59 protein-coding genes and 2 pseudogenes (1 of these 61 cut by a window edge) are annotated in these 54,301 nt (G+C 62.5%); 23 read left to right on the top strand and 38 right to left on the bottom strand.

All coding sequences use genetic code 11. From position 1 onward, the window contains the following. Nucleotides 1-915 carry the 5' portion of an MATE family efflux transporter gene (locus FCL40_RS15555; protein ID WP_136854216.1) on the bottom strand. It extends 414 nt beyond the left edge of the window, so the window shows 915 of its 1,329 coding nt (coding positions 1-915); it begins with the start codon at nt 913-915; its stop codon lies off the left edge, out of view. Between the two features lie 18 nt (nt 916-933). Here FCL40_RS15555 and FCL40_RS15550 point away from each other — a divergent pair, with 18 nt between their 5' ends. Beyond that, nucleotides 934-1,983, top strand: a complete 1,050-nt coding sequence (locus FCL40_RS15550; RefSeq protein WP_136854215.1) for a polysaccharide deacetylase family protein — start codon at nt 934-936, stop codon at nt 1,981-1,983. Here FCL40_RS15550 and FCL40_RS18795 read toward each other — a convergent pair. From FCL40_RS18795 to FCL40_RS15515, 7 genes and pseudogenes are all read right to left on the bottom strand, one after another. Next, nucleotides 1,973-2,491 (bottom strand): alpha/beta fold hydrolase, encoded by a 519-nt coding sequence (locus FCL40_RS18795; protein WP_267873515.1) that lies wholly within the window; start codon nt 2,489-2,491, stop codon nt 1,973-1,975. The two genes, FCL40_RS15550 and FCL40_RS18795, sit on opposite strands and share 11 nt — an antisense overlap. A gap of 49 nt (nt 2,492-2,540) precedes the next feature. Next, nucleotides 2,541-2,741 (bottom strand): annotated as a pseudogene (locus FCL40_RS18920) (serine aminopeptidase domain-containing protein); the annotation flags it as partial. Nucleotides 2,742-3,073: 332 nt separating this feature from the next. Beyond that, nucleotides 3,074-3,697 carry an SCO family protein gene (locus tag FCL40_RS15535; protein WP_229360352.1) on the bottom strand — a complete coding sequence of 208 codons (624 nt, stop codon included), beginning with the start codon at nt 3,695-3,697 and terminating at the stop codon, nt 3,074-3,076. Then, nucleotides 3,694-4,599, bottom strand: a complete 906-nt coding sequence (cyoE, locus tag FCL40_RS15530; protein WP_136854212.1) for a heme o synthase — start codon at nt 4,597-4,599, stop codon at nt 3,694-3,696. The genes FCL40_RS15535 and cyoE overlap by 4 nt, the downstream gene beginning before the upstream one ends. Continuing rightward, a complete protein-coding gene (locus tag FCL40_RS15525; protein ID WP_136854211.1) occupies nt 4,593-5,579 on the bottom strand; it encodes a COX15/CtaA family protein in 987 nt (328 codons plus the stop codon). Before FCL40_RS15525 ends, cyoE begins: the two co-directional genes overlap by 7 nt. An 8-nt stretch (nt 5,580-5,587) precedes the next feature. Then, on the bottom strand, nt 5,588-6,121 hold the full coding sequence (locus tag FCL40_RS15520; RefSeq protein ID WP_136854210.1) for a hypothetical protein: 534 nt from the start codon (nt 6,119-6,121) through the stop codon (nt 5,588-5,590). Between the two features lie 66 nt (nt 6,122-6,187). Further along, the gene (locus tag FCL40_RS15515; protein WP_136854209.1) at nt 6,188-6,901 is read right to left on the bottom strand and encodes an SURF1 family protein; all 714 of its coding nucleotides are present in this window, start codon (nt 6,899-6,901) and stop codon (nt 6,188-6,190) included. 34 nt (nt 6,902-6,935) lie between these two features. Here FCL40_RS15515 and FCL40_RS15510 point away from each other — a divergent pair, with 34 nt between their 5' ends. Then, nucleotides 6,936-7,151 (top strand): DUF2909 domain-containing protein, encoded by a 216-nt coding sequence (locus FCL40_RS15510; protein WP_136854208.1) that lies wholly within the window; start codon nt 6,936-6,938, stop codon nt 7,149-7,151. Between the two features lie 2 nt (nt 7,152-7,153). Here the strand turns inward: FCL40_RS15510 and FCL40_RS15505 are convergent, their stop codons facing one another. From FCL40_RS15505 to lexA, 6 genes and pseudogenes are all read right to left on the bottom strand, one after another. Beyond that, nucleotides 7,154-8,026, bottom strand: a complete 873-nt coding sequence (locus tag FCL40_RS15505; protein WP_136854207.1) for a cytochrome c oxidase subunit 3 — start codon at nt 8,024-8,026, stop codon at nt 7,154-7,156. 4 nt (nt 8,027-8,030) lie between these two features. Beyond that, nucleotides 8,031-8,582: a cytochrome c oxidase assembly protein gene (locus tag FCL40_RS15500; protein ID WP_169307155.1), complete on the bottom strand. Its 552-nt coding sequence runs from the start codon at nt 8,580-8,582 to the stop codon at nt 8,031-8,033. Further along, nucleotides 8,579-10,192, bottom strand: coding sequence for a cytochrome c oxidase subunit I (gene ctaD, locus FCL40_RS15495; protein ID WP_136854205.1), 1,614 nt, complete (start codon nt 10,190-10,192; stop codon nt 8,579-8,581). The genes FCL40_RS15500 and ctaD overlap by 4 nt, the downstream gene beginning before the upstream one ends. 31 nt (nt 10,193-10,223) lie before the next feature. Beyond that, nucleotides 10,224-11,291: pseudogene (gene coxB, locus FCL40_RS15490) on the bottom strand (cytochrome c oxidase subunit II); the annotation flags it as partial. A gap of 423 nt (nt 11,292-11,714) precedes the next feature. Next, nucleotides 11,715-12,164 (bottom strand): SulA-like leucine-rich domain-containing protein, encoded by a 450-nt coding sequence (locus FCL40_RS15485; protein WP_136854204.1) that lies wholly within the window; start codon nt 12,162-12,164, stop codon nt 11,715-11,717. Continuing rightward, complete coding sequence (lexA, locus tag FCL40_RS15480) at nt 12,164-12,784, bottom strand: transcriptional repressor LexA (protein WP_136854203.1); 621 nt, start codon at nt 12,782-12,784, stop codon at nt 12,164-12,166. The genes FCL40_RS15485 and lexA overlap by 1 nt, the downstream gene beginning before the upstream one ends. Before the next feature lie 214 nt (nt 12,785-12,998). Here lexA and plsB point away from each other — a divergent pair, with 214 nt between their 5' ends. From plsB to FCL40_RS15455, 5 genes are all read left to right on the top strand, one after another. Then, nucleotides 12,999-15,383 (top strand): glycerol-3-phosphate 1-O-acyltransferase PlsB, encoded by a 2,385-nt coding sequence (plsB, locus tag FCL40_RS15475; protein WP_136854250.1) that lies wholly within the window; start codon nt 12,999-13,001, stop codon nt 15,381-15,383. Between the two features lie 55 nt (nt 15,384-15,438). Continuing rightward, the gene (locus tag FCL40_RS15470) at nt 15,439-16,671 is read left to right on the top strand and encodes an aromatic amino acid transporter (RefSeq protein WP_136854202.1); all 1,233 of its coding nucleotides are present in this window, start codon (nt 15,439-15,441) and stop codon (nt 16,669-16,671) included. 2 nt (nt 16,672-16,673) lie between these two features. Then, nucleotides 16,674-17,393: a tRNA-uridine aminocarboxypropyltransferase gene (locus FCL40_RS15465; RefSeq protein WP_136854201.1), complete on the top strand. Its 720-nt coding sequence runs from the start codon at nt 16,674-16,676 to the stop codon at nt 17,391-17,393. Between the two features lie 81 nt (nt 17,394-17,474). Further along, on the top strand, nt 17,475-17,801 hold the full coding sequence (locus FCL40_RS15460; protein WP_136854200.1) for a hypothetical protein: 327 nt from the start codon (nt 17,475-17,477) through the stop codon (nt 17,799-17,801). A gap of 51 nt (nt 17,802-17,852) precedes the next feature. Further along, nucleotides 17,853-18,278 carry a DUF2057 family protein gene (locus tag FCL40_RS15455; protein WP_169307154.1) on the top strand — a complete coding sequence of 142 codons (426 nt, stop codon included), beginning with the start codon at nt 17,853-17,855 and terminating at the stop codon, nt 18,276-18,278. 227 nt (nt 18,279-18,505) lie between these two features. Here FCL40_RS15455 and FCL40_RS15450 read toward each other — a convergent pair whose 3' ends face one another. The 7 genes from FCL40_RS15450 to FCL40_RS15420 all read right to left on the bottom strand — a co-directional run bounded on the left by FCL40_RS15450 (nt 18,506) and on the right by FCL40_RS15420 (nt 25,882). Continuing rightward, complete coding sequence (locus FCL40_RS15450; RefSeq protein ID WP_136854198.1) at nt 18,506-18,895, bottom strand: MerR family transcriptional regulator; 390 nt, start codon at nt 18,893-18,895, stop codon at nt 18,506-18,508. Next, nucleotides 18,892-22,032 (bottom strand): efflux RND transporter permease subunit, encoded by a 3,141-nt coding sequence (locus tag FCL40_RS15445; protein ID WP_136854197.1) that lies wholly within the window; start codon nt 22,030-22,032, stop codon nt 18,892-18,894. Before FCL40_RS15445 ends, FCL40_RS15450 begins: the two co-directional genes overlap by 4 nt. Nucleotides 22,033-22,040: 8 nt before the next feature. Next, nucleotides 22,041-23,579: an efflux RND transporter periplasmic adaptor subunit gene (locus FCL40_RS15440; protein ID WP_136854196.1), complete on the bottom strand. Its 1,539-nt coding sequence runs from the start codon at nt 23,577-23,579 to the stop codon at nt 22,041-22,043. A gap of 134 nt (nt 23,580-23,713) precedes the next feature. Beyond that, nucleotides 23,714-24,073, bottom strand: coding sequence for a hypothetical protein (locus FCL40_RS15435; RefSeq protein WP_136854195.1), 360 nt, complete (start codon nt 24,071-24,073; stop codon nt 23,714-23,716). Between the two features lie 117 nt (nt 24,074-24,190). Beyond that, complete coding sequence (locus FCL40_RS15430) at nt 24,191-24,808, bottom strand: heavy metal-binding domain-containing protein (RefSeq protein WP_229360351.1); 618 nt, start codon at nt 24,806-24,808, stop codon at nt 24,191-24,193. 55 nt (nt 24,809-24,863) lie between these two features. Next, nucleotides 24,864-25,217: a hypothetical protein gene (locus FCL40_RS15425; protein WP_136854194.1), complete on the bottom strand. Its 354-nt coding sequence runs from the start codon at nt 25,215-25,217 to the stop codon at nt 24,864-24,866. Nucleotides 25,218-25,318: 101 nt separating this feature from the next. Continuing rightward, a complete protein-coding gene (locus tag FCL40_RS15420) occupies nt 25,319-25,882 on the bottom strand; it encodes a chorismate--pyruvate lyase family protein (protein ID WP_136854193.1) in 564 nt (187 codons plus the stop codon). Nucleotides 25,883-26,003: 121 nt separating this feature from the next. Between FCL40_RS15420 and FCL40_RS15415 the strand changes: the two genes are divergently transcribed. Further along, nucleotides 26,004-26,426, top strand: coding sequence for a flagellar basal body-associated protein FliL (locus FCL40_RS15415; RefSeq protein WP_136854192.1), 423 nt, complete (start codon nt 26,004-26,006; stop codon nt 26,424-26,426). Nucleotides 26,427-26,476: 50 nt separating this feature from the next. Here the strand turns inward: FCL40_RS15415 and glpG are convergent, their stop codons facing one another. The 5 genes from glpG to FCL40_RS15390 form a co-directional block, all read right to left on the bottom strand. Next, nucleotides 26,477-27,307, bottom strand: coding sequence for a rhomboid family intramembrane serine protease GlpG (gene glpG, locus FCL40_RS15410; protein ID WP_136854191.1), 831 nt, complete (start codon nt 27,305-27,307; stop codon nt 26,477-26,479). After that, nucleotides 27,304-27,624 (bottom strand): thiosulfate sulfurtransferase GlpE, encoded by a 321-nt coding sequence (gene glpE, locus FCL40_RS15405; protein WP_169307153.1) that lies wholly within the window; start codon nt 27,622-27,624, stop codon nt 27,304-27,306. Before glpE ends, glpG begins: the two co-directional genes overlap by 4 nt. Before the next feature lie 146 nt (nt 27,625-27,770). After that, nucleotides 27,771-28,796 carry an L-threonine 3-dehydrogenase gene (gene tdh / locus FCL40_RS15400; RefSeq protein WP_136854248.1) on the bottom strand — a complete coding sequence of 342 codons (1,026 nt, stop codon included), beginning with the start codon at nt 28,794-28,796 and terminating at the stop codon, nt 27,771-27,773. 8 nt (nt 28,797-28,804) lie between these two features. Next, nucleotides 28,805-30,001, bottom strand: a complete 1,197-nt coding sequence (locus tag FCL40_RS15395) for a glycine C-acetyltransferase (protein WP_136854189.1) — start codon at nt 29,999-30,001, stop codon at nt 28,805-28,807. A gap of 222 nt (nt 30,002-30,223) precedes the next feature. Next, entirely contained in the window at nt 30,224-30,883 is a 660-nt protein-coding gene (locus FCL40_RS15390; RefSeq protein ID WP_136854188.1) for a TetR/AcrR family transcriptional regulator, read from the bottom strand. 107 nt (nt 30,884-30,990) lie between these two features. Here FCL40_RS15390 and waaA point away from each other — a divergent pair, with 107 nt between their 5' ends. Next, nucleotides 30,991-32,265, top strand: a complete 1,275-nt coding sequence (gene waaA / locus FCL40_RS15385; RefSeq protein WP_136854187.1) for a lipid IV(A) 3-deoxy-D-manno-octulosonic acid transferase — start codon at nt 30,991-30,993, stop codon at nt 32,263-32,265. Here the strand turns inward: waaA and FCL40_RS15380 are convergent. Then, nucleotides 32,262-32,966, bottom strand: a complete 705-nt coding sequence (locus tag FCL40_RS15380; RefSeq protein WP_136854186.1) for a 3-deoxy-D-manno-octulosonic acid kinase — start codon at nt 32,964-32,966, stop codon at nt 32,262-32,264. The two genes, waaA and FCL40_RS15380, sit on opposite strands and share 4 nt — an antisense overlap. A 148-nt stretch (nt 32,967-33,114) precedes the next feature. On the opposite strand from FCL40_RS15380, the gene FCL40_RS15375 reads away from it, so the two are divergent. Genes FCL40_RS15375 through FCL40_RS15365 form a run of 3 tightly spaced genes read left to right on the top strand, consistent with a single transcriptional unit; the run spans nt 33,115 to nt 36,361 of the window. Next, nucleotides 33,115-34,158 carry a glycosyltransferase family 9 protein gene (locus FCL40_RS15375; protein ID WP_136854185.1) on the top strand — a complete coding sequence of 348 codons (1,044 nt, stop codon included), beginning with the start codon at nt 33,115-33,117 and terminating at the stop codon, nt 34,156-34,158. A 33-nt stretch (nt 34,159-34,191) separates the two neighbouring features. After that, nucleotides 34,192-35,190: an NAD-dependent epimerase gene (locus FCL40_RS15370; protein WP_136854184.1), complete on the top strand. Its 999-nt coding sequence runs from the start codon at nt 34,192-34,194 to the stop codon at nt 35,188-35,190. Between the two features lie 58 nt (nt 35,191-35,248). Continuing rightward, nucleotides 35,249-36,361: a glycosyltransferase gene (locus FCL40_RS15365; RefSeq protein WP_136854183.1), complete on the top strand. Its 1,113-nt coding sequence runs from the start codon at nt 35,249-35,251 to the stop codon at nt 36,359-36,361. Nucleotides 36,362-36,478: 117 nt separating this feature from the next. Here the strand turns inward: FCL40_RS15365 and FCL40_RS15360 are convergent, their stop codons facing one another. The 3 genes from FCL40_RS15360 to FCL40_RS15350 all read right to left on the bottom strand — a co-directional run bounded on the left by FCL40_RS15360 (nt 36,479) and on the right by FCL40_RS15350 (nt 38,658). After that, nucleotides 36,479-37,090, bottom strand: a complete 612-nt coding sequence (locus FCL40_RS15360) for a LicD family protein (RefSeq protein WP_136854182.1) — start codon at nt 37,088-37,090, stop codon at nt 36,479-36,481. Nucleotides 37,091-37,207: 117 nt separating this feature from the next. After that, complete coding sequence (locus FCL40_RS15355; RefSeq protein ID WP_136854181.1) at nt 37,208-37,609, bottom strand: pantoate--beta-alanine ligase; 402 nt, start codon at nt 37,607-37,609, stop codon at nt 37,208-37,210. 35 nt (nt 37,610-37,644) lie between these two features. Further along, nucleotides 37,645-38,658, bottom strand: coding sequence for a CDP-glycerol--glycerophosphate glycerophosphotransferase (locus FCL40_RS15350; protein ID WP_136854180.1), 1,014 nt, complete (start codon nt 38,656-38,658; stop codon nt 37,645-37,647). Nucleotides 38,659-38,854: 196 nt separating this feature from the next. Here FCL40_RS15350 and hldE point away from each other — a divergent pair, with 196 nt between their 5' ends. Beyond that, nucleotides 38,855-40,282, top strand: a complete 1,428-nt coding sequence (gene hldE, locus FCL40_RS15345) for a bifunctional D-glycero-beta-D-manno-heptose-7-phosphate kinase/D-glycero-beta-D-manno-heptose 1-phosphate adenylyltransferase HldE (RefSeq protein ID WP_136854179.1) — start codon at nt 38,855-38,857, stop codon at nt 40,280-40,282. A 54-nt stretch (nt 40,283-40,336) separates the two neighbouring features. Here the strand turns inward: hldE and lpcA are convergent, their stop codons facing one another. Then, nucleotides 40,337-40,912, bottom strand: coding sequence for a D-sedoheptulose 7-phosphate isomerase (gene lpcA, locus FCL40_RS15340; protein ID WP_136854178.1), 576 nt, complete (start codon nt 40,910-40,912; stop codon nt 40,337-40,339). Nucleotides 40,913-41,582: 670 nt separating this feature from the next. Between lpcA and coaD the strand changes: the two genes are divergently transcribed. Beyond that, a complete protein-coding gene (gene coaD / locus FCL40_RS15335; RefSeq protein WP_136854177.1) occupies nt 41,583-42,071 on the top strand; it encodes a pantetheine-phosphate adenylyltransferase in 489 nt (162 codons plus the stop codon). Here the strand turns inward: coaD and mutM are convergent, their stop codons facing one another. The 5 genes from mutM to radC form a co-directional block, all read right to left on the bottom strand. Next, nucleotides 42,072-42,884 (bottom strand): bifunctional DNA-formamidopyrimidine glycosylase/DNA-(apurinic or apyrimidinic site) lyase, encoded by an 813-nt coding sequence (mutM, locus tag FCL40_RS15330; RefSeq protein WP_136854176.1) that lies wholly within the window; start codon nt 42,882-42,884, stop codon nt 42,072-42,074. Then, a complete protein-coding gene (locus tag FCL40_RS15325; protein ID WP_136854175.1) occupies nt 42,877-43,329 on the bottom strand; it encodes a hypothetical protein in 453 nt (150 codons plus the stop codon). Before FCL40_RS15325 ends, mutM begins: the two co-directional genes overlap by 8 nt. Before the next feature lie 98 nt (nt 43,330-43,427). Then, complete coding sequence (gene rpmG, locus FCL40_RS15320) at nt 43,428-43,598, bottom strand: 50S ribosomal protein L33 (protein WP_028112610.1); 171 nt, start codon at nt 43,596-43,598, stop codon at nt 43,428-43,430. A gap of 11 nt (nt 43,599-43,609) precedes the next feature. After that, nucleotides 43,610-43,846: a 50S ribosomal protein L28 gene (rpmB, locus tag FCL40_RS15315; RefSeq protein ID WP_136854174.1), complete on the bottom strand. Its 237-nt coding sequence runs from the start codon at nt 43,844-43,846 to the stop codon at nt 43,610-43,612. Nucleotides 43,847-43,960: 114 nt separating this feature from the next. Beyond that, on the bottom strand, nt 43,961-44,635 hold the full coding sequence (gene radC, locus FCL40_RS15310) for a RadC family protein (protein ID WP_136854173.1): 675 nt from the start codon (nt 44,633-44,635) through the stop codon (nt 43,961-43,963). A 101-nt stretch (nt 44,636-44,736) separates the two neighbouring features. Here radC and coaBC point away from each other — a divergent pair, with 101 nt between their 5' ends. From coaBC to slmA, 3 genes are read left to right on the top strand one after another with little or no spacing between them, the layout of a single operon-like run. Further along, nucleotides 44,737-45,942: a bifunctional phosphopantothenoylcysteine decarboxylase/phosphopantothenate--cysteine ligase CoaBC gene (gene coaBC, locus FCL40_RS15305; RefSeq protein ID WP_136854172.1), complete on the top strand. Its 1,206-nt coding sequence runs from the start codon at nt 44,737-44,739 to the stop codon at nt 45,940-45,942. A gap of 9 nt (nt 45,943-45,951) precedes the next feature. Further along, entirely contained in the window at nt 45,952-46,410 is a 459-nt protein-coding gene (gene dut / locus FCL40_RS15300; protein WP_136854171.1) for a dUTP diphosphatase, read from the top strand. A 15-nt stretch (nt 46,411-46,425) separates the two neighbouring features. Then, nucleotides 46,426-47,019 (top strand): nucleoid occlusion factor SlmA, encoded by a 594-nt coding sequence (slmA, locus tag FCL40_RS15295; protein ID WP_136854170.1) that lies wholly within the window; start codon nt 46,426-46,428, stop codon nt 47,017-47,019. 75 nt (nt 47,020-47,094) lie between these two features. On the opposite strand, the gene pyrE is transcribed toward slmA, so the two are convergent. Both pyrE and rph read right to left on the bottom strand, forming a co-directional pair. After that, nucleotides 47,095-47,736, bottom strand: a complete 642-nt coding sequence (gene pyrE / locus FCL40_RS15290) for an orotate phosphoribosyltransferase (RefSeq protein ID WP_136854169.1) — start codon at nt 47,734-47,736, stop codon at nt 47,095-47,097. 70 nt (nt 47,737-47,806) lie between these two features. Further along, nucleotides 47,807-48,526 (bottom strand): ribonuclease PH, encoded by a 720-nt coding sequence (rph, locus tag FCL40_RS15285; RefSeq protein ID WP_136854168.1) that lies wholly within the window; start codon nt 48,524-48,526, stop codon nt 47,807-47,809. 152 nt (nt 48,527-48,678) lie between these two features. Between rph and FCL40_RS15280 the strand changes: the two genes are divergently transcribed. The 6 genes from FCL40_RS15280 (at nt 48,679) to FCL40_RS15255 (ending at nt 54,053) form a co-directional block, all read left to right on the top strand. Further along, a complete protein-coding gene (locus FCL40_RS15280; RefSeq protein ID WP_136854167.1) occupies nt 48,679-50,310 on the top strand; it encodes a mechanosensitive ion channel family protein in 1,632 nt (543 codons plus the stop codon). 91 nt (nt 50,311-50,401) lie between these two features. Continuing rightward, on the top strand, nt 50,402-51,265 hold the full coding sequence (locus FCL40_RS15275) for a YicC/YloC family endoribonuclease (protein WP_136854166.1): 864 nt from the start codon (nt 50,402-50,404) through the stop codon (nt 51,263-51,265). Between the two features lie 184 nt (nt 51,266-51,449). After that, nucleotides 51,450-52,739, top strand: a complete 1,290-nt coding sequence (locus FCL40_RS15270) for a tyrosine-type recombinase/integrase (RefSeq protein ID WP_136854165.1) — start codon at nt 51,450-51,452, stop codon at nt 52,737-52,739. Nucleotides 52,740-52,743: 4 nt separating this feature from the next. Then, a complete protein-coding gene (locus tag FCL40_RS15265; protein WP_136854164.1) occupies nt 52,744-53,517 on the top strand; it encodes a hypothetical protein in 774 nt (257 codons plus the stop codon). 106 nt (nt 53,518-53,623) lie between these two features. Then, nucleotides 53,624-53,848, top strand: coding sequence for a helix-turn-helix transcriptional regulator (locus FCL40_RS15260; RefSeq protein ID WP_136854163.1), 225 nt, complete (start codon nt 53,624-53,626; stop codon nt 53,846-53,848). Continuing rightward, the gene (locus FCL40_RS15255) at nt 53,841-54,053 is read left to right on the top strand and encodes a hypothetical protein (protein WP_136854162.1); all 213 of its coding nucleotides are present in this window, start codon (nt 53,841-53,843) and stop codon (nt 54,051-54,053) included. Before FCL40_RS15260 ends, FCL40_RS15255 begins: the two co-directional genes overlap by 8 nt. Nucleotides 54,054-54,301 lie beyond the last annotated feature (248 nt).

Genomic DNA, 54,301 nt, shown 5'->3' with positions numbered 1-54,301 from the left:
GTCCCTGGCTCCCCAGGCACGCCCCACCTCCACCTCGGCGCTGTAGGCAAAGCCATCCAGGGCGTAGGAGATCACCAGCAGGAAGTTCATCAGCACCGCGTTTCCCGCCACCACAGTGTCGCCCAGTCTGGCCCCCATCAGGGTGACGAAGCTGAAGCAGAGCTGCAGACACAGGGTACGCAGGAAGATATCCCGGTTCAGCCTCACCAGCCGCCCCACCCCCTGCAGGGCGGGGTACCAATCCAGAGCCGGGTTACCCCGCAGTTGCCGCCACACCAGCACCGCCGCCAGGGCCAGGGTGCCGTACTCCGCCGCCAGGCTGGCCCAGGCGGCGCCGGCAACGCCCCAGCCCAATCCTACCACCAGCAGCAGGTCCAGCGCGATGTTCAGTCCGTTGCCCAGCAACAGCTGCCACATCGCCACCCTGGGCTGTCCCCGACCCAACAGGAATCCCAGCAACACCAGGTTCACCAGGGCCGCCGGCGCCCCCCAGATGCGGATGGCGAAATACTCCGCCGCAAACCGCTGCACCTCCTCACTGCCGCCGGCCAGGGGCAGACCCCAGTGGCGAATGGGCCACTGCAACAACAGCAGCCACAAGGCCAGGACGAGCGCCAGCGCCACCCCCTGCTTGAGCACGGCAAACTGGGCCGGGATGTCATCGGCCCCCAGCCCCTGGGCCACCAAGGCGGTGGTGCCCATACGCAAAAAACCCAGCATCCACATCAGAAAGGTTATAATCATCGACCCGACGGCCACACCACCCAGGTAGTAGGCCTCATCAAGATGACCAATTACCGCGGTATCCACCAGCCCCAGCAGGGGGATGGTGATATTAGACAGGATCATCGGCCAGGCCAGGGCAAAGGTACGCCTGTGGGCCTGACGCCGGGAAAGAATGGCGGTAAGGGTCATGGAAACTTGGAACCTGTTATGAATCGATTTGCAACACTGGCGGCCCTACTGACCCTGTTTTGGGTGAAGGGAGCGGCCGCGACGGTGATCCTCCAGTACCACCATGTTAGCGAGGATACCCCCGCCAGCACCAGCGTCACTCCCGCCCAGTTCCGGGAGCAGATGACCTATCTGGCCGACAACGGCTTCACCGTGGTGCCCCTGCAGGCGGTGATCGACGCCATGGGCAAAGGGGAGGCGCTGCCCCCCAAGAGCGTGGCCATCACCTTCGACGACGGCTACCAGAACGTGGCGGACAACGCCCATCCGGTGCTGAAGGCCCATGGCTTTCCCTATACCCTGTTCGTGGCCATCGAGCCCATCGAGCGCAACTACGCCCGGATGATGAACTGGGATACCCTGCGGCGGCTGTCGGCGGAGGGGGCGGTGATCGCCAACCACAGCTGGGGCCACGAACACCTGATACGCCGTCTGGAGGGGGAGGACGAGGCCCGCTGGCTGGACAGGATTCAGGCCAACCTGGAGCGCACCGAGGCCGCCATCGAGAAGGAACTGGGCTACAGCGTGCGCCAGCTGGCCTATCCCTATGGCGAGTTCAACGATGCCTTGAGGGCGCGGCTGCAGCGGATGGGCTATGTGGGCATCGGCCAGCACTCCGGGGCCGCCGGCCCCTACTCCAGCCTGACCGCAATCCCCCGCTTCCCGGTGGCCGGCCCCTACGCCGACATGGAGGCCCTCAAGGTCAAGCTGCACAGCCTGAATATGCCGGTGGTGGCCCTGGAGGGGGAGGAATCGGAGCTGAGAAACCGTCCCCGCCCTACCCTCACCGTGACCCTGGAGGGGGAGGACCTGCGCCGGAAAACGATGATGTGTTACATCCAGGGCCAGGGTGCCAAGGCTCCGACCTGGGTGGATGAGCACCGCTTCACCATCCAGGCGGATCTGCCCCTTCCGGCAGGCCGCTCCCGCTACAACTGCACCGCCCCCAGCCGCAGCAGCGGCGGCTACTACTGGTTCTCCCAGCCCTGGGTGCAACCCAGGGCCGACGGCAGTTGGCCTAAGGAGTAGCGCGGTCCGTTTCGACTTGCAACTGAGGCGGCATGAACTTCGGCAACTGCCGCCTCATCCACTCACTGACAATCCTGTGCTTGCCGGGATCCATCGTCCACATCTGCATATGACCCTGGCCACCGAGGTTGGCGACCTGAACCCGGTCGCCCTGCAAGGTCCTTAACCGCTCATAGGGTGAAAAGGGATCGCTGTCCGAGGCCAGCACCAGTGTCGGCAGGGGGCTGTGACTGAGCAACTCCCGAAGATCCAGCTGCTTTTCATCTAGATTTACCCTTTCCAGGGCCGCGGCGATCCCCCGCTTCAGTTCACCGCGGGGAAGCAGCCTCATCCATCCCGAGGCGTAGCTGTGCTGGTAGGCCAACACGGCGGTTTCCAGATCCACCATGGGCGCCTGCAGGATCAGCCCTGCCACGTCCTCCCGCTCCCAGGCCAGGTGCATCGCCGCCATCGCGCCCATGGAGTTCCCAACCAGAAACAGCGGTTGCCGCGGATGCTGCCGATCCAACCACCAGAAACAGCGGTTGCCGCGGATGCTGCCGATCCAACCAGAGGCTCAACAGTCCGGCATCGCCCACCCCGAAGCTGAAGGGGCCATCGCTCTGGCCGTGGCCCCCCAGATCGGGGATCAGCACCTCGAACCCCATCATCACCCAGTAAGCGGCCAGCAGCGCCATAGACTCCTTGTTCATTCTGTATCCATGGAGGAGCACCACGGTTCCCCAGGCCGGCAGGCCGCCATCCCGGCTGAGAGTCATCTGGGTAAACCGGCCGCCAACGTCCACCGTCCAGGTAAACTTAATTCCGGAACCCCAACGGAAACCGTCTTTCTTTTTCAGGTAGCTCAGACATCTATCCCGGATGCAGAACTGGTGGGGGGCCAGCCGTAACTCAGTCACAAACTGACTTTCCGGTGTGCCGGGACGACGGGCAGGAGGCTCCACGATCTTGTCGGCGATCAGGGAGGCACAGCCGCCCAGGGTGAGGAGGACCCAAAGGGGCAAAAGAGGTAAAAGCCGCACGACGATACATCCTTGTATCCGATTGAGGTGACGTCCAGCAGAGCAAAACCACGGAGATAATGAAAGATTTAGCCGCTAAAGGCGGCGATCTTGGGGAGATCATCGATAATATGCCGCATCGACACCAGCCTCAACTCGCCCACGCCACCCTGGGGACGGAACAGCGCCTCCAATTCCCCCCTGGGGTTGATCAGGGCGATGTCAGCACTGTGATCCACCGAGTAGCCGTCGGCACCGTCGCTCTCCGCCATGGCGTACACCAGGCCCAGACTGCGGCTCAGGGCATAGAGCTGATCATGGGTGCCGGTGACGGCGCGAAACTCCGAATTGAAGTAGGTCACGTACTGATGCAGCCGCTCGGTGGAGTCCCGCCGGGGATCCACCGATAGCAGCACCACCTGCAGCGGCAGTGACCTGGCCAGCTGCGGATAGGCCGAGGCCAGGCGGGCCAGGGTGCCGGGGCAGACATCGGGGCAGGAGGTGTACCCCATAAACAGCAGAGTCCACTGCCCCTGCAGGCTGACGTTATTGAAGGCGCGGCCGCGGTCATCGGTCAGTTCGAAGAGGGCCAGGGGCCGGGACTCGGGTAACCACAGCGCCGCCACCTGAGGCGGCTTGTGGTGCCACAGGGCCATCAGCGCGCCCGCCGCCAGGGCCACCAGTGCCAGGGCCAGAGTCAGGGCACGGTTCACAGCCAGATCCCCAGGTAGTGATCGGCCAGGATCAGTAGGAACAGCGCCAGCAGTTGCCAGATGGAGAGCAGGAACAGCTTGATGGCGGAATCCGGCCTGGGGGCAAACTTCAGCTGCCAGGCGCGGACCAGGAACCACAGACTCAAGCCGGTGGATCCCACCAGGTAGAGGGCGCCGCTCATCCCCACCAGCACCGGCAGCATGCAGGCGATCACCAGCAGGAAGCTGTAGAGCAGGATGGAGGTCTTGGTGTACGCCACTCCGTGGGTCACCGGCAGCATCGGGATCGCCGCCTTGGCGTACTCGTCGCGCCGGTGGATCGCCAGGGCCCAGAAATGGGGCGGGGTCCAGGTGAAGATGATGATCACCAGCAACCAGCCATGACCGTGCAGATCGCCGGTGACGCTGGTCCAGCCGAGCAGCGGCGGCATGGCCCCGGCCAGGCCGCCGATGACGATGTTCTGCGGCGTCGCCCGCTTCAGGAAGCCGGTGTAGATCAGCGCATACCCCACCAGGCTGGCCAGGGTCAGCCAGGCGGTGAGGGGATTGATGAAGCCGTAGAGCAGGAAGAACCCCAGGCTACCCAGGGCCAGGGCAAACACCCCCCCCTGGAGGGGTGACACCCGTCCGGTGGCCACCGGACGATGGTGAGTACGGGCCATCTTCAGATCGATCTGCCGATCCAGCAGGTGATTCACCGCCGCCGCCGCGCCCGCCATCAAGCCGATGCCCGCCAAACCCAGGATCAGCACCCGGGGAACGATCATCCCGGGCGACGCCAGCGCCATCCCAACCAGGGCGGTCACCAGCATCAGCAACACCACCTTGGGCTTGGTCATCTCCAGCAGATCCCGCCAGGCCAGCCGCTGGCCGCCCTTACTCCATCCAATCGCCTTCAACATGGCACCTCCTCCCCCGCGGGGTCCGGGCTGGGGACCCGGGCCCGCAGCAGATAGTTGGCAGACACCAGCAGCACCGCCAGCAGGGCGGCGCCACCGTTGTGGGCCACGGCCACGGCCAGGGGCAGTTGCAGCACCACGTTGGCCACGCCCAGCCCGACCTGCAGCAGGGTCATCAGGGCGATGGCCTGGCCCAGGCGGCGCCAGGCGCGCCTCATCATTAGCCGCCAGGCCAGGTAGAGCAGCAACGCCGCGGTCACCAGCGCCCACAGCCTGTGGGTCACATGGATGGTCATCCGCGCCCCATAGTCCAGGATGCCGAACTCATAACTGGGTGCGTCTGGCTGTATCAGGCTGAAAGCCTTGGCAAAGTTGAGGCTATGCCACCAGTCGCCCTCGCAGATGGGCAGGCTGGTACACACCACGGCGGCGTAGTTGGCCGAAGTCCATCCCCCCAGGACGATCTGGCCGATCAGGGCAATCAGCGCCAGGGTGGCCGGCAGCACCAGGCCGGGCTCCGCGGCCGGCGGCTCGGCCCGGCGCCTCAGCCACAGCAGGATCAGCAGGCAGAACAGCGTCAGGCCCCCGAGCAGGTGGCCCATGACCACCACAGGCATCAGGTTCAGGGTAACGGTCCACATCCCCAGGGCGCCCTGACACAGCACCAGGGCCACCAGGGCCAGGCCGTGTCCCCGCTGCGGGGTGCGCCAGCTCAGGGCGGCGATCACCAGGATCAGCATGCCCAACAGGGAGGCGATGTAACGGTGTCCCATCTCGGCCCACGCCTTGACCAGCTCCAGCGGGCGATCCGGATAGCGGCTCAGGGCCAGATCGGCATTGGCCTCGGCCGCGGTCGGGGTCAGGAAGCCATAACAACCCGGCCAGTCCGGGCAACCCAGTCCGGCGTCGGTCAACCGGGTAAAGGCCCCCACCAGAATCACGGTAAACGCCAGCAGGGCGGTAGCCAGTATCAGTCGGTTCATCACACCTCCTAACCAATGTGGGACAGCTTGAGCAGCTTGCGCAAATCCGTCAGCAGCGCCCTGCCTTGGGCAATCTGCTGCGCCTGATCGGCCGTGGCTGCATACCCCATGACCCACTGGCCCAGGGGGTCGACGATCACCAAGGGGTAACGCTCAAGCAGGTCGATCGCCTCCTGACCGGCCACCGCGGTGGCAAACCCCCGTCCCGACAGCAGCCGGGTGGCGTCGCTCTGCTCACCCTGCAGCAGCAGCACCGGCACCACCCGGGGGCGTTCCCGTCCCAGGGCCAGGTGGATCTGTTGCAGGGCGGTCAGGCGATCCTCACAGCGGGCACCGCAGGCCTCGGGAACCAGGGTCAGCAACTGCCAGTGGCGTTCGGCGGGGTTGGCCTGGGCCAGGGTTTGGTAATCCAGACGCTCCAGCAGGACCCCGTGATTGGTGCTGCCGCCCCGGTACCAGCCCTGGTTGAGCACCAGGTAGGCGGCCGCCACCGGCAGCAGAAACACGAGACACAGAATGACCAGCGGTAATCGGGAGTTCATCGGGGCTCCTCTCTGTTGGGATCTCCACCCGTTACCGCTGGCTGGAGAAAGGTGATAGAGATCACACTACTTGGGTTCATGGGCGGTTGCAACCGGGCCTCGCCAGATCAGCGCCGCCACCACCGCCCAGGCCAGGGCCAGCCCGAACCACTGCAGGGCGTAGCCGCGATGGCGCTCCGGCGACAGGGTCACCGGCCGCCAGTGGCGCTCAAACCCCAGTTCGGCCGGCTGCTGCACAAACAGCAGCCAGGGCTGCAACGGCCGCCCCAGCCAGGCGGACAACTGGGGGAAATTCACCGCCTGAATGCGGGTGACCGGGCCGGGCTCCGGCCGCAGTTGGTTGGCCAGGGGATTGTGACCGGGGCGATAGAGCCGGCCGCTGAGGCGGGCCTGGGAGGGGACCGCGGGCAGGACCGGCAGCTCTGCCCTGTTCTCGGGGGCGGCCACGAACCCCAGATCCAGCAGCAGCCAGGGCTGATCCTCGGTCACCTCCACTGGCAGCAGCCACTGATAGCCCACCCTGCCCGACTGGATACGGTTGTCCAGCAGCAGGCTGTGCTCCGGCCTGAGGCGGCCCACCAGGCTCAGGTGTCGGCCACCCAGGGCCTCGTCGCCGGTCACCTGGTCCCATCTCAGGGCGATACGGCCGTTGTCCACCATCCGGCTCAACAGCTCCCGCTTCTCCTCTGCCCGCTGCAACTGCCACCAGCCCAGCTTGACCAGTGCACAAAATGTCAGCAAAGTGATCAGGAAAAAAAGGACCTTCTTTACCATCTGCATCCGTCATCCAGGGCGGTTGCCACGGGGCTCAGCCATGCAACTCGCCATCAAACTGCTTATTGTCGTCCTGCTGCTGTTCATCATCCTCAACCTGGGCCGGGCCCTGGTGATGATGCTCAGGAGCAAGGACGCCCCCCTATCCATGAGCCACTTCCTGGGTCGGCGGGTGGCCCTCTCCGCCTTCGTGCTGGTTCTGCTGATCCTGGCGATGATGGGGGGCTGGATCGAGCCCAACCCCCGCCCCTACTAGGCTCAGAGAATGTAGACAAACACGAACAGCAGCAGCCACACCACGTCCACGAAGTGCCAGTACCAGCTGCTCGCCTGGAAGCCGAAATGGCGCTCCGGGGTGAAGTGGCCCTTCACCACCCTGAAGAACATCACCAGCAGCATGATGGTCCCCAGGGTCACGTGCAGCCCGTGGAATCCCGTCAGCAGGAAGAAGGTGTTGCCGTACACCCCGGAGCTCAAAGTCAGGTTCATCTCCCGGTAGGCGTGCAGATACTCCTCGCCCTGCAGCGTCAGGAACGCCAGCCCCAGCAGGATGGTGCCCCCCAGCCACAGGGTCAGTGCCTGGCGTCGGTTGTGCTCCAGGGCCACATGGGCAAAGTGCAAAGTGATGGAGGAGGTGAGCAGAATCAGAGTGTTGTACAGGGGCAACCCCTGCCAGCCCATCCCCTGGGTGGTGTCACCCGCCGGGGTGGTCACCAGGGGCCACACCGCCTCGAAGCCGGGCCAGAGCACCTCGTTGGTCATGGCGTTGTTGCCTTCGCCCGCCAGCCAGGGGACGGCCACCATGCGCGCGTAGAACAGCGCCCCGAAGAAGGCACCGAAGAACATCACTTCGGAGAAGATGAACCAGGACATCCCCTGGCGGAAGGAGCGATCCATCTGCCTGGAATAGAGCCCCGCCATCGACTCGTTGATGACACTTCGGAACCAGCCCACCACCATCACCAGGATGACGGCAATGCCCGACAGCAACACATAACCGAAGATGCCGGTGTCACCGGACCTCAGGCCCCCGACATAGTTGCCGGCCCCCAGGGCGATGAGGAACAGTCCCACGGCGCCGACGATGGGCCAGGGGCTCTGCTCGGGGACATAGTACTTTTCATGTTTCATCGGATTACACTCCTTTGCCACGCTCTTGCACCTTGTCGGTTACGTTGTAGAGCGTGTATGACAGGGTCAGGGTCTGAATCTCCTCCGGCAGCGACGGATCCAGATAGAACACCAGGGGCATCTTGGCCTGCTCCCCTCCCGTCAGGGGCTGATGGTTAAAACAGAAACACTCGATCTTGGAGAAGTAGAGCGCCCCCTGCCCCGGACTGACCGAGGGGATCGCCTGACCGATGATCTCCTTGCCAGACAGATTGCGAGCCAGAAATGCCACCCGCTTGGTCTCACCGGGATGAAGCTGAATGCGGTTGATCTCCGGCTCAAACTCCCAGGGCATGGCGCTGTGCACCGAGGTGACAAACTCTACGGTCACCAGGCGTTCACGATTGACCGGCGACACCTGCGCCGTGGCCGGACCGCCGGTTTTGCCATTGAGGCCGGTCACCTCACAGAACACGTCATAGAGCGGCACCAGGGCAAAACCGAAGCCGAACATCCCCAGGGTGACCAGCAGCAGCCGGGTGACCAGGACCCGGTTGGCGCGCCGGGCACTCATCATTTCACCTCGGGAGGCGTGTCGAAGGTGTGCAGCGGCGCCGGCGACGCCACGCTCCACTCCAGCCCCTCGGCACCATCCCAGGGCTTGGCCGGGGCCTTGTCGCCGCCGCGAATGCACTTGATCACCAGGGCCAGGAAGATCAGCTGTGACAGGCCGAAGGCAAAGCCGCCGATGGAGACGATCTTATTGATGTCGGCAAACTGCAGGGCGTAATCGGGGATGCGCCTGGGCATGCCCGCCAGCCCGAGGAAGTGCATGGGGAAAAACAGGATGTTCACCGAGATGATGGAGCACCAGAAGTGCCACCTGGCCAGGGTTTCGCTGTACATATGGCCGGTCCACTTGGGCAGCCAGTAGTAGGCGGCCGCCATGATGGAGAACACCGCCCCACTGACCAGCACGTAGTGGAAGTGGGCCACCACAAAGTAGGTGTCGTGATACTGGAAGTCCACCGGGGTAATCGCCAGCATCAGTCCCGACAGGCCGCCGATGGTGAACAGCACGATAAACGCCAGGGCGAACATCATCGGCGCCTCGAAGCTGATGGCCCCTCGCCACAGGGTGGCCACCCAGTTGAACACCTTCACCCCGGTGGGCACCGAGATCAGCATGGTGCAGTACATGAAGAACAGCTCCGCCGCCACCGGCATCCCGGTGGTGAACATGTGATGAGCCCAGACAATGAAAGAGAGCAGGGCGATGGAGGCGGTGGCGTACACCATGGAGGCATAACCGAACAGCCTCTTGCGACTGAAGGCGGGCACGATGGCGGAGATGATGCCAAAAGCCGGCAGGATCATGATGTACACCTCGGGGTGACCGAAAAACCAGAAGATGTGCTGGAACATCACCGGATCACCGCCCCCGGCGGCATCGAAGAAGCTGGTGCCGAAATACTTGTCGGTCAGCACCATGGTGACCGCCCCCGCCAGAACCGGCATCACCGCAATCAGCAGGAAGGCGGTGATCAGCCAGGTCCAGACAAACAGTGGCATCTTCATATAGGTCATCCCCGGCGCCCGCAGGTTGACGATGGTGACGATCACATTGATCGCCCCCATGATGGAGCTGATCCCCATGATGTGGACCGAGAACACGAACAGGGCGGTGGAATCGCCACTGAAGGTGGTGGAGAGGGGAGCGTAAAAGGTCCAGCCGAAGGCGGGGCCGCCCCCGTCCATGAACAGGCTGCCCAGCAGCATGCTGAAGGCAAACGGCAGGATCCAGAAACTCCAGTTGTTCAACCGGGGCAGCGCCATGTCCGGGGCGCCGATCATCATCGGGATCATCCAGTTGGCCAGTCCGGTAAAGGCGGGCATCACCGCCCCGAACACCATCACCAGGCCGTGTACCGTGGTCATCTGGTTGAAGAAGTTGGGCTCGACCAGTTGCAGTCCGGGCTGGAACAGCTCGGCGCGGATCACCATGGCCATGGCCCCTCCCACCAGGAACATGGTGAAGCTGAACCACAGGTAGAGGGTGCCGATCTCCTTGTGATTGGTGGTGAGCAGCCAGCGCTTCCATCCTCGCCTGGTGACGTGCTGGTGCTCATGATCCGGGGTGTCGATGCGGCCGACATCGGCCTGATTGTCTCGCGTCGCTATAGTCATTGGCCTGCTCTCACTCTCCCTTGGAGGCAGCCACATCCGCCGCCTGTATCACGTCGCCTACGTTGTTGCCCCAGGCGTTTCTCTCATAGGTCACCACCGCCGCCAGCTCCTTGTTGGTTAGCTGGGCGGCGAACGCCTGCATGGCGGTCCCGGGACTGCCGTGCACCACGATGCCGATGTGCGCCTTGGGATCACCCAGGGCGACGGGGCTGCCCTTCAGCGCCGGGAACACCCCCTCGAGGCCGTTGCCGTTAGGCATATGGCAGGCGGCGCAACGGGAGAGGTAGACCTGCTCCCCCAGGGCCATGGACTCCTCCAGGGTCAAGGTCTGGGTCAGGGCGGCGGTCTCGTCCTGGGCGGCGACGGCGGCCGCGGCCTGCTGCTCCGCCAGCCAGATGTCGAACTCCGCCTCCGGCAGCACCTCCACCACCACCGGCATGAAGCCGTGGTCCTTGCCACACAGCTCGGCACACTGACCGCGGTAGACGCCGGGTTTGTCCACCTTGGTCCAGGCCTCGTTGATGAAGCCGGGGTTGGCGTCCTTCTTAACCGCGAAAGCGGGCACCCACCAGGAGTGGATGACGTCGTCCGAGGTCATCAGGAAGCGCACCTTGCGATTGGCGGGGATCACCAGGGGCTTGTCCACCTCGAGCAGGTAGTTCTCCCCCTTGGCCTCGGCGTTTTGAATCTGATTCTGAGGGGTGGACAGCAGGCTGTAAAACTCAACGCCCTGGTCGAAATACCTGTAGTGCCACTTCCACTGAGAACCGGTCACCTGGATGGTCAGCTCAGAGGCACTGGGATCCTCCATGGCCACCAGGGTCTTGGTGGCGGGCACCGCCATCACGATGAGAATGACAAAGGGGATCACCGTCCACAGCACCTCAACCCTGGTGCTTTCGTGGAAGTTGGCGGGCACGGCCCCCTTGGACTTGCGGTGGCGAATCAGCGAATAGAGCATCATGCCAAACACCACCGCCGCGATGGCGCAACAGATATAGAAGATGGTCATATGCAGGCCGTAGACCCGCTCACTGATGGCGGTCACCCCGGGTGTCAGGTTAAGATCTGCATCCGTGGCCAGCGCCAGGGTTGGCATCAGAACGCCGATGGCCAACAAAAAGTAACGTCTCACAACAACTGCTCCTCTGTGTATTGCAACCTGCAATATCCAGAAGAGAGCCAGCACAGTAATTCACAGCCCTATGAAGCTCCCCTCCCCTCAATAGGTTGGGCACACTGCGGAAACCGCTGATTCCGGAGTTACTCCTGCCGCACACGACTCTGCGATCGTGTCATTTCCTAACCTAATGAGATAAACCCATTTGATCAAGATCAAGAATAGCACTCAATGGAGGAGGGAAAGGGGAAGGCAGGGGAAAAAACTCATATTTTCCGAATGGCAATATATAAGCCTAAATTAATGATAAATTACGCTAATTTTGGAAACAAACGAACGAATCAGATTCAAAAGCCGGGATTGGGGCTGATTACTGCCTAAAGCCCCCCCTTTTTCCGGTAATCAGTGGATCCAGTTGCTGACCAGGGCGGGTGCGACGGTCAGGCCCCGGGGCTGGAACAGGTAGCCGGAACACTCGGCCCGGCGGCTGGCCATCTCCAGACGCCGCCAGTCCCGGGCGGCCAGGGTGGGCAACCAGGCCAGCACCGCCGAGCAGGTGCGGCCACACAGGGCCTGCTCCACCGCCCACTGGCCCTCCACCTCATCCTGACAGCGCACCAGCAGGATGCGATCCATGGCGACGCCGGCCTCCTGCAGTATCCGTTTCCAGCCGAACGCCGGTGGATTCACCAGCACCAACCAACGCTCCTTCTGACTCAGCTGCGCCAGTTCGGGGGCGAGGCGGGTCAGGGTGTCGATGCCGTCCTCCAGCCTGGTCAGGCTGGCAGCGTGATTCCAGCTCCCCTGCCACAGGCCGGGGTGGCGGTACTGTGTGACATGCCTGCTCTTCATCAGTGCAATCCTCCGTTGCGAATGACCCCCACCGCCAGACCTTCGATGCACATGTACTCCTGCTCCAGATCGACCACGATGGGCTGATACTCTCGGTTTTCCGCGTGCAGGTAGACGACGTTCCCCTTACGTTCGAACCGTTTTACCGTCACGTCCTCGCCCACCCGGGCCACCACCACCTGACCGTTGCGCGCCTCCTTCTGGCTGTGTACCGCCAGCAGGTCGCCATCCATGATGCCGATCTCCACCATGGAATCGCCGCGCACCCTCAGCAGGAAGTCGGCGCTGGGGTGGAACAGGGCGGGATCCATCTGGCAGTGCTGTTCGATGTGCTGCTGGGCGAGAATCGGCTCACCGGCGGCCACCTGGCCGATCAGTGGCAGCCCCAGCTGCTCGGGCTCGGGACCGTTGTCCAGCAGGCGGATCCCCCGGGAGGTGCCGGGCACAATCTCGATCACCTGCTTGCGGGCCAGGGCCTTGAGATGCTCCTCGGCGGCATTGGCGCTGCGGAACCCGAGGCGCTTGGCGATCTCGGCCCGGGTGGGGGGCATACCGGTCTCCTGCATGTGACTGCGGATAAGCTCCAGCACCTGGCTCTGTCTCGGGGTCAACGGCTTCATAACTCTACCTGTTTATCTATACAGTACCACTGTGAGTATATACAGGTAGGCGATAAATTCAACAGTTATTTGCGTTGAACCCGGCCGTGACAGCCGACGATCTCAATGAAGTTGTAGCTTCACTGCCGCCGGGCCGCCTTTCGGTGTAGAATCTACGTCAATTGAAGAACAAGAAGTGAACTGAACGGTGACTCAAGACTACCTTTCTCCCTGGATGCAGGGTGCCCGCTGGCTGCAGAAGCCAGCGGTGACCAGCCGTCTGGTGCCGGAAGATCCCACCTCCGAGCTGGATATCGATCCCACGCGGCCCCTGGTATACGTGATGGCCCACGAATCCCACTCCGATCTGCTGGCGCTGCACGAAGCCTGCCTGAACTGCGGACTGCCCAGCCCACTGGAGCCCCTGGAGGTCAAAGGGGAGAAGGTCAGCCGGGTGGTGTGGCTCAGCGGCGCGACGCCGCTGTTCGGCAAGCGCAAGAGGGCGGACTTCATGGCCCGCTTCGAGAAGCTGCTCGGCCTGCACCGTACCCACGATGATCTGGACGCCCAGGTGGTTCCGGTGTCCCTGTTCTGGGGACGGAATCCCGGCAAGGAGGAGAGCGTTTCCGCCACCCTGCTCAACCGGGATCACCCCACCTGGCTGCGCAAGTTCTTTATCCTGATGATGCTGGGACGGGACAACTTCATCCGCTTCTCCCGCCCGGTGTCCCTGCGCTACATGGCCGACCACCACGGCACCGACGAGGGGATCGCCCAGAAGCTGGCCCGGGTCGCCCGGGTACACTTCGGCCGACAGCGCACCGTGGCCACCGGTCCGCGCCTGCCCGACCGCCAGGCGCTGTTTGCCAGCCTGCTCGCCTCCCAGGGGCTGCAGCAGGCGATCGCCGACGAAGCCAAAAGCAAGGGGATCAGCGAGGAGAAGGCCCGGGAGCGGGCCACCGAGTACCTGGAGGAGATCGCCGCCGACTACTCCAGCAACCTGATCCGCATCGGTGAACGGATCCTCTCCTGGCTGTGGAACAAGATCTACAACGGCATCAACGTCCGCGGCGCCGAGCAGGTGCGTCAGCTGTCCCAGGACGGCCACGAAATCGTGTTTGTCCCCTGCCACCGCAGCCACATGGACTACCTGCTGCTCTCTTACATCATCTACCAGCAGGGGATGGTCCCGCCGCACATCGCCGCCGGGGTCAACCTCAACTTTTGGCCCGCCGGCCCGATCTTTCGCCAGGGCGGCGCCTTCTTCATCCGTCGCTCCTTCAAGGGCAACAAGCTGTATGCCGACGTATTCCGCGAGTACCTGCACCAGCTGTTCGCCCGGGGCTACTCCATCGAATACTTCTGCGAAGGCGGCCGCTCCCGTACCGGCCGGCTGCTGCCCCCCAAGACCGGGATGATCGCCATGACCATCCAGACGGTACTGCGCGGCATCGAGCGCCCGGTCACCCTGGTGCCCATCTACCTGGGCTACGACCATGTGATGGAGGTGTCCACCTATCACAAGGAGCTCAAGGGCAAGAAGAAGGAGAAGGAGGGGATCGGCCAGGTCCTGTCCGCCCTCAAGAAGCTGCGCAACTACGGCGAGGGCTACGTCAACTTCGGCCAGCCGGTCACCGTCCACCAGTTCCTCAATGACAAGGTGCCCAACTGGCGTGAAGACACCCAGGAGGATCCGTATCAGAAGCAACCCTGGCTCACCCCGGTGGTGAATGAGCTGGCCAACCAGCTGATGTGCAACATCAACGACGCGGCCGCCGTCAGTTCGGTCACCCTGACCGCCACCACCCTGCTGGCCACCCAGCAACACGCCATGCCCAGGGCCGCCCTGGAGCAGCAGCTGGACTTCTACCTGAAGCTGCTGCAGGCGGTGCCCTACACCCCCTACACCACCCTGACCGAGGGGGATGGCAAGAAGGTGTTGCAGACGGTGCTGGATCTGGAGAAGTTCCAACTGAGCCAGGATGACCTGGGTGAGATCGTCAGCATCGCCGACAACCAGGCGGTGACCATGACCTACTACCGCAACAACATCCTGCACCTGATGATCCTGCCCAGCCTGCTGGCCTCCCTGGCGCTGAGATGCACCAAGCCCAGCCGTCAGGGCCTGATCGACGATGCCCGTCAGCTCTACCCGCTGCTGCAGGCCGAGCTGTTCATGGGGCTGGACGGGGAACTGGAGGAGTATCTGCAGGCGTTGATCAACGAGCTGATCAACCACGGCCACCTGGCCGAGGCGGAGAACGGCCAGCTGACCCTCGTCGAGAGCCACCGCAACAGCCTGATGCAACTGGCGGCCATCAGCCAGGAGACCCTACAGCGCTACGCCATCCTGCTGGCCCGACTCCAGGCCGAACCCGGCATCGAACGCGGCGCCCTGGAGAAGGAGGCGACCAAGCTGGCCGAACGCCTGTGCAAGCTGCATGGCACCAGCGCCCCGGAGTTCTTCGACAAGAAGGTGTTCAATACCCTGACCCTGAGACTCAAGGAGATGGGCTGCATCGGCGACGATCCCGACACCGACCTGATCAAGAGCCTGGCCCAGCTGGTGCTGAAGCAGCTGCCGGTGAGCATGCGCGCCTCCATCAGCCAGGCAGGCTAAAGGCGCCACCCTTCCACAAGGGCCCTGCTGGGCCCTTTTTGACTCTGGATACCCGATGAAACAACCCACCTCCCCCGGCCTCCTTGGCGGGGCCATGATCATCGCCGCCACCACAGTGGGAGCCGGCATGTTCTCCCTGCCGGTGACCGGCGCCGGCATGTGGTACGGCTACAGCCTGATGATGCTGGCCTTTGCCTGGCTGTGCATGCTGCTTTCCGGCCTGTTCGTGCTGGAAACCAACCTCCACTTTCCCGTAGGCGCCAGCTTCGACTCCATGGTAGGAGACACCCTGGGCCGTTCCTGGCGGGTGGCCAACGGGATCTCCATCGCCTTCGTGCTCTACATCCTCACCTACGCCTACATCAGTGGCGGCAGCTCCATCGTCAGCCACGGCGCCTCCGCCACCCTGGGGCTGGCGCTGTCCGCCAAACCGGCCGCGCTCTGCTTCGCCGGGGTGCTGGCGGCCATCGTCTGGCTGGGCGCGGGCGCGGTGGATCGCCTCAGCACCGTCATGATCGGCGCCATGCTGCTCACCTTCGCCGCCTCCACCCTGGATCTCGCTCCCGGCATCGAGGCGACCAACCTGTGGCCGGAGGCGGCCGAGGGCCAGGAGTACGCCATCTTCGGCCTGGCGGCCCTGCCCTTCATGCTGGCCTCCTTCGGCTACCACGGCAACGTGCCCAGCCTGGTGAAATACTATGGCAAGCAGCCCAGGCGCATCGCCACCGCCCTGCTGGCGGGAACCGGCCTGGCGTTCACCATCTACCTGCTGTGGCTGACCCTCACCTTCGGCAACCTCAGCCAGCAGCAGATGCTGCCGGTGATCCAGGCGGGAGGCAACATGGGGGATCTGGTGGCGGCGCTAGAGCACAGTGACGGCGGCAACCTGGGCGCCATGCTGTCGCTGTTTGCCAACCTGGCGGTGGCCAGCTCCTTCCTCGGGGTCACCCTGGGGCTGTTTGACTTCATCGCCGACCTATTTGGCTTCGACAACTCGGCGGCCGGCCGCAGCAAGAGCGCCGCCATCACCTTCCTGCCGCCGCTGCTGCTGGCGCTGGCCTGGCCCCACGGCTTCATCTACGCCATCGGCTTCGCCGGCCTGGCCGCCACCCTGTGGGCCGCCATCGTACCGGCACTGATGGCCCGCGAAGTGCGCCGCCGTCACCGGGACGGCTACCGGGCACCGGGCGGCCGGGGCGCCATCGTGCTGGTGATCGGCTTCGGCCTGACGGTGGCCCTGTGCGAGATCGCCAGTAAACTGCAACTGCTGCCGGTATTCGGACAGTGATCATGGACAACGCGGTGCTCACCCTGCGGGCCAGGCTGGTGGCCCAGTCCAGCAAACCCTACCAATCGCGGGGGGCCACCGTGGCGCGCTGTCCGCGCTGCCAGATTGCCCAGAGCCACTGCGCCTGCCGCTACCGTCTGCCACAGCGGGTCGCACCAGCGTTCTGCCTGATCATGCACCGCAAGGAGCCGATGAAACCGACCAATACCGGTCGCCTCATCGCCGAGATCCTGCCGGACACCGCCGCCTTCGTCTGGGACCGCACCGAGCCGGATCCGCAGATGCTGGCCTACCTGGCCGATCCGCGCTGGCAACCCTACCTGGTGTTTCCCGACGCCTACGTGGACGACCAGCCGGTGGTGGAAGCCCCGCTGCCCTGCCCACAAGGCAAGCGGCCGCTGTTTGTGCTGCTGGACGCCACCTGGGCCCAGGCGCGTAAGATCTACTTCAAGAGCCCCTACCTCAAGCGGATGCCGGTACTCAGCATCAACCCGGAGCGGCTGAGCAACTACAAGCTGCGGGAAGCGGTTCACCATCACCAGCTGGCCACTGCCGAGGTAGCGGCCATGGTGCTGGAGCTGGCGGGCGAGCCCGACGCCGCCGAGGTGATGGACGCCTTCTTCCAGGTGTTCTCCCGCCGCTACTACGCCGGCAAACACCAGCTGCCGGTGCCCAGCGACGGGGAGGCGTTTGACCGCCTGGCCGCCTGCCGGCACAAGTAAACAGGATCGGCCGTCCCGGCAGACGATTCCTCGTCCGCCGCCCCTTGACCCTCCCGCGGCGGGAGGCTTTACCCTGGCACCATGTTTAGGAATGCTTCCCGAAAGAACCGGCTGTGGCTCACCATGCTGTTGACGCTGCTGACCCTCAGCCTGGTTCAGCCCGCCCGAGCCCTGCCTGCTCACCGGATGCCTGCCGGTGAGCCACTGGCCTGCACCACGGTGATGCATCACACCGACGCATCGCCCTGTGATCAGTGCCAGTCGGGGTGCGTGCTGGTGGCGGCGGCGGTCCTGCTGCCTGTCGGGATCTCGCCGCTACCCTGTTCGGGAAGCATTCCGCCCCCCTTTCAACTGCCGGCGGAGTATCCCACACCGCCGCTGAGGAGGCTGCGCCCCCCCATCTCCTGAGATTCGTAACATCACCGATCACATTGACGAATCTTTATGGAGAAACACCTTATGAAAGCCCTGATTTCAGCCACTCTGCTCAGCCTGCTGTCTGCCCTGGCGAACGCCGCCACCCTGGAGCTGCCCTCCTCAATGTGGGTCAACCGGGTCAACGGCGAAGCGGTGCCCAGCTACCGCAGCACCCTGTCCCTGGAGAACGGACTGCAGATTCTGGAACTGCGCTACGCCGAACTGCTGAAGCCCAACGCGGAAGATCATGAATTTGTCAGCTCAGAGCCCCTCTACCTGAGCTTCAGAGCCAGCGAGGACCAGGTCTACAGACTCAAGCTGCCGGATCTGCGCAGCGATGCCGAAGTACGCCAGTTTGCCCGCCAGCCTACCATCAGCCTGCGCAGCGACACCGGCGCCGTGGAGCATACCCTGCTGACCCAGAGCCAGCTGATGGCCGTGCTGGCCAGAAGCAGCCTCACTTTCTGACCAACCTTGGCGGCTTCGGCCGCCTTTTTTCTCCCTGCCCATAACGACGCCATCCCGCCGGAATATCAATCCTACTCCTGGCGCGGTATGCCACTGGATGATGCCGGTGATTTCCGTCCCTTCTCCGGCGCCCGCCTCATCAGATCACCGCCGGCCACGTCACCGTCAGGGGCGGTCCATAAAAAAGGCCGGCCCCGAAGGGTCGGCCTCGTCATCCTAGGGCGTCATCACCCCTTGCCATTAAGAGAATCGAGGATGCTGCAGTGGGCACTGGTACCGCCCCGACACTCGCCCACCAGTTCCGACAGGCGCCGCTCCAGCGACTGCAGTTGAGCCAGCTTTTCACGCACCAGCCCCAGTTGCTCAGACGCCATCGCCCTCACCTCGCCGGCGGTTCTCTGCTCACTGGCATTGAGGGCCAGCAGGGCGGCACACTGCTCCAGGGAGAACCCCAGCGCCTTGCTCCTGGCCACAAACTGCAGCTGGCTCAGTTGGGTGGCCCCATAGGCCCGATAGCCGTTGTCACCCCGGGGGGCGGCCACCAGGCCGATGTCGTGGTAGTAACGGAGGGTCTTGACACTGAGCCCGGTCTCCCGGGCGACCTGACCTATCTTCATGCCTCCTCCCCTTTAAACTCCCTCCTGTAGATCAGCAGGTAGAGGGCGGGAATCACAAACAGCGACAGCAGCGGCGCAGTCACCATCCCCCCCACCATGGGGGCGGCGATCTTCTGCATCACGTCGTTGCCGGAACCGGCTCCCCACATGATCGGCAGCAGGCCGAAAAAGATGGTGGCCACGGTCATCGCCTTGGGCCGGATGCGCATCACCGCCCCCTCCATCAGGGCATCGCGCAGATCCGTCTCCGAGTCGAAGCTCCCGGCCCGGCGCTTGGCCTTGATGGCATTGTTCAGATAGACCTGCATCACCACGCCAAACTCCGCCGCCACCCCGGCCAGGGCGATCATTCCCACCGCCACCGCAACCGACAGGTTGTACTCCAGCAGGTAGAGCAGCCAGGCGGATCCCACCAGGGCAAAGGGCAGGCTGAGCATGATGATCCCCGCCTGCAGGGTGGAACCGAAGGTGAGCATCAGCAGCAGGAAGATCACCGCCAACGTCATGGGAATCACCTGGACCATCTTGGCCTCCACCCGCTGCATATACTCATACTGGCCGGCGAAGCTGACGCTGTATCGGGGCGGCAGCTTCAACTGGCCATCCAGGGCCTGACGGGCCTGATCGATGTACTCGCCGATGGAGATCCCCTTGATGTCCACGAACACCCAGGAGATGAGACGGCCATTCTCACTCTTGAGCATGGGGGCGCCGTCACTGATACTGATATCGGCCACGTTGGACAGGGGGATGTAGTGGCCGCTGGCGGTGACCACCGGCAGAGCCTTGAGCTTGTTGATGTCGTCCCGCAGCGCCCTGGGGTAGCGCAGGTTGATGGGGTAGCGTTCCGCCCCCTGCACCGATTCGCCGATCTGCATGCCGCCGATGGCCAGCCGCACCACATTCTGCACGTCGTCCAGGCTGAGGCCGTAGCGGGCCGCCACCTCCAGCTTGGGCTCAATGTCGATGTAGCGGCCGCCCCCCACCCGTTCGGCGAAGGCGGAGACAGTGCCGGTCAGCGGCGTGAGGATCGCCTCGATCTGCCCGCCGATGCGCTGCAGCTCATCGACATCGGCGCCGGAGATCTTGATGCCGATGGGGGTCTTGATGCCGGTGGATAGCATGTCGATGCGAGTCTTGATCGGCTGCACCCAGGCATTGGTGACGCCGGGCACCTTGACGGTGCGTTGCAGCTCGTCGATGATCCCTTCCAGGGTCATCCCCGGTCGCCAGCTCTCCCTGGGATTGAGCATGATGGTGGTCTCCAGCATGGTCAAGGGGGCAGGATCCGTGGCAGTCTCCGCCCGGCCCACCTTGCCGAACACCCGTTTGACCTCGGGAATGGTCTTGATCAGCCGGTCGGTCTGCTGCAACAGCTCCGCCGCCTTACCGGCGCTCACCCCGGGCAGGGTGGTGGGCATGTAGAGCAGGTCCCCCTCCTCCAGCTCCGGCATAAACTCCGATCCCAGGCGGCTGGTGGGATACCAGGCACTCACCAGGGCGGCAACGGCCAGCACCAGGGTGATCTTGGGGAAGCGCAATACCAGCCCCAGTGAGGGCCGGTAGAGGGCGATCAGCAGCCGGCTGATGGGGTTCTTGCGTTCGTCGGGGATGCGGCCACGGATGAAATAGCCCATCAACACCGGGATCAGGGTGATCGCCAGCAGCGCCGAGGCCGCCATGGCGAAGGTCTTGGTGTAGGCCAGGGGGTGGAACAGCCTCCCCTCCTGGGCCTCCAGCACAAACACCGGCATGAAGCTCAGGGTGATGATCAGCAGACTGAAGAACAGCGCTGGGCCCACCTCCACCGAGGCCTCCTTCATCAGCTCCCAACGCTCCCGCTCAAGGGGTTCACGCCCCTTGTCGGCACGGAAATGTTCCAGGTGCTTGTGGGCGTTCTCTACCATGACGATGGCGGCGTCCACCACCGCCCCGATGGCGATGGCGATCCCCCCCAGACTCATGATGTTGGCGTTGACCCCCATCCGGCCCATGATGATGAAGCTGACCAGGATGGAGAGTGGCAGGGTGATCACCGCCACCAGGGTAGAGCGGGCGTGAAGCAGAAACAGCAGGCACACCAGGCCCACCACCGCCATCTCCTCGATCACCTTGTGCTTGAGGTTGTCCACCGAGTTGAGGATCAGCTGGGAGCGGTCGTAGGTGGTCACCACCTCCACCCCCTCCGGCAGCCCTGCCTTCAGGGTGGCCAGCTTGGCCTTGACCGCATCGATGGTGGCCAGGGCGTTCTCACCGTAGCGCATGACGATGATCCCCCCCACCACTTCACCCTCGCCATCGAGCTCGGCCATGCCGCGGCGAGCGGCGGGCCCCAGGCGCAGGGTGGCCACATCCTTGAGCAGCACCGGATTGCCGGCCTCTGAGACCACCCCCAGGGGGATCTCGGCGAAATCCGCCAGGCTCTGGCGGTAGCCCTTGGAGCGGATCATGTACTCCGCTTCCGCCATCTCCACCACAGAGCCGCCCACTTCGGCGTTGGCCCGGTCGATGGCCATCTTCACCCGGCCAATGTCCAGCCTGTAGAGAGCCAGCTTGTGGGGATCCACCACCACCTGGTAGCTCTGCTCCATGCCGCCGATGGTGGCCACCTCGGACACCCCGGCCACGCTCTGCAGCTCCAGCTTCAGGTACCAGTCCTGCAGGCTGCGCAGCTGGGCCAGGTCATGCCGGCCGCTGCGATCCACCAGGGCATACTCAAACACCCAGCCCACCCCGGAGGCGTCGGGCCCAAGCTCGGGCCGGGCGGCGGCAGGCAGCTGCCCCTGCACCTGGGACAGATACTCCAGGACCCGGGAACGGGCCCAGTAGATGTCGGTGCCATCCTCGAAGATCACGTAGACATAGGAGTCGCCGAAAAAGGAGTAACCCCGCACCGTCTTGGCACCGGGCACCGCCAGCATCGCCGAGGAGAGCGGGTAGGTCACCTGCTCCTCCACCAGTTGCGGCGCCTGCCCCGGGTAGGGGGTCTTGACGATCACCTGCACGTCAGACAGATCCGGCAGGGCGTCCAGGGGGGTGGTACGCAGCGCCTGCCAGCCCACCAGGGCGATCACCGCCATCACCACCAGCACCATCACTCGCTGACGGATGGAGGCCTCAATGATTTTTTCCAGCATGATGCCTCCTAGTGACTGTGGCCGCTGTGGGCACTGCCACTGCTCATCCGCATCAGACTGCCCTTGAGGCTGGCCTCGGAGTCCAGCAGGAACTGGCCGGAGACCACCACCCGCTCGCCAGGCTCAAGCCCGGAGAGGACCTCCGCCTTGCCCTGGGCGATCATCCCCAGGGTGACCTCCTTGACCACAAATTCGGTGTCGGCGCGCTGCACCACCACCCGGTTACTGCGACCGGTCTGGATCAGCGCCTCGGTGGGCACCAGGGTCAGGCCCCGCTTGGCGGTGCCGTACAGCTCCACATCCACCAGGGAGCCGGGGCGCAGCTTGCCTTCGGGATTGGCCAGGCTGACCCGAACCTGCATCGCCCGGGTTACCGGATCCAGCTCGGGGTAGATGTAGTCGATCTGCCCCTCCAGCTCGAACAACCCCAGGGCCGAGGCGGTCACCGCCGCATCCTGGCCCTCGTTGAACCAGCCCTGCTGGTTCTCGAACACCTCAGCGATCACCCAGACATTGTCCAGGTTCACCAGCTTCATCACCTCGGTGGCGGGCTGAATGTACATGCCGTCACGAACATTGAGCTGGCTGATGTAGCCATCCTGCTGGGCGTAGAAGGGCACCCGGTAGAGACTCTTGCCGCTGCGCTCCAGTTGCTGGATCAGGCGGCTATCCATCCCCAGCAACTCCAGGCGCAGCCTGGCCTTGCGCATCAGTTCGGGACCGCGGATGGTGTCGCTCTTGAGGCTGTCCAGCGCCAGCAGGTAGTCGTCCTGGGCATTGATCAATTCGGGACTGTACAGCTCAAACAGCAGGTCTCCCTGTTTAACCTGGTCCCCCACCGAGGCCACCCCCAGCTTCTCGATCCAGCCGGAAACCCGGGCATGGATGTGACTCAGGGCATCCTGGTCGTACTCGACGGTGCCGATGGTATCGATGTAGCGCCACAGGGTGCCCTGCTGCACGCTCTCCACCCGCATCCCCAGGGCCTGTTGCATCCCTCCGGGGACGCCGACCACCACCTCTTCGGTGCTGGTGCCCAGCTCCACCTTCTCCAGGTCCATGCCGCAGATGGGGCAGGTACCGGGCTCATCGGAGACGATATGGGGGTGCATGGGGCAGACATATTTCACCCCACCCGAGCCGGGCTGCAGCGGGTTGGGTTTGACCGCCGGTGACGACAAGGGCTGCGTCCCCGCCTCGGCGCCATGGTTGTGGCCCTCCTGAGAGGCGACCTCCTCCTCATCCTCCTCGGGGGCCAGGTACATGTTGCAGATGGGGCAGCGATCGCCGATGGCGCCGGTCTGCTCCGGGTGCATCGGGCAGGCGTAGGTGGCATCCACCGGGGTCAGGAACATCTTGCACTTGGGGCAGCGGTCCCCTTGCTGGCCAGTCTGGTCCAGGTGCATGGGGCAGGCGTAGGGCTGAGCCTGCTCCGGGTGGGCGTGGGCAGGCTCGCTGGGCTGCTGGGCATGGGTTGGCAGGGCCAACATCGGCAGGGCCAGCATCAGGGCCAGCAGCCAACGGGCAGGGCAGTTGTCACCAAACATCTTGGCTTCTCCTCAATTCCGACGCTATTTCTGCGATAGGCCGGAAACCTCTTCATAGTCGCTCGGCCCGATTCACGGACCAAGTAGGGTACCGGTCAGGGCACCCTGAGTGTCAAAGTCGTCTCTATGAAGGATCAGGCGATGGGAGGTCGCTCATCGAACTCCAGGCAGACGGAGTCGAAGCTGGTGAGGTAGGCGAGGGGTTCGCCATGTCGCGGCGCATGACCGAACTGCAGCGGAGTCACCGGGGAGGAGCTGTAGTGAGCGCAATCCTGGCACTGGCTGCAGCCGCCGTCACAATCCATGGTCATGGTCCCGGTCATGGCTCCGCCGTCACAACAGCACGACGCCTCGTCGGCTTGTGCCGAATCGGCCATCTGGCTGTGGCAGTCCATGGTGGCCATGGCCTGACCCGACGCTCCCATGGGCATCATCGGCATGCGCGCCACCGCGCCCTGGCTTATCAGCGCCAGTGCCAGTAACAGCATGCTCAATACTCTGCTCAAGGGGGTCATTGTCGGTTCAAGTCTCTTAGCCAGTGGCCACCATTATGAACGAAATCCCAATCAAAAGTTCACACTTTTTTCAGGGCCCAATCACGGACCCCGTCATCAGTGGTGGCTGTGACCCTTGCCCGCCTGGGCGATGGGCTCCAGCGCCATGCCACACTTGGGGCAGTGGTCACCCTTGAACCCACGGATATTGGGGTTCATCGGACAGGCATGGGTGTAGGCCTGACGATCGGCCTTGGCCACGGGCTCCAGATCCATGCCGCACTTGGGGCAGCTGTCCCCTTCGAAACCGACGATCTTGGGGTTCATCGGGCAGGCATGGGTGTAGTGGGCACCCTTGGCACTCATCTTGGGACAGTTGGCACAGTCGTGCTTGTGCTTGGCGTGCTTGTCCTTGTTGGGGCAGTTGGCCTTGGCGCAGTCATGGCCCTTGGCATGCATCCCCTTGTTGGGGCAGTTGGCCTTGGCGCAGTCGTGCTTGGCGTGCTGTTGGTGATGGTGACCTTGGGCCGCCATCGGCGCCAGCTTCATGCCGCACTTGGGACACTCATCCCCGGCCACGCCCTGTACCTTGGGGTGCATGGGGCAGGCGTGGGTGGCTTGTGCCATCGCCTCGGCGTGGGCGCCGTGGCCTTCGGCTTTCGCCTGAACCTGGGCAGAGAAGGGGGTGGCGATCAGGGCGGCCATCAGGGCCACCGCGGCGAAAAACTTGTTCATGCTGTACTCCAGTATCTAATCGAAAATGTGATGGATCATCGGTTCGGGTTTGGAGTCAGCCGATGGGAGGGCGCAGCGCCCGTTCGGGAGGACGAGAGTCCACATGCATCAAGGGGGGAGCCACGGGTGGCGAATGACGAGTCACCGCCAGTGCCACCTGTGAGGCCACCAGGCTGGTAGGAGAAATGAGGATCTGACAGTTGCCGCACTCCCCCTCACAGTAGTGTTTCGAGCCATGACAGGGGGTCGGATGGCAGTCGGCTTCCGCCTGCATGGTCATCAACTGATGATCATGATGGTGCTTCTCCAGAACTGGCGGCGATACCATCAGATGGATGCGCGCAACCGCCCCCTGGCACACCAGGGTCAGCAACAACATCATCAGCAACGGTACAGAGCAGCGAGACACCGGCACCCCCATATATTAGATATTGTTTATATTATGCCCGATAGGAGCGGATGAGAATGAGTGCGGGTTCACATTTAGTGAACCGAAAAAGTAATTGTTAATCAGGCAGAGAGCAGTAGGGTCTGATACGCTGGCGGCAAAAACACCTCGGATACCCGCAGGCTTTGCCCCTCCAGTTCAAACTCCCTCTGTCGCCCCCACAGGCCGTCAGCCACAGGGTACCCCAGCTTCTTCGCCTGAAGGGAGGCGCTACTGCGACCACCATAGCGGCACACCTGCAGCGGTCCCCGCACCAGGCTGCCGGAGGCAAACAGGCGCTCCCCCAGGGGTTGGTTGCCCAGGTTGGGGAAATCGATGGTCGAACTGGCCAGGGTGCTACCGGGTACCTCGGTGATGGCGTACACCCAGGGGACGCCATCCAGTTTCAGCAACACCACCCGCTGCCAGAGGGACTGGCCCAGATCCCAGCCCGGGCCGGGTTGCAGCGCCGGCCCCACCCCCTCCTGCAGCGGCTCCACCTCGAACCGGCGGCACAGGGCTTTCAACTTGAGTGTCAGGGACCCCTTGTCCTGCAGCCAGGGCAGCAGTTTGCCGGGCGGCAGGGTCAGATCGATGACCGGATGCACGTCCGCCTGGTTCAGCGCTTCTAGGGTGGTTGCCGTCATGACGACTCCTTTTCTGTGGCCTTGCACATAGTATCAAAACTAGATTTGGAGCCAAGGGATACTCTGTATTAGAGTTGGAGCGCGAACCACCGGCACACCTGTAATGGAGACCCTAGGGACAATGCGTATAGCCAACTACCTGCTGGTCATGCTTCTGGCCCTGACACCCTGGGCCATGGCCGAAGAGGGCACAGAACAGGGGGCACAGAGTGCGATCACCGACCGCTACGGCTACTACGGCCTTGAACCGGAGATCGTCACCAATTATGTCACCGATACCAGCCGCCTGGGCTATATCCGGGTCAGCATCGAATTGATGCTCGAGGACGCCAACAACATCGCCATCGTCGAACACCATGCGCCTCTGATCCGCAGCACCATCATTGAGATCCTGGGTGAGCAGGAAAAGGAGAAGATCCAGTCTCTGACCGGCCGGGAGGAGATCCGCCGCTACTGTTTCGAGACGGTCAACCAGCTGCTGGAGCAGGAGGTGGGACAGCCTCTGCTGGTCAACCTGTTGTTTACCAAGTTTCTCTACCAGTAAACAGATCAACAGAGGGGGCCTGGCCCCCTCTCTACCAACGCCTCAGGCGATCACCGCCGATGGCGGCCACCGTCCACCACCGCCTGCGCCAGCCCCACCAGCAGCCCCCCCAGGTGGGCCCAGTTGGCCATGTTCATAAAGCCGGCAAACCCCAGCACCAGCCAGATCATCAGGAAGCTCATGTAGGCGTCCGGCAAGACAATGCCCCTCTGGGGCGCCATCCGTCCCATCAGCCAGCAATAGCCGACCAGGGCATAGACCACCCCGGACAGGCCACCGAACGCCGGTCCCACCATGGCAAACTGCACCAGGTTGGGCACGGCCGCCCCGGCCAGCAGCAGCACCAGCAGTTTGCCGCTGCCCAGGCGCTTCTCCACCTGGCCACCCAGGTACCACCACCACAGCAGGTTGAAGGCGATGTGCATCGGGTCGAAGTGCAGCAACACCGGTGAGAACAGCCGCCACCCCTGATCCAGGGAGAAGGCCTCCCAGCTTTCGAAAAAGTGCAGGGCATAAAACAGCGGCTGCTGGATCTTCATCGCCCAGGGGATGAAGACCGCGATGCAGGCCGCCATCACCACCAGGGTCAGCGGCCCGGCCCGGTTCAGCACCGTCGTCATCATCTGCGACATCGGCTTGCCGTAGCTGAGACTATTGCTGGTGCTGCCGTTGTTCCAGGAGGCTTCGTGGTACCTGGGGTGGTGGGGATCCGCCAGGAAGCGCTCGAACTCCGACTGGGCCCTGGGCTGGTCTGTTTCCGCGACCCAGATCTCCACCCCATGATCGTGACGGCTCAACCGCGCCTTGACCCCCAGCCCCGCCAGATAATCCACGAAGGCCTGGGCAGCCCTGGCGTTGTCCAATACCCCCAGGGCGATCATCCCGCCTCCACCTCGGCACCGGACTGCACCCAGCCCTCCATGCCGCCAATCAGGCTGTAGACCCGCTCAAATCCCTGTTCCGCCAGGTACTGGGCCGCACTCTGGCTGCTGATGCCGTGGTAGCACACCACCACCAGGGGATCGTCGAACTCCCCCTCCATCATGAACTGGGCCAGGTTGCCCTGATGCAGACGCAGGGCACCGGGGATGCGGCCACGGATAAAGGATTCGGGGTCGCGGATGTCCACCACCTGCACCTCCCCCTGCCGCTGCAGTTGGGTCAGGACGGTCTGATCGATATTCTGGTAACTGGCCACGCACTCCTCCTCAGGGCCTTGCCGGAACTTCAGTGTATCGAAATCCACGGCGAATAAAAAAGGACCGGTGAGAACCGGCCCTCTTGCTTGGGCATGTGGGCGCAAAGACATTAAGCAAAGATCGACACGCCCGAATCACTGCACCATCAATCCCAGTTGAGGATCACCTTGCCGGACTGACCGCCACGCATCACGTCGAACCCCTTCTGGAAGTCGTCGATGTGATAGTGATGGGTGATGATGGGGGTGATGTCCAGGCCGGACTGGATCAGGCTGGCCATCTTGTACCAGGTCTCGAACATCTCTCGGCCATAGATCCCTTTGAGGATCAGACCCTTGAAAATCACCTGGTTCCAGTCGATACCCATGGAGCCCGGGGGAATCCCCAGCATGGCGATCTTGCCGCCATGGTTCATGGTGGCCAGCATCGAGTTGAAGGCGCTGGGGACGCCGGACATCTCCAGGCCCACGTCGAAGCCCTCGGTCATCCCCAGTTCCGCCATCACCTCTTCCAGCTTCTCCTTGGCCACATTCACCACCCGGGAGGCCCCCATCTTGGCGGCCAGCTCCAGGCGGTAATCGTTGACGTCGGTGATCACCACATGACGGGCCCCCACGTGGCGAGCCACGGCGGCGGCCATGATGCCGATGGGCCCGGCGCCGGTGATCAGCACATCCTCCCCCACCAGGTCAAAGGAGAGCGCGGTGTGCACCGCGTTGCCGAAGGGGTCAAAAATGGACGCCAGGTCGTCGCTGATGTCATCGGGAATCTTGAAGGCGTTGAAGGCGGGGATCACCAGGTACTCGGCAAAGGCTCCCTCACGGTTGACGCCGACGCCGACGGTGTTGCGGCACAGGTGAGTGCGGCCACCGCGGCAGTTGCGGCAGTGGCCACAGGTGATGTGCCCTTCGCCGGACACCCGGTCGCCCAGTTCGAAGCCGCGCACCTCCTGGCCCATGTCCACCACTTCGCCCACATACTCGTGGCCGACGATCATCGGCACCGGGATGGTCTTTTGCGACCACTCGTCCCAATTGTAGATGTGTACGTCGGTACCACAGATGGCGGTCTTTTTAATCTTGATCAGCAGATCATTGTGCCCCAGCTTGGGCTTGGGGGCGTCCACCATCCAGATCCCCATCTCCGGCTTGAGTTTCGACAGCGCTTTCATGGTGGTCATCAGATGATCTCCAGCTCTTTACCGATGCGGATGAAGGCGTCGATCGCCTTGTCCAGCTGTTCACGGGTATGGGCGGCAGACATCTGGGTACGGATGCGCGCCTGGCCCTTGGGCACCACCGGGAAGGAGAAACCAACCACGTAGATCCCCTCCGCCAGCAGGCGGTCGGCAAACTCCGAGGCCAGGGCGGCGTCACCGATCATCACCGGGATGATGGCGTGGTCGGCGCCGGCCAGGGTGAAGCCGGCCTCACTCATGCGGCTGCGGAAATGGTTGGCGTTGTCCCACAGGCGGGCACGCAACTCCTCGCCCTCGGCGATCAGGTCCAGCACCTTCAGGGAGGCGGCGACGATGGCCGGCGCCAGGGAGTTGGAGAACAGGTAGGGGCGGCTGCGCTGGCGTAGCCAGTCGATCACCTCTTTCTTGCCCGAGGTGAAGCCGCCGGAGGCACCGCCCAGGGCCTTGCCCAGGGTACCGGTGATGATGTCCACCCGGTCCATCACCTTGCAGTGTTCGTGGGTACCCCGGCCGCCTTCGCCAACGAAGCCGACGGCGTGGGAGTCGTCCACCATCACCAGGGCGCCGTACTTGTCCGCCAGGTCGCAGATCCCCTCCAAGTTGGCGATCACGCCATCCATGGAGAATACCCCGTCGGTGGCGATGAGGATATGGCGGGCACCGGCCTCACGGGCCTGCTGCAGGCAGCGCTCCAGCTCGGCCATGTCGTTGTTGGCGTAGCGGAACCGCTTGGCCTTGCACAGACGCACCCCATCGATGATGGAGGCATGGTTCAGGGCGTCGCTGACGATGGCATCCTCGGGGCCGAGCAGGGTTTCGAACAGGCCGGCGTTGGCGTCGAAACAGGAGGAGTAGAGGATGGTGTCCTCCATGCCCAGGAAGCTGGACAGCTTGGCTTCCAGCGCCTTGTGGATGTCCTGGGTGCCGCAGATGAAGCGCACGGACGCCATGCCGAAGCCGTGGTCCGCCAGGCCCTGCTGAGCCGCAGCAACCAGCTCGGGGCTGTTGGCCAGGCCAAGGTAGTTGTTGGCGCAGAAGTTGATAACCTGTTCACCGCTGCTGACCTCGATGGCGGTCTGCTGGGGTGAAGTGATGACGCGCTCGTGCTTGTAAAGCCCATCGGCCTTTACGTCCTCCAGTTGCTGCTGGATCTGGGCGTAAAACACTGAAGATGACATGCTGCCTCCCGTTGGCATCCTTGATTATTGTGGGCCGGACGCATCGCGCTGGTGGGCACAGGGACTCCCCGGCCGTGTCCCCGTCAGGGTGCCGGCCTCTGTGTTGGGGAGGGTGTGCGACGCGACAGCCCGCCTTAATTATTGGCGACATTCTAACGGGGGATGGGGCAGCTTGCAGCAGCAATCTGCCCCCGAGAGTGTATAAAGCCGTTAAAGAGGGGGCTAGGTCGGCTCACCACCCAGGCTGTCGTAGAGCTCCCGGTACTGGCGCTCGATGCGGTCGAACTCCGGCATGGCCGCCTCGGAGACGATGCCGCGGAAGGTGATCAGCACCCGCAGAACCCCCTTGTAGATCTCGCGCTTGGTGATGCTGCTCTCCAACATCTGGGCATTGCGATAGGAGATCCAACAGGTGACGATCTGCTTCAGGGTCTGAGCCAGATCCTCGATGTACTTGTCCTCCACCACCACGGTGCCGTTGTCCCGCAGCAGACGCAGGTTGTTGGCGGCCACCTCGGTCATGCGGCGGTGCACCTCCAGGTAACGCTGGTGCAACTCCTTGTCCCGGGTCAGGATGTCGGTCAGGTTGGCGTAGAAGAAGCGGAAACGCCACATCGCCTGAAACATGCCGTCCAGATACCGGACCAGGAACTCCAGATCACTCTCGTTTTCCACATCCAGGGGACGAAACGCCTCGACGATGTAGTTCTCATACTCCTTGTAGATGCAGCGGATGATCTCTTCCTTGTTGCGGAAGTGGTAGTAGAGATTGCCCGGGCTGATCCCCAGGTGAGCGGCAATATGGTTGGTGGTGATTGCCCGCTCGCCGTGTTCATTGAACAACTCACGGCTGGCAAGAATGATTCTGTCTTTAGTCTTCATAGCGTTATCTTCTCTCTGACCCGACCTAGCTTACCAGACACCGGTGGATTTGAAACAGCCCTGTCCCTGCCTTATGATGCGGGCTCCGACCAGTCACAGACCCGGCCATGAACCGACTACTCTACAGCCTGCTGCTGATCCTGCTGCTGCCCCTGCTGCTGGCCTACCTGGGCTGGCGCGCCCTGCGCAGCCCCGACTACCGCGGACGACTCGGTGAACGCTTCGCCCTGACCCTGCCTCGGACCCGTGCCCCGCTGATCATCCACTGCGCCTCCATGGGGGAGACCCTGGCCGCTCTGGGGCTGATCCGCACCCTGAAGCGGCAGCGTCCCGACATGCCGATTCTAGTGACCACCACCACCCCCACCGGCTCCGCCCAGGTCAGGCAGCACCTGGGCGACCTGGTGGATCACTGCTACCTGCCGCTGGATCTGGGGCCGGTGGTGGCCCGGTTCCTGGGCCGCCTCACCCCCATCGGCCTGGTGCTGATGGAGACCGAGCTGTGGCCCAACCTGGTGCACCACTGCCATAAACGGCAGATTCCCGTGGTGCTGGCCAACGCCCGACTGTCCGAGCGCTCCGCCAGGGGCTACGGCCGCTTCCCCGCCCTGGTGGGGCCAATGCTGGGCCAGCTCACCGCCATCGCCGCCCAGAACAGCAACGACGGAGCCCGGCTGGTGACGCTAGGGGCTGCCCCGGCAGGCATGACCGACTGTGGCAGCCTGAAATTTGATATTGCCGTGGACGATGCCGAGAGAGAGCACGCCAGCGCACAGCGCCTGCAACTGATGGGCGAACGCCCCTGCTGGCTGGCCGCCTCCACCCACCCGGGCGAGTTCGAGCTGGCCCTGGCGGCCCACAAAACACTGCTTGAACACTTCCCGGACCTGCTGCTGATGCTGGTCCCCAGGCACCCGGAACAGTTCGACCGGGCCGCCGAACTGACCCGGACCGCCGGCCTGACCCTGGCCAGGCGCAGCGCCGGTGGCCCGCTCTCCCCCCAAACCCAGGTGTTGATTGGCGACACCATGGGGGAACTCAAGACCCTGTGCGGCATGAGCGACATCGCCCTGGTGGGCGGCAGCCTGATCGAGCGTGGGGGGCACAACCCCCTGGAGCCCGCCGCCTTTGGCAAACCGGTGCTGATGGGGCCCCACTACTTCAACTTCAAGGAGATTGGAGACCAGCTCAAACAGGAGGGAGTGATGCTGGTGGTGGAGGATGAACACAGCCTGGTCCAGGCTCTGGACCAGTTGCTGGGGGATGACAGCGGCCGTCAACGGATCGGCCAGGCCGCCCTGCAGTTTATGGCCCGCAACCGCGGCGCCACCGAACGCCAGGCCCAGGTGGTACTGCAAGCCCTAGGCCGGACTGAGGCCTAGCCCAGGTATCCCGCCAGCAGCGACTGCCAGTCGGACTCACGCCAGTGCAGTCCGGCGACCCGATCCGACTCCTTGCGGAAGGAGCGCAGCAACCGATCCAGGTTAGCCTGTTGCCAGGCGGGATCGACCGGACGTATCTCGCCCCGGTCGAAGTCGATCAGGTAGAACCGCTCCTCATCCATCAGGATGTTGCGGGCGTTGAGATCCGCATGATAGACACCGACCTTGTGGAAACGGGCCAGCAGGGCACCCAGCTGGCGCCACTTCTCTTCAGGCAGGGGGCCGTCCACCAGGGTCTTCACCAGGTCCCGACATCCGTCGAGACGCTCGGTAAGCAAGTCCGCCCGGTAGAGCGGGCCCGAGCGCACCACCTGGGCCGCCACCGGCCGGCTCACCGGCAGCCCAAGGGACACCAGCCGCTCCAGTAGCGCCAGCTCCTGGTAGGCCCGGGTGTTGTGCAGCCCCGGCCACAGGTAGAGATCCTTGATCAGTTTTCCCGGCAGACCGCCCCTGTAGTAGTGGCGCAGCACACAGTGGTAGCCATCCACGTTGAGGAACCAGGCGGGATGGCGGCCACTGCCATCGGAGTGCCCCTCCACCCGGCCGGCCTCCACCAGGGCCCGGCGGTCAAACCAGCTGGCATCCGCAGGACTGTCCTGCGCCAACAGCAGGCTGGTGTTGTGGTGCTGAATCAGCTGCATGACGCCCCCAGTTCAACGAGATGACCCTAAAAAGAGCGCTCATTGTGACCCTGGTCCCGGGTGATGGCAACCGTCGGGGCAAAGAGACTTGGTCATAGCAAGGAATTTCATTAAAATTGCCGCTTTAACGGCCGGAAACCGCCCCACTATGCCACTCCCCTCGACACCCAGCTCCATCTGCATCATGCGCCTGTCCGCCATTGGTGACGTCTGCCATGCCGTGGCCATGGTCCAGGCCCTGCAGCGCCGCCACCCCCAGGCCAGCATCACCTGGGTGGTGGGCAAGGTGGAGGCCTCCCTGCTCGAGGGGCTGCCCGGGGTGGAGCTGGTGGTGTTCGACAAGAGCCGGGGCTGGGAGGGTTACCGGGCGCTGTGGCGAACCCTAAGGGGGCGACGGTTCGATGTGCTGCTGCACATGCAGGTCGCCCTGCGTGCCTCCATCGCCACCCTGGGGATCCGGGCCAAGATCCGGATCGGCTTCGATAGGGCCAGGGCCAAGGAGGGGCAGTGGCTGTTCACCAACCACCGCATCCAGCCCCAGGCCGAACCCCATGTGCTGGACGGGTTTATGAATTTTGCCCGGGAGTTGGGGGTCACCGACACCACCCCCCGATGGCAGATGCCGCTGTCAGAACAGGATCTGGCCTTCGCCTTGGAGCGGGTCCCCCAGGGTCAGCGCACCCTGATCATCTGCCCCGCCGCCAGCAAGGGGGAGCGCAACTGGCTGCCGCAGCGCTACGCCGCCGTGGCCGATCATGCCGCCAGCCGCGGCCTGGCCGTGATGCTGTGTGGCGGCCCCGCCCCACTGGAAAAGCGGCTGGCCGAAGAGATCCAGCACTATGCTGAAACCGAGGTCACCAACCTGGTGGGCCAGACCAGCCTGAAGCAGCTGCTGGCCCTGCTCGGCCGCGCCACCCTGGTGCTGGCGCCGGACACCGGACCCGCCCACATGGCGGTCACCCAAGACACGCCGGTGGTGGGCCTGTATGCCCACTCCAACCCGGGACGCACCGGCCCCTACAGCAGCCGCGACCTGGTGGTCAGCGCCTACCAGGCCCATGTAGAAACCCAGCAGGGGAAACCCCTGGCCGAGATCCCCTGGGGAACCCGGGCCAAGGGCCAGGAACTGATGCACGCCATCGAGGTCGATGCAGTAATCGCCAAGGTGGACGCCCTGCTGACGCAGGCCTGAATATTCGTCCCACTAGGACAGAGGAAAACGTTTATGCGCATTCTGGTTACCGGTGCCGCCGGTTTCATCGGTTTCTACACCGCCAAGCGACTGCTGGCCATGGGCCACCAGGTGGTAGGCCTGGACAACCTCAACGACTACTACGACGTCACCCTCAAGCTCGCCCGCCTTGAGCAGCTACTGCCCGAGGAGAACTTCCGCTTCGTCCAGCTGGACCTGGCGGACCGGGAGGGCATGGCCGCCCTGTTTGCCAACGACACCTTTGACCGGGTGGTGCACCTGGCCGCCCAGGCCGGCGTGCGCTACTCCATCGACAACCCCATGGCCTATCTGGATTCCAACCTGGCGGGGATGCTGACCATCCTCGAGGGGTGCCGCCAGCAGAGGGTGCCGCACCTGGTGTACGCCTCCTCCTCCTCGGTGTACGGCATGAACAGGAAGGTGCCCTTCAGCGAGGGCGATGCGGTGGATCACCCGGTCAGCCTCTATGCCGCCACCAAAAAGTCTAACGAGCTGATGGCCCACACCTACAGCCACCTGTATGACCTGCCCACCACCGGGCTGCGCTTCTTCACCGTCTACGGCCCCATGGGCCGGCCGGACATGGCCTACTTCAGCTTCACCCGCAAGATCCTCGCAGGTGAGCCCATCGACGTGTTCAACCACGGCAAGCTGTCCCGGGACTTCACCTACATCGACGACATCGTCGAGGGGGTGGTACGGGTGATGGAGGCGATCCCCCAGCGGGATGAAGGTAATGACTGCGCCACCCCGGACCAGTCCAGCGCCCCCTACCGGCTGTTCAACATCGGCAACCATCAGCCGGTGGAGCTGCTCACCTTTATCCAGACCCTGGAACAGGCCCTGGGGGTCAAGGCCAAGCTGAACATGAAGCCGATGCAGCCCGGTGATGTCTACACCACCTTCGCCGACACCGACAACCTGCAGCAGGCGGTGGGCTTCAGCCCGGACACCTCCCTGGCCACGGGGCTGCAGCGGTTCGCCGACTGGTACCGCGGCTTCTACGGCTGATCATGGCGGGGACCGGCGGCCCCCGCTCCTATCTGACTTGTTAACTAACGGAAACCCCATGTCAAAAATCAGAGCACTGGTGATCGAGCGCCACTCGAGGCCCAACATCAATCCCATCCGTCCCGAAGCCGCCCAGATTGTCGGCCTGCACCAGAGCGGTGAAGTGGAGGTAACGGTGATGTGCAACCCGGACTCCGGCCTAGTGGACTACTATGCCCAATATGGTATCGAGGTGCTCACCCTGCCCCTGGATAAAAAGCTCTCGTGGCACACCATCAAAACCATCCGCCACACCTTGATTAATCGCCAAATCCAGGTATTGCATCTGTTCGCCAATACTCCGGTCAGCAACGGCGCCACTGCCGCCATCGGCTTGCCGGTGAAGGTGATCGCCTATCGGGGTCAGACCGGCAACATCCGCCGCATCGATCCCTCCAGCTACCTATCTATGTTGCATCCGCGCATCGATAAGATCATCTGCGTGGCCAAAGCGGTTGAGGAAGATCTGGCCAACCACGTCAACAACCCATCGAAGAAGCTGGCCACCGTTTACAAGGGCCACGATTCCAGTTGGTACCAGAATCCCCCTGCAGACCTGTCTCAGTTCAACCTGCCCGAGGATGCCTTTAAGGTCTCACTGGTCGCCAACCTGCGTCCACGTAAGGGGCTGCACGTGCTGATGGACGCCACCCACCACCTGCCCAAGGATGCCAACATTCACTTTCTGCTGGTTGGAGCAAACCCTGACAACGACAAGATAAAGCAGATGATTGCCAGCAGTGGCTGCCCGGAAAGAATCCATCCCATGGGCTGGCGCACCGACGCTCCCGAGGTGGCCGCTGCCAGCGACCTGGTGGTGCTGCCCACCCTGAAGCGGGAGGGCCTGTGCCGGGCGGTGTTGGAAGCCAACTCCTACGGCACCCCGGCGGTGATGTCTGATACCGGCGGCAACGCCGAACTGGTGAAGGATGGCCACACCGGTTTCATCGTCCCTCCTGGCGACGCCAAGGCCCTGGCAGAGGCGATTCATCGCCTCTACCAGGACCGAGATCTAAACGACAAATTTGGTTTGGCAGCACAGGCGAGGGTAAGGGAAAAGTTTAATGTGGAGCAGGGCGTCGAAGCCACATTGGCCATCTACCGTGAGCTAGCATTGGCTTTAAATCAGTAATAACGGCATAGAACCGTCGCTATGGAGCGTCAAACCGAGTTCCACCATTCGCGATTCGCGTCCCAACTGGCCTCTGGGTAGCTCGAGTACCGAGAGGACCGGGACGCTTCACTCCTTTCAAGTTACGATGCACTTCTCATCTTTTGCGCAGTCCCACTCTTTTACTACCTGGCTCCAGTCGCCATACTTCTCGGTAAGATACTCCCGATGGTGCAGAGGCACCTTCAACAGGCGTCCCTTGAAGGCCACCTCTTCAAAGCCATCGTAATACTTGGCATCCACCCTCATGATCTTTCCAGCCGCTTGCCAGTAGACGTGCTTGCCGTTTCGTGTCTTGGTAAAGATATCCAGATAGTCGTGACCGCTGTGAAACAGACCGCCGGTGCGATCCTCAAGCTTAAGAATGCGAATGCCGGACATCCCGCTGCCCTTGACGCTGAAGTTTCTGGATTTCAGTTTCCAGCCCGCCCAGAAGACCTGCCGCAGCACGCGTCTTGTCCGAGCAATATCCTTGTCGGACACCGAGATGTCGAGATCCTTATCCCAAGGCAGCAGTCGCCCATCACGGACAATGCCCAGCAACGTCCCACCCTCAAGATGATAGACAATGCCCTCCCTGTCGAGGCACTCTGCAACAGCAAACAGCAAATGCTCAGCAACAGACATATCCAATTTAGGCCCACCGTCAACACGGCGCCATGACCAAGGAGCTTGAACAGGAAACTTCATTTTTTTCACTTCTCAGGAATAACGGTATAAATGTTGCTCATCTCACCATAGAGCTACACGGTTTCATCCCTGACGATATCTGCCGCCCCTTAACATCGGTGGCGGCAGCAAAAATACTTAACCTTCCGCTGGTAAAGACTTAACAACTTCAATCAGTTCTGTAGTGGAAATGGCTGGAGTTCTGGGCAAATAGACCACCTTGCACAGGTCGCTGAGATGATCGAACTTGCCATTCCAGTCATCCCCCATCACCAGGATGTCCGCCTGGTGCTTCTGGATATATTCCGCCTTCAGCTCGAGGGACTCCTCCAGGAATACCTCATCCACTGCCGCCAGGGCGCCGATGATGCGGCTGCGATCGCGCTCATTGCAGACGGGGTATCGGCTCTTCTTGCTGAAGTTGAGAGCATCAGAGGAGACACCGACGACTAGACTGTCCCCCAGGGCACGGGCCCGCTCAATGATGTTGAGGTGGCCGACATGAAACATGTCGAAGGTGCCGAAAGTAATCACGCGCATATACAAAACCTAACTTCAGTAACAGGGCCCCGGGATCAGGACCAGCGATAATACCCCAGACGCTTGCGAACCTTGAAGCGCCGAATCAAATTTAGCGGCTTGGGCAACACGCCCTGGGCCGCTACCTCATCCACCGCTGCCAGGATGCGGGCCGAGCTGTGACCGTCCAGGTTGGGGTGTACCTCTCCGACATAACGGTCGATCTCCTCCCGCAGCGCCTCGCTGGGGTGCAACCCCAGCTCCAGGAACCGCCCCAGCTGCTGCGCCTGGTCGAAATCCAACAGACAGGGCTGGGGCTGGCTGTTCCTGTAGGTGACCACCACCTTGCCCATCATCAGCGCCTCGGTCACCGCGCTGGAGGTGTCGGAGAGCACCAGGTTGCCCTGCTGATAGACCCGCAGCAGGTCCTCGTCGTCGGACACCTCCAGGCAAGGCCCCTGGATCGCCCGGTACTTGTCGATCCAGCCCTGCTCCATCTTGGGGTGGAACTTGACCACGAAGCGATAGCGGCCCGCCTGGCTGAGCCGCTTGATCGGCTCATACAGATCCGGCACCGAGGTGAGCGACGGCGAGAAGGTGGGGGCGTAAACGATAACCGGCACCTCGCCCACAGGTGGCTGGGGCAGCCCCAGGTAAGGGTCCATCTTGGGCCAACCGGTCTCCCTTACCCTGAAGTAACCATGCTTGCGCCCCAGCTCGTTGAACCTGTCGGTGGTGATGGGGCCGTGGGTGCAGTAGAGATCGAAGAAGCCACGAATGCCGAAGTGGCCCCTCTTCTTCCACTCCAGGCCGTGAAACACCTGCACCTTGATGCCGGGGAAGAAATCCGCCACCACGTTGCCTGGCACAAACACGGCGTAGGGGTCGTAGGCCTTCACCGCCGCCACGCTCTCCAGCCGCTCCTCATCCGCCGCCAGCAGCACCGGACTCATGCGGTCACCGGCGATAAACCACTTCACCTGGTCACCTCGAGCGCGGATCTCCGCCTGCAGGGGCCTGAGGATTGAGAGGGTGTAGGGCAGCTCTACGTAAAAAAGATATTTTTTCATTAAGAAATCGGCACGTTCACAGAGATTTTGCCCACGCGGGGTCCTTCAACATGGATCACATGTCGAAGGGGCGAACTGTAACATAAGGACTTGAACCAGTAAAAAACAGAGCATGTTCCGGGGCAACTCAGGGGGGCTGCACCGCTGACAACATGATAAGATACCCGCTTTCAAGTAAATGAGGTTTCCCCAGGCAATGAAAGTATCCCTGCCCTCCTTTAACCAATCTCAGGTTCTGGTCGTTGGTGACGTGATGCTGGACCGTTACTGGGATGGCCCCGCCGCTCGAATCTCACCAGAGGCACCGGTTCCCGTCGTCAAGATTGCCGACATTGATGATCGGCCGGGCGGAGCCGCCAACGTAGCGCTGAATATCTCAGCCCTGGGAGGACAGAGCGAGCTTATCGGCCTTGTGGGTAGGGATGAGGCCGCCGAAATTCTGGTCAGAAAACTGGAAGGCCTGGGCGTCTCTCCAAATCTGGTAACCTTGGACACCGCCCCCACCATCACCAAGCTCCGGGTAATGTCTCGCAATCAGCAACTGCTTCGCGTTGATTTCGAAGAGCCCTTCGGTACAGAAGGCGAGGCGTCCATCAACCGCAAAACCGAACAGGCCCTGGCCCAAGCCAAGGTGGTGGTGATCTCCGACTACGCCAAGGGTGCACTCTCCGACGTCCCAGAACTGCTGCGCCTTGCCCGCAAGGCTGGGGTCCCCAGCCTGGTGGATCCCAAGGGTACCGACTTCGAAAAGTACCGCGGCGCCACCCTGCTCACCCCCAACATGGGCGAATTCGAGGCGGTGGTCGGCAAGGTGACCGACGAGGCCGACCTGGTGGCCAAGGGTTTGGCCCTAATTGAACGTCTCGAACTGGACGGGCTGCTGGTCACTCGCTCCGAGAAGGGGATGACCCTGCTGCGTCCCGGACAGCAGGAGCTGCACCTGCCCGCCATGGCTCGAGAGGTGTACGATGTCACCGGTGCCGGCGACACGGTGATCGGCACCCTGGCCGCGGCCATGGCCGCAGGCAGCGACCTTCCCCAGGCCTGCGCCCTGGCCAACGCCGCCGCCTCGGTGGTGGTGGGCAAGCGCGGCACCGCCACCATCTCCGCAGTGGAGCTGGCGACCATGGTCGCCTCCATGCACGACGAAAGCGGCTTCGGGGTCATGAGCGAGAGCCAGCTGCTGTACGCGGTGGCCGATGCCAAGGCCCGGGGTGAGAAGGTGGTAATGACCAACGGCTGCTTCGACATCCTCCACGCCGGTCACGTCAGCTACCTGATGCAGGCCCGCAAGCTGGGCGACCGCCTGATTGTAGCGGTCAATAGCGACGACTCGGTGAAGCGGCTCAAGGGTGAGGCCCGCCCGGTGAACAATCTGGAGCGTCGCATGAGCGTGTTGGCGGCCCTGGGCGCCGTGGACTGGGTGGTACCCTTTTCTGAGGACACCCCTCAACGATTGATTGCCGAAGTGCTGCCGGACCTACTGGTCAAGGGCGGCGACTACCAGGTGGAGCAGATCGCCGGCCACAAGGAGGTGATCGCCAACGGCGGCGAGGTGAAGATCCTCGGCTTCGAGGATGGCGTCTCCACCACCGAGATCATCCATAAGATCCACAAGGGTTAACCTTCCTCAATCGAAAAGAGGCGCCAAGGCGCCTCTTTTTTTCACAATGGAAACTTAAGTCGCCATCTGCTCCTCAATCAGCATGATCAGGATGTGAATCACCTTGATGTGCACCTCCTGGATACGATCGGCGAAGCCGAAGTGGGGCACCCGAATCTCCACGTCCGCCAAATTAGCCATTTTTCCACCATCCTTGCCTGTCAGAACCACGGTCTTCATCCCCCGGGAACCGGCCGCCTCGAGGGCGTTGAGGATATTCTGGGAGTTGCCGCTGGTGCTGATGCCAAACAGCACATCCCCCTGGCGCCCAACCCCCTCGATGAAACGGGAGAATACCTGGTCGTAGCCGTAGTCGTTGCTGACACAGGAAAGGTGACTGGGATCGGACACGGCGATGGCACCATAGGCGGGACGGTTGGCCCGATAGCGCCCGGTCAGTTCCTCGGCAAAGTGCATGGCATCACAATGGGAGCCCCCATTGCCGCAGGAGATCACCTTGCCCTCCAGCTTCAGGGCATCGGCGATCAGCCGGGCGGCGGCTTCGATGGCTTCCAGTTGGGCCTGGTCGTTGAGGAAGTTGTCCAGAACCTGGGCCGCTTCGGTCAGCTCTCGAAGAATACTCTGCTTCATAACGCAGTCCTATAGTCTTGGCCATCCCAGGCCGGGTTACTGGCCTGCCACTCCGACGGACCCAAAACAAATCTTTGAATTAACCAGCTACGATCGCTCCGCCACGACCAAACACAGCCTTCCTGCACAGTACGCTCTTATCCCGACTCACTCCAAGCCCATTATCCGAATGACCGACCACAGTAACAACAGGCCGCCAACCGCTCCGGCTAGGTTGACGTTGGCATTGGATAGAAGATTTCATGAGTTGGGCCGCCATTGGATTAGTCACTTGACACCGAGATAACAATGACTGTGCACTGAACTGGAGGCTCGATTGACAATATCGCTCAGCAATAACCGAACACCATATCACAGTGAACTTTTACGACAAAAATCCGTGAATTCTCATCTTCGAACCTCCGTCATCAAGCTTACAACCATCGCCAATTTTGGCAGTTAGTTGCGCTTGCCGGGCAGGTGGTCCCCAACAGCCCAAGAACAAATATCAGGATCCACTCGATCTGAAAACCCTCCACCAATAGGCGTCCTTGCTTAGAAGCCGGATGCCCTGTACGGTGCAGTCAGTTATGCTTATGCTAAGCAAAACAGAGGCTCAGTGGATATTGACCCGCTTCTGGACTTTCAGTTTTCCGAGAGTCCACTTGGACAGTGCGAGATTTAAACTACGATGACCAAAATCGCCATCTACCCCGGGACCTTCGATCCCATCACCAACGGCCACCTGGATCTGATCAAGCGCAGCGCCAAGCTGTTCGACAAGGTGGTGGTCGGCATCGCCACCAGCGCCAGCAAGCAGCCACTGTTCGACCTGGACAAACGGGTGGAACTGGCCAAGGCGATCACCGCCGATATGGATAACGTGGAGATTCAGGGGTTCACCGGCCTGCTGGTGGACTTTGCCAAGGCACAGAAAGCGGACGTGCTGATCCGGGGCCTGCGGGCGGTGGCGGACTTCGAGTATGAGTTCCAGCTGGCGGGGATGAACCGCCATCTGCACCCGGAGATGGAGACCATCTTCCTCACCCCCGCCCAGAAGTACACCTTCATCTCCTCCTCCCTGGTGAAGGATGTGGCCTTCCACGGCGGTGACGTCAGCACCTTCCTCCACCCGGTGGTGGAGCAGGCGGTGGCCGAAGAGATGGCCCGCCGCCGCTGATCAACGCTGGCAACGGGGGCAGTAGGTGGTGGTGCGCTGTCCCAGCTTCACCGTTTTCAGCCGATGGTCGCACACCGGGCAGGGCTCCCCACCCTTGCCGTACACCAGCAGCTCCTGGGCGAAGTAGCCCGGCTTGCCGTCCGCCTGAGTGAAATCTTTCAGGGTGGTGCCCCCCTGGGTGATCGCCCGGGCCAGCACCGCCTTCACCTCCGCCACCAGCCGCTCGATGGCGGCCGGCGTCAGCTCGCCGCCTGACTTGCGCGGATCGATGCCGGCGCCGAACAGCGCCTCGTTGGCGTAGATATTACCTACCCCCACCACCACCTGATTGTCCATCAGCGCCAATTTAACCGCCTTGGTGCGCCCCTTAAGGCAGAGTGCCAGATGTTCGGTGTTGAAGGCCGCAGAGAGCGGCTCAGGGCCCAATTTGGCGATAAGCGGGTGGCCATCCAGGGGCTGGGTCCACCACAGGGCGGCGCCGAAGCGTCTGGGGTCGTTGAGGCGCAGCACCGCACCGCTGTCCAGCTCGATGTCCAGATGATCGTGTTTCTCCGCCGGCGGCGCCGGTGACAACACCCGCAGGCTGCCGGACATGCCCAGATGGAGGATCAGGGTGCCGACGGCACACTCCACCAGCAGGTACTTGGCCCGGCGGCTGACCCCGGTGATGGTCTGCCCCTGCAGCTGCAGGATCTCCGGCGGCACCGGCCAGCGCAACTTGGGCTGGCGCACCACCACCCGGGTGACGGCATGGCCGATCAGGTGCGGGGCGATTCCCTGGCGGGTCACCTCCACCTCTGGCAGCTCAGGCATCCTTGCTCCCCCGGTTCAGCAGCGCCTCCCCCTGAGCGGACAGCAGCTTCCACCATTGGGGCTGCCCCAGCAGTTTCACGTAACCCAGCTCCGGGTAGAGCAGCACCGTCACCGGATCCTCGCCATCATCCAGGTAGAGATCCACCTGCACCGGACCCCGGGGCTGAGGCACGGGATCGTTGATGGGCAGCAGCCTGGCGTCGCTCCAGAGTGCCATCAGCCCGTCCAGGCGCTCCGCATCCAGCTGGGGCTCGGAGCGCCAGCCCTCCCCCTCCCGGTGCACCACCAGCTCCTGCAACACCAGGGCCTCGATGGCGCGGCCCTCGGGCAGCAGCGGGTAGCTGCTGCTGTTGGGACTGATCAGGTTGGTCACGTAGAGCAGCAGCATGCCAAACAGCGACAGGGCGATGATCAGCGCGTTGTTCCAATTACGACGCTTGGCCATGGCGGGCCTCGAAGTTGCCAGTATGAGCTTCGATTGTAGGTTTTTGGCGGGCATAAAAAAACCCGGCAGATGCCGGGTTTTCTCAAGGTGCGGATCAATTACTTGATCTTGGCTTCCTTGTACAGAACGTGCTTACGAGCCTTAGGATCGAACTTTTTGATTTCGAACTTTTCAGGCATGTTGCGCTTGTTCTTGTCAGTAGTATAGAAGTGACCAGTACCAGCAGTGGATACCAGACGGATCTTCTCACGACCACCTTTAGCTGCCATGATTTATCTCCTTAAACCTTCTCACCGCGGGCACGCAGTTCGGCCAGAACTGCATCGATACCCTTCTTATCAATGATACGCATACCCTTGGTGGATACGCGCAGCTTCACGAAGCGCTTCTCGCCTTCAACCCAGAAACGGTGGGTCTGCAGGTTGGGCAGGAAACGACGCTTGGTGTGGTTTTTAGCGTGGGAAACGTTGTTCCCGGTCACCGGACGCTTGCCGGTAACTTGACATACTTTAGACATTTCAGTCTCCAAAATATTGCTCGAGCATCATTGTACCTCGTATGGCCGTCGCCCGAGGCACACGAAGGGCGCATTTTATACAAGATAAAGAAGCAAAGATCAAGCAAACTGAGCTTAAAGCCATCCCCTTTCGGCAAATGAGCAACACTCGCCGTGGCCGATGACCAGGTGATCCAGTACCGATACGTCGATCAGTGCCAGGGCATTCTGTATCCGCTTGGTGATGGCGCGATCCGCCTGGCTGGGTTCGCACACCCCGCTGGGGTGGTTGTGGGCCAGGATCACCGCGGCGGCATTGGCGGACAACACCGTCTTGACCACCTCACGGGGGTACACGTTAGCGGCGTCTATGGTACCACGAAACAGCTCGGTAAGTTCCACCACTCTGTGCTGACTGTCCAGCAGCAACAGGGCAAACACTTCGTGATGACGGTGCCCCAGTGTCGCCTGCAGGTAGTCCCGGGCGGCGGCGGGGCTGTTGAGGGCGCTCCTGGCCTGGCTGCGCTCCCCCAGGCAGCGGCGCCCCAGCTCCCGGGCCGCCTGCAGTTGCACGTACTTGGCCAGCCCCATGCCGTGGATGGTGGTAAAGGCCTCCGGCGTCATTCCCAGCAGGGCGTTGAGGCTGCCCGCCTGCCCCAGGGCTTTTCTGGCCAGCTCCACCGCGCTGACGCCGCTGTGGCCGGTGCGCAGGAAGATCGCCAGCAGCTCGGCATCGCTGAGCACCTGGGCTCCCAGGCTGAGTAACCGCTCTCTCGGCCGCTCCGATGTTGGCCAGTCTCCTATTCCCATGGCGCCCTCCCTGGTCTGCCGTCAGTTAGTGAGCCGGTCGTCACCGACCGTGCCTGCCATGTGTTATCTTAGGCGCCACTCTCAGAAAACGACCAATGGCCATGAGCAAAATCACCCGTAATATCGTGCTGGGGATCTCCGGTGGCATCGCCGCCTACAAGGCCCCCATCCTGGTGCGCCGTCTCAAGGAGACCGGCGCCGATGTCCGCGTCGTCCTCAGCGGCGGTGCCAAGGCATTTGTCACCCCCATGTCCCTGCAAGCGGTCTCCGGCCACGCCGTGGCCCATGACCTGCTGGACCCGGCCGCCGAGCTGGGGATGGGTCACATCGAACTGGCCCGCTGGGCCGATGAGGTGATCATCGCCCCGGCCAGCGCCAACTTCATCGCCCGCCTGGCCGCCGGCATGGCCGATGAGCTGCTCACCGCGGTATGCCTGGCCACCGAGGCGCCGATCCGGGTCTGCCCGGCGATGAACCAGGTGATGTACTTGGCCCAGGCCACCCAGGCCAACCTCGCCACCCTGACAAGCCGTGGCGTCACCCTCTGGGGCCCGGCCAGCGGCGATCAGGCCTGTGGCGAGGTGGGACCCGGCCGCCTGCCGGAGCCGGAGGAGATCACCGCCCTCTCCCTGGCCGCCGCCCAGGGTGCGGCTGAACCTGGTCCCCTGGCCGGCAAAACGCTGCTGCTGACCGCCGGCCCCACCCGGGAGGCGCTGGATCCGGTGCGCTACCTCTCCAACCACAGCTCCGGCAAGATGGGCTATGCCCTGGCCGAGCAGGCCGCCCGCCTCGGCGCCGACGTCACTCTGGTCAGCGGCCCGGTCACCCTGGCCACCCCCGCCGGCGTAACCCGCATCGACGTGCAGTCCGCCCAGCAGATGCTGGAGGCGGTGATGGCCCGGGTGGAGGCCCATGAGATCTTCATCGGCTGCGCCGCCGTGGCCGATTACCGCCCGGTGGCCGCCGCCACCGACAAGATTAAAAAATCTCAGGAAACTCTGACCATTGAGATGGTGCGCAACCCGGACATCCTTGCTACAGTAGCCGGCCACAGTAAGCGACCGTTCACCGTTGGCTTCGCCGCCGAAACCCGGGATGTGGAGCACTACGCCCTGGATAAGCTGGCCCGCAAGAAGCTGGACATGATCGCCGCCAACGACGTCTCCAAGCCTGGCCAGGGGTTCAACGCGGACAGCAACGCCCTGACCCTCTACTGGCCCGGAGGCAGCAAAGATTTGGGCCACAGCGACAAGGCCACCCAGGCCGAGGCGCTGCTGCTGACCATCGCAGAGAAACTGACGAAGTAAGAGACAACAATGAAAACACCCATCGAGCTGAAAATTCTGGATCCCCGCCTGGGCAGTGAGTGGCCCCTGCCCGAGTACGCCACCCCGGGTTCCGCCGGCATGGACCTGCGCGCCGTGATCGACGCCCCCCTGGTGCTGGAGCCCGGCCAGAGCGAGCTGGTGCCCACCGGCATGGCGATCCACATCGGCGACGCCAGCCTGGCCGCCACCATCCTGCCCCGTTCCGGCCTGGGCCATAAGAGGGGGATCGTCCTGGGCAACCTGGTGGGGCTGATCGACTCCGACTACCAGGGACCGCTGATGTGCTCCCTGTGGAACCGCAGCAACCAGAGCGTCACCATCGAGCCCGGCGAACGCGTGGCCCAGCTGGTGTTCCTGCCAGTGGTGCAGGCGGCCTTCACCCAGGTGGCCTCCTTCGACGCCAGCGAACGGGGCGAAGGCGGCTTCGGTCACTCCGGTACCCAGTAACGCCGGAGCACCGCCATGAGCAACAACGCCAAAACCAGTCGTCGCGAACAGATCCTCCAGTGCCTGGCCAGCATGCTGGAAACCCTGCCAGGCCAGCGGATCACCATCTCCAAGCTGGCCGCCGAGGTGGGGGTGTCCGAGGCGGCCCTCTACCGCCACTTTCCCTCCAAGGCGCGGATGTTCGAGGGGCTGATCGAGTTTATCGAGAACACCCTGCTGTCCCAGATCAACCTGATCATGGAGGAGGAACAGGACACCATGGTGCGCTGCCAGCTGATCCTGCAGCTGCTGCTGACCTTCGCCGAGCGCAACCCGGGGATCACCCGGCTGCTCACCGGCGACGCCCTCACCGGCGAACAGCAGCGCCTGCGGGAGCGGATGAACAAGCTGTTCGCCCGCATCGAAACCAATCTCAAGCAGGCCCTGCGGGAGAAGGCGCTGCGGGAGGGCTCCGGCTTCTACCTGGAGGAGGGGATGCTGGCCAACCTGCTGCTCTCCTACGCCGAGGGGCGCATCGCCCAGTACGTGCGCAGCGAGTTCAAGGTGCCGCCCACCGAGCGCTTCAGCGAGCAGTGGGCCTTTATCCAGCGCCAGCTACTCCAGAGTTGAAAAGCTGCGAAAAGAGACAAAAATGGCGCCAGATGGCGCCATTTTTGATTGAAATTTCGCGTTGTCGCCCCTTGGCTAGATGCCGTACTGGGCGCGGTAGGCGCTCACCTGCGCCAGCTCCCTCTCCCGGCCCGGCTGCTCCTGCAGGTAGGCGATGAGATCCCCCAGGGTGACGATGGCGATGATGGAGCAGCCGTAGTCCCGCTCCACCTCCTGGATGGCGGACAGCTCCCCCTGGCCCCTCTCCTGGCGATCCAGTGCGATCAGCACCCCAGCCAGGGAGGCGTCATTGGCCTGGATGATCGCCATCGATTCGCGGATGGCGGTGCCGGCGGTGATCACGTCGTCCACCAGCATCACCCGGCCGGCCAGCTCCGCCCCCACCAGGTTGCCGCCTTCGCCGTGATCCTTCTTCTCCTTGCGGTTGAAGCAGTAGGGCTTGTCGGTGTCGTGGTGATCCGCCAGGGCCACGGCGGTGGTGGTGGCGATGGGGATCCCCTTGTAGGCGGGGCCGAACAGCAGGTCATACTCGATGCCGGAGTCCGCCAGCGCCGCGGCGTAGAAGCGACCCAGGCGGGCCAGATCGCGGCCGGTGTTGAACAGGCCGGCATTGAAGAAGTAGGGGCTCTTGCGGCCAGATTTCAAAGTAAACTCGCCAAAACGCAGCACGTTACGTTCCAGGGCAAACTCGATAAATTCTCGTTGGTAAGCTTTCACTCTATTCCGACCTTATTCTCGTTGTGTGGGTACAAAAAAGGCGACCCCTTCGTCGCCTTCGATAAAACAGTTAGCCTTCGGCCAATGCCGCCTTCTGGGCCGCGACAATGTCGTCGATCCCCGACTTGGCCAGTTCCAGCATCTCCAGCAGCTCCTGGTGGCTGAAGGGCTCGCCCTCGGCGGTGCCCTGGACCTCGATCATCCGGCCATCCTCCGCCATCACCACGTTCATGTCGGTCTCGGCGGCGGAGTCCTCCTCATAGGCCAGATCGCACACCGCCCGGCCGTCGACCACGCCCACGGACACGGCCGCCACCATGAACTTCAGCGGATCCACGGTCAGCTTCTTGTCGCGCTGCAGGCCATTGAGGGCATCCACCAGGGCCACGCAGGCGCCGGTGATGGAGGCGGTGCGGGTGCCGCCATCAGCCTGGATCACGTCGCAATCCACGGTGATGGTGTACTCACCCAGCTTGTCCAGATCCACCGCTGCCCGCAGGGAGCGGGCGATCAGCCGCTGAATCTCCAGGGTACGCCCGCCCTGCTTGCCGCGGGCCGCTTCCCGGCCGCTGCGACTGTGGGTGGCGCGGGGCAGCATGCTGTATTCGGCGGTCACCCAGCCCTGGCCCTTGCCCTTGAGGAAGCGCGGCACCCCCTCCTCGACGGTGGCGTTGCACAGCACCTTGGTGTGGCCGAACTCCACCAGTACGGACCCCTCCGCATAGCGGGTGTAGTTGCGGGTCAGGGTAATGGGGCGGGTCTGGTTAGGGGCTCGGTTGTCTGGACGCATGGATAGTGCCTTGGCTCTGAAAATGTGCGGCACATTATACCGATCCGGCCCCCCGGACGCGAGGCTCTGTCTGGCCTGGGGCAGTTGGTTGTTTAACCATCATTATCTGATATAACTGAAGCCTGGCCAGGAGAAAAAACGGGCGATTAATGATGCAACTTCGACATGGATGGCTGTGGCTCTGCCTGCTGCTGCCCCTGAGCCTGCAGGCTCAGCCCCCGACCCTGAAGAACATGATGGAGCAGCAATCGCCCCAGCAGGCCGAAGAGGCAGCCCCCGAGCCCCAGGAGCCGCCGCCGGAGCCCACGGTGATCGATGAGTATGAGCGCGGCTCGCCCCGCTCCTCCATGGAGGGGTTGCTGCACGCCCTGGAGCACAACGACTTCGAACGGGCCGCCCACTACCTGGACGGCCGCAACCTGCCCGCCGCCATGGCAGACACCCCCTTGGCGGAGCTGGCAGAGGAGTTCAAGCTGATCCTCAACCGCACCCTGTGGGTCGACCTGCAGTCGATGAGTGAATCCAGGAACGGCCTGGCCGGCGACGGCCTGCCTCCCTACCGCGATCTGGTGGGACGCATCCCTCTGGGCTCAAGGCAGATCAGCGTCTACATGCAGCGGGTGCCTCGGGGAGACGGCCAATACATCTGGAAGATCTCCAACGCCACCCTGGGCGAGGTGCCCAGCCTCTATGCCCAGTACGGCGACGGCCCCATTGGCGAATACCTCAGTCACCACCTGCCGGAATTCGAGATCCTGGGACTGCAGAGCTGGCAGTTTGTCGCCGTGCTGCTGATGTTCCTGCTGGCCTACCTCATCAGCCTACCGCTGTTTGCCCTGCTCAAATGGCTGGCCCGGCGCAGCCATCCGGACAACGACCAGCTGCAGCGGTTCATCGGCGGCCCCTCCCGGCTGCTGTTCGTGGTGCTGATGGTGCGTGAAGCCTTCCCGCTGGTGCGCCCCTCCATCGAGGCCCGGGCCATCGCCGAGGGCCACGCCCTGATGATCCTGGCCCTGGTGTGGGTGTCGGTCTCCGGCATGGAGCTGGCTCGGGAGCGGCTCAACCGCGGCCTCCAGGAGAAGGGGCGGGAGCAGGGGGCGCAGTTGCTCAAACCGCTGTTCACCATCGCCAAGATCCTGATCATCATCGTCGGCCTGCTGATGTGGCTGGAGAACCTGGGGTTCAAGGCCACCACCATCCTGGCGGGCCTGGGGATCGGTGGCCTGGCGGTGGCCCTGGCGGCGCAGAAGTCGGTGGAGAACCTCATCGGCGCCATCACCCTCTACCTCTCCTCGCCGGTGAGGGTGGGCAACTTCTGCAAGTTCGGCACCCAGATGGGGGTGGTGGAGGAGATCGGCCTGCGCTACACCCGCATCCGCACCCTGGACCGGACGGTGATCCACATCTCCAACGCCACCTTCGTCGACCTGGAGCTGGAGAACTTCTCCGAACGGGAGAAGATCCGCTACAGCCCGGCGCTGAACCTGCGCTACGACACCCCGGCCAGCAAGCTACGCGACGTCATGGACGAGATCACCGAGGCCCTCAAGGCCCACCCCAGGACCCACGAATCGCCGCTGCGGGTGCGCTTCCACAAGTTCGGCCCCAACGCCCTGCAGCTGAACGTACTCAGCTACATCCAGACCACGGCGTTTCCCGAGTACCTGGAGGCGGCAGAGGAGCTGAACCTGGCGATCCTCACCATCCTGGAGAAGCACGGCGTGGCGATGACCGACACCACCCAGCTCCGCTGGCTCCAGGCCCCTGGGGCCAACAGAGACTGAGCCCGGCGCCCCCGGCAGCACCGGGGGCTTTGCCGGCGCCCCCGGCCCATGGGTATAATCGGACCACTGACACTACATAAGGCCACCGCCAATGATCCACAGCATGACCGCCTACGCCCGCAGCGATGTGAAAGCTGACTGGGGCAGCGCCTCCTGGGAGATCCGCTCCGTCAACCAGCGCTATCTGGAAACCTACCTGAGACTGCCCGAACAGTTCCGCTCCCTGGAGCCGATGCTGCGCGATCGGCTGCGCAAGCGCCTGGCCCGGGGCAAGGTGGAGGTGAACCTGCGCTTCGAACTGACGGAGAACGCCGGCGACACCCTGCAGATGAACGAGAAGCTGGCGGCCCAGCTGATCGAGAAGGCCCAGCACCTGCACACCATGGCGGGCATCGGTCAGCTCAACCTGGTGGAGCTGATGCGCTGGCCCGGGGTGCTCGAGGCGAACGAGCAGGATATGGATGCGATCGGCAAGGAACTACTGGAGAAGTTCGACGAAACCGTGGACCACTTCCTCGAAGCCCGCGCCTCCGAGGGCCAGGCCCTGGAGAAGATGATCGTCGAGCGCCTGGACGGGGTCACCGAGCAGGCCGCCTTCGTCCGCGGCCGCATGCCGCAGATCATGGAGTGGCAGCGCCAGAAGCTGAACGACCGCCTGGCGGAGGTCAAGGAGGAGATGGATCCCGGCCGTATCGAGCAGGAGATGATCCTGCTGGCCCAGAAGATGGACGTGGCCGAGGAGATCGACCGGCTGGACACCCACGTCGCCGAGACCCGCAAGGTGCTGAAGAAGGGCGGCGCCTGTGGCCGTCGCCTGGACTTCATGATGCAGGAGTTCAACCGTGAGTCCAACACCCTGGCCTCCAAGTCCATCAGCACCGACATCACCGCCGCCGCGGTGGAGTTGAAGGTGCTGATCGAGCAGATGCGCGAGCAGATCCAGAACATCGAATAGTGTTTCCGCTCGTGCGTGCGTAATTACAACTCATTGAAGGGTATCAGCTTTTGATACCCATCGCGTTTGCAACCGTTCGTTATCTTTTGCTACAGTTCAGAGAAAAGTGGTGACTAAAGTGGTGACTAAATCGCTTTCGCCACTACCCAAGTGACAGACCAGTCACCACTTTGGACTTAACGATATGAATGATAAGCAGATTAAGGCGTTTTTAAGGGCGGGGTTGAAGCAACGAAAACCCGTAGGTGGAGGACTATACCTACGAGTTCAATCGACGAAGTCAGCCGCATGGGAAGTGCGCTACACCATTAATGGCAAACGCCGGACAATGACATTGGCTGGCGGACAATATCCCGAACTGTCGCTGGCGGACGCCAACGCCGAAGCCGCTAGGATCAAACAGCTGGCCCGCCAAGGTATCGATCCCCTTGCCGAGCGAGAGCGCGCCAACCAAGTAACCATCCACACCGTTGACGACTTGTTTGAAGACTGGTTCCAAACACTCACCCGCCGACTCAAACACCCTGAGATTCCCAAGCGAATCTACACCAAAGAGATAAAGCCCCTGATCGGCACCCTGCCCATCAGTGAAGTGAACGCCCGTGACATCCGGGCCGTAATACAGAAAGTCAGCAACAGTGGCCGCCCGGCTACAGCCAACGATACGTTGATGTACTGCAAACAGCTGTTTAATCACGCCTGTAAGCTAGATTTAGCCACCGCCAACCCTGCCAGTGCCTTTAAGGTCAGCGATGCTGGCGGTATCGAGAAGAGCCGAGACCGTGTCCTCAGCATTAAGGAGCTCAACACCGTATTTGAGGTGCTCCGCCAGCACCCAATGCTCTTTAACCGAGACAACTACGTTGCACTGGCACTGCTGCTGGTGCTGGGTGTGCGCAAGGGCGAGCTGATCGCCGCCAAATGGCAGGAGTTTAAATTTGACGACATGGTATGGCACCTCCCGGCTAGCAGAAGCAAAACCGGCATCGCCATCATCATTCCCCTGCCCCAAGCCATTATCCCCTGGCTTCAAGAACTGAAGGTTCGCTCCTGTGGGTCGGATTATGTGTTCCCTTCGCGTAGGAGTAGCAAGCGCCGCCCCTATATTGCTGACGACACCCTTAATCATGCGCTGGCAAAGATGTTTGGCAAGAAGGTGGCCAGCAACGGCACCCAATATGACGATCTTCTGGGAGCAGCTGGAATTAGGCACTTCACCATCCATGACCTACGACGCACCTGCCGAAGCCTGCTGGCGGAGGTTGGGGTAGCCGGCCACATTGCCGAGCGCTGCCTGAACCACAAGGTCAAAGGGGTCGAAGGCATCTACGATCGGTATGACTACCTGGAGGAACGTCGTCAAGCGCTGAATCAGGTGGCCTCTCTCGTTTGCCCAATCGTAAACAATCCATCAACCCATAATGGATCAAGCCTTGGTAACACCGAAACCCACCTGCACTCTGAAGCGAGTTAATTTTATGCGAAGAGAAGCGAAGCAACTCCTTTTCCCGCACCTCGAGCGCCAAGTTCAAGAACAAATCTCAACCAAAGATCTGTCGGCTCTTGAGCAAACAGGAATGTTCACCAAAGAGCAACTTGAGCGCTGTTTTTTCTACAATCAACCCAGTGCATACATGCTTATCATGAACATGCTTGTGCAACTCAGAAGTCTTCCAAATCAAAGCTTCGATAACACACCACAAGATGAGTTCGAGCTATTAAACACAAGATCCCTCCAGGATAAGGCACAGCGTCTTTTTGATAAGTGCTGGCTAATTAATAGACAACTAAGTGATAGACCAGAGGCTCTTGAGATGGTTGAGTTAGCGCTCACTGAGAGCTTTGAGTTTGGCAGCATAATTGGAGAGTACAATGAGCTAGTTAGCTCTCTTCCGACACTCCGAAAGCACAAAAAGTACCAAGAACAGCGCTCGCTCGGAGGACAAAAAAAGAATGCAGAGAACCATATAACTAAATCAATCATTGCGGACATCATCGAGCAATTAGGCACAGACCCATTTCTAGATACAGCAAGCACAAGGCTCAAGGCAGAATCCATTCGTAAGCTGATTGACCATCATCGGCAGAAAGTACCCAGTATCGAAACCTTCCAGAAATACATCAAAGAAGTCAGCGGTCGACCAAGCAAAATCGGGGCACCTAGGGCGAATAGCCCTAAAAGTGCCGATTTAGACAAATGGTTGTCTGACAACTTCAATGAGAAAATCCCTGAATATTTTCGTCAGATATAGTGTCGAAGTGCTAGCAGAACCCCCTTTCTGCTAGCACTGCCTCCTATTCCACCAGAGCTACAATCGTCAACATTCTCCCTGTTTCCATTAGTAAACAGGAAAGAGCATGTACGAACAACAAACATCATTCGTCGACCGCCTCGTTCGAGAAAAAGAACGCAAAGAGATCACCTCCGTTTCCCGCACAACGGCATGGCAGCTGGAAAAACTGGGCCTTTACCCCAAAAGACGCAAGCTACATCCAACCAGTGACGCCGTATGCTGGCTGCTGTCAGAGCTGCTTGAGTGGGTTCAAGCACGAGAAATTGCCGACGGGGGTCATCATGAGTAAAGCTGACCAACTCGCCGAACTCTACATTGACGAAAACCAGCTCATCAATCGAAAGCAGGCTGCCAAGCTATTGGGCATGAGCCCTCGAGATTCCCATCGAAAGCAGAAAGCTGGGCTGTTTCCCCCTCCCTGCGTCGATCGCAATGGACGGAAATTCTGGCGCATCGGTGTGTGCCGCCACTACCAACATAAACAACTGCGCTAAGAACCTTCGGGGCGAAGCCACCTTCGCCCCGAGCTCTGTCCACACTTGGCACGGTTTGGCACAACACAGCACTTATAAATATCAGCCAAGAACAGAACAAAAACCTTGAGTACCAAGGGTTTGTGGTGGTTTAATGATCCCGGACACCGCTTTAGGTGGTAAAGTCGCCACCGTAACAAGAGGTGTTCAATGACAAGAAAGCGTCGCTCATTCACTGCGGAGTTCAAACTGGAAGCCGCATGCCTGGT

The sequence above is a fragment of the Ferrimonas sediminicola genome, from assembly GCF_005116715.1.
GTDB classification, from domain to species: domain Bacteria; phylum Pseudomonadota; class Gammaproteobacteria; order Enterobacterales; family Shewanellaceae; genus Ferrimonas; species Ferrimonas sediminicola.
Note: the sequence above shows the minus strand (reverse complement) of the source record. Positions and strands in the feature narration are given on the sequence as shown.

Excerpts from the sequence above, each read along its gene's own strand:
- FCL40_RS15550 (WP_136854215.1), top strand. The coding sequence starts at position 934 with ATGAATCGATTTGCAACACTGGCGGCCCTACTGACCCTGTTTTGGGTG.
- cyoE (WP_136854212.1), bottom strand. The coding sequence starts at position 4,599 with ATGTTGAAGGCGATTGGATGGAGTAAGGGCGGCCAGCGGCTGGCCTGG.
- FCL40_RS15525 (WP_136854211.1), bottom strand. The coding sequence starts at position 5,579 with ATGAACCGACTGATACTGGCTACCGCCCTGCTGGCGTTTACCGTGATT.
- FCL40_RS15520 (WP_136854210.1), bottom strand. The coding sequence starts at position 6,121 with ATGAACTCCCGATTACCGCTGGTCATTCTGTGTCTCGTGTTTCTGCTG.
- FCL40_RS15515 (WP_136854209.1), bottom strand. The coding sequence starts at position 6,901 with ATGCAGATGGTAAAGAAGGTCCTTTTTTTCCTGATCACTTTGCTGACA.
- FCL40_RS15510 (WP_136854208.1), top strand. The coding sequence starts at position 6,936 with ATGCAACTCGCCATCAAACTGCTTATTGTCGTCCTGCTGCTGTTCATC.
- FCL40_RS15505 (WP_136854207.1), bottom strand. The coding sequence starts at position 8,026 with ATGAAACATGAAAAGTACTATGTCCCCGAGCAGAGCCCCTGGCCCATC.
- FCL40_RS15500 (WP_169307155.1), bottom strand. The coding sequence starts at position 8,582 with ATGATGAGTGCCCGGCGCGCCAACCGGGTCCTGGTCACCCGGCTGCTG.
- ctaD (WP_136854205.1), bottom strand. The coding sequence starts at position 10,192 with ATGACTATAGCGACGCGAGACAATCAGGCCGATGTCGGCCGCATCGAC.
- FCL40_RS15485 (WP_136854204.1), bottom strand. The coding sequence starts at position 12,164 with ATGAAGAGCAGGCATGTCACACAGTACCGCCACCCCGGCCTGTGGCAG.
- lexA (WP_136854203.1), bottom strand. The coding sequence starts at position 12,784 with ATGAAGCCGTTGACCCCGAGACAGAGCCAGGTGCTGGAGCTTATCCGC.
- plsB (WP_136854250.1), top strand. The coding sequence starts at position 12,999 with ATGCAGGGTGCCCGCTGGCTGCAGAAGCCAGCGGTGACCAGCCGTCTG.
- FCL40_RS15470 (WP_136854202.1), top strand. The coding sequence starts at position 15,439 with ATGAAACAACCCACCTCCCCCGGCCTCCTTGGCGGGGCCATGATCATC.
- FCL40_RS15465 (WP_136854201.1), top strand. The coding sequence starts at position 16,674 with ATGGACAACGCGGTGCTCACCCTGCGGGCCAGGCTGGTGGCCCAGTCC.
- FCL40_RS15460 (WP_136854200.1), top strand. The coding sequence starts at position 17,475 with ATGTTTAGGAATGCTTCCCGAAAGAACCGGCTGTGGCTCACCATGCTG.
- FCL40_RS15455 (WP_169307154.1), top strand. The coding sequence starts at position 17,853 with ATGAAAGCCCTGATTTCAGCCACTCTGCTCAGCCTGCTGTCTGCCCTG.
- FCL40_RS15450 (WP_136854198.1), bottom strand. The coding sequence starts at position 18,895 with ATGAAGATAGGTCAGGTCGCCCGGGAGACCGGGCTCAGTGTCAAGACC.
- FCL40_RS15445 (WP_136854197.1), bottom strand. The coding sequence starts at position 22,032 with ATGCTGGAAAAAATCATTGAGGCCTCCATCCGTCAGCGAGTGATGGTG.
- FCL40_RS15440 (WP_136854196.1), bottom strand. The coding sequence starts at position 23,579 with ATGTTTGGTGACAACTGCCCTGCCCGTTGGCTGCTGGCCCTGATGCTG.
- FCL40_RS15430 (WP_229360351.1), bottom strand. The coding sequence starts at position 24,808 with ATGAACAAGTTTTTCGCCGCGGTGGCCCTGATGGCCGCCCTGATCGCC.
- FCL40_RS15420 (WP_136854193.1), bottom strand. The coding sequence starts at position 25,882 with ATGACGGCAACCACCCTAGAAGCGCTGAACCAGGCGGACGTGCATCCG.
- FCL40_RS15415 (WP_136854192.1), top strand. The coding sequence starts at position 26,004 with ATGCGTATAGCCAACTACCTGCTGGTCATGCTTCTGGCCCTGACACCC.
- glpG (WP_136854191.1), bottom strand. The coding sequence starts at position 27,307 with ATGATCGCCCTGGGGGTATTGGACAACGCCAGGGCTGCCCAGGCCTTC.
- tdh (WP_136854248.1), bottom strand. The coding sequence starts at position 28,796 with ATGAAAGCGCTGTCGAAACTCAAGCCGGAGATGGGGATCTGGATGGTG.
- FCL40_RS15395 (WP_136854189.1), bottom strand. The coding sequence starts at position 30,001 with ATGTCATCTTCAGTGTTTTACGCCCAGATCCAGCAGCAACTGGAGGAC.
- FCL40_RS15390 (WP_136854188.1), bottom strand. The coding sequence starts at position 30,883 with ATGAAGACTAAAGACAGAATCATTCTTGCCAGCCGTGAGTTGTTCAAT.
- waaA (WP_136854187.1), top strand. The coding sequence starts at position 30,991 with ATGAACCGACTACTCTACAGCCTGCTGCTGATCCTGCTGCTGCCCCTG.
- FCL40_RS15380 (WP_136854186.1), bottom strand. The coding sequence starts at position 32,966 with ATGCAGCTGATTCAGCACCACAACACCAGCCTGCTGTTGGCGCAGGAC.
- FCL40_RS15375 (WP_136854185.1), top strand. The coding sequence starts at position 33,115 with ATGCCACTCCCCTCGACACCCAGCTCCATCTGCATCATGCGCCTGTCC.
- FCL40_RS15370 (WP_136854184.1), top strand. The coding sequence starts at position 34,192 with ATGCGCATTCTGGTTACCGGTGCCGCCGGTTTCATCGGTTTCTACACC.
- FCL40_RS15365 (WP_136854183.1), top strand. The coding sequence starts at position 35,249 with ATGTCAAAAATCAGAGCACTGGTGATCGAGCGCCACTCGAGGCCCAAC.
- FCL40_RS15360 (WP_136854182.1), bottom strand. The coding sequence starts at position 37,090 with ATGAAGTTTCCTGTTCAAGCTCCTTGGTCATGGCGCCGTGTTGACGGT.
- FCL40_RS15355 (WP_136854181.1), bottom strand. The coding sequence starts at position 37,609 with ATGCGCGTGATTACTTTCGGCACCTTCGACATGTTTCATGTCGGCCAC.
- FCL40_RS15350 (WP_136854180.1), bottom strand. The coding sequence starts at position 38,658 with ATGAAAAAATATCTTTTTTACGTAGAGCTGCCCTACACCCTCTCAATC.
- hldE (WP_136854179.1), top strand. The coding sequence starts at position 38,855 with ATGAAAGTATCCCTGCCCTCCTTTAACCAATCTCAGGTTCTGGTCGTT.
- lpcA (WP_136854178.1), bottom strand. The coding sequence starts at position 40,912 with ATGAAGCAGAGTATTCTTCGAGAGCTGACCGAAGCGGCCCAGGTTCTG.
- coaD (WP_136854177.1), top strand. The coding sequence starts at position 41,583 with ATGACCAAAATCGCCATCTACCCCGGGACCTTCGATCCCATCACCAAC.
- mutM (WP_136854176.1), bottom strand. The coding sequence starts at position 42,884 with ATGCCTGAGCTGCCAGAGGTGGAGGTGACCCGCCAGGGAATCGCCCCG.
- FCL40_RS15325 (WP_136854175.1), bottom strand. The coding sequence starts at position 43,329 with ATGGCCAAGCGTCGTAATTGGAACAACGCGCTGATCATCGCCCTGTCG.
- rpmG (WP_028112610.1), bottom strand. The coding sequence starts at position 43,598 with ATGGCAGCTAAAGGTGGTCGTGAGAAGATCCGTCTGGTATCCACTGCT.
- rpmB (WP_136854174.1), bottom strand. The coding sequence starts at position 43,846 with ATGTCTAAAGTATGTCAAGTTACCGGCAAGCGTCCGGTGACCGGGAAC.
- radC (WP_136854173.1), bottom strand. The coding sequence starts at position 44,635 with ATGGGAATAGGAGACTGGCCAACATCGGAGCGGCCGAGAGAGCGGTTA.
- coaBC (WP_136854172.1), top strand. The coding sequence starts at position 44,737 with ATGAGCAAAATCACCCGTAATATCGTGCTGGGGATCTCCGGTGGCATC.
- dut (WP_136854171.1), top strand. The coding sequence starts at position 45,952 with ATGAAAACACCCATCGAGCTGAAAATTCTGGATCCCCGCCTGGGCAGT.
- slmA (WP_136854170.1), top strand. The coding sequence starts at position 46,426 with ATGAGCAACAACGCCAAAACCAGTCGTCGCGAACAGATCCTCCAGTGC.
- rph (WP_136854168.1), bottom strand. The coding sequence starts at position 48,526 with ATGCGTCCAGACAACCGAGCCCCTAACCAGACCCGCCCCATTACCCTG.
- FCL40_RS15280 (WP_136854167.1), top strand. The coding sequence starts at position 48,679 with ATGCAACTTCGACATGGATGGCTGTGGCTCTGCCTGCTGCTGCCCCTG.
- FCL40_RS15275 (WP_136854166.1), top strand. The coding sequence starts at position 50,402 with ATGATCCACAGCATGACCGCCTACGCCCGCAGCGATGTGAAAGCTGAC.
- FCL40_RS15270 (WP_136854165.1), top strand. The coding sequence starts at position 51,450 with ATGAATGATAAGCAGATTAAGGCGTTTTTAAGGGCGGGGTTGAAGCAA.
- FCL40_RS15265 (WP_136854164.1), top strand. The coding sequence starts at position 52,744 with ATGCGAAGAGAAGCGAAGCAACTCCTTTTCCCGCACCTCGAGCGCCAA.
- FCL40_RS15260 (WP_136854163.1), top strand. The coding sequence starts at position 53,624 with ATGTACGAACAACAAACATCATTCGTCGACCGCCTCGTTCGAGAAAAA.
- FCL40_RS15255 (WP_136854162.1), top strand. The coding sequence starts at position 53,841 with ATGAGTAAAGCTGACCAACTCGCCGAACTCTACATTGACGAAAACCAG.